Raw genomic sequence first — 55,715 nt, 5'->3', positions numbered from 1 at the left:
CTCGCCCTGGGCCGCACGGGCGAACACTCGCCCCCAGCCCTTCCCCTCCGGGGGTGGGGGCGGGAGCCCGGCCCCTGATCACCCCGGCTCGACCCGTGACCGCGTCGCCGCTTCGCGGCGTTCTCCCCACCCACCCGCCCTTTCCCGGCACGAGACCGACCCCACCCCGCTGCAAGCCGGGCCCAACCGGTGCAGCCCAATGCGGGGCAATCGGGCGGGTGGGTGGGAGAACCGCCGCGAAGCGGCGAAACACAGCACCGACAACCGGCGGCACCAACCCGACCGCCCCGCTGCAAGAGCGGCCCCAAACGGCGCGGCCCGACGCGGGGCAATCGGGTGGGTGGGTGGGTGGGTGGGAAAGCCGCCGCGCAGCGGCGAAACACCGCCCCACCCAGAGGACACACGGAGGACGCCCCCGGCGAAGGGCGGCGGCACCACGTCAGGCCCCTCCACGCACCACCCCGAAACATCCCACCCCCTTCCCCAAAGGCTCACAGCCAGTTTCCCGCTAGTAACCCCCTCAACAGGGCACTATGACCAAATGGCCCCCACCAGGTCGACGTCCGTAGGAACCGCCGCGCCGGGCCCCGCGCGGCGGACCGTTCGCGCGCTGGGCCGCGCCCTGCACTTCCCTTTCACGGGTACCGCCCGCGGCATCCGCAAGGCCACCCACGCCCACGGAGCGGGCGAGTCGGGTCTCGGCAAGCTGATCGAGTTGCACGCGGTGAACGGCGCGGGCGACGTGATGATCACTGTCGCCCTGGCCTCCACCGTCTTCTTCTCCGTGCCGACGGACGAGGCCCGCGGCCGCGTCGCGCTCTACCTCGCCATCACGATGGCCCCCTTCACCCTCCTCGCCCCCGTCATCGGCCCCCTCCTCGACCGTCTCCCGCACGGCCGCCGCGCCGCGATGGCCGGCTCGATGCTGGCCCGCGCCCTTCTCGCGCTGGTGCTCTCCGGCGCCGTCGCCACCGGCAGCGTCGAGCTGTATCCCGCCGCGCTCGGCGTCCTGGTGGCGTCCAAGGCGTACGGAGTGGTGCGAAGTGCCGTCGTGCCACGCCTGCTGCCACCCGGGTTCTCCCTGGTCAAGGCCAATTCCCGGGTCACCCTCGGCGGTCTCCTCGCGACCGCGGTGGCCGCGCCCGCGGGCGCGGGCCTCCAGGCGCTCGGCCCGCGCTGGCCCCTGTACGGCGCCTTCGTGATCTTCGTGTCGGGGATGTTCCTGTCGTTCTCGCTGCCCCGCAAGGTCGACTCGGCGAAGGGCGAGAGCAAGGCGCTGCTCGCCGCCGACGAGGAGCACCTGCATCTGCACGCCCGCGCCGAGGCCGCCCACGACACCACCCGCAAGGGCCTCCTCGGGCTGCGGACCGTCGGCCCGGCCGTCACGCACGCCCTGGCCGCCAACGCCGCGCTGCGCATGCTCTCCGGGTTCCTCATCTTCTTCCTGGCGTTCCTGCTGCGCGAGCATCCGCTCGGCGGGCAGAGCGCGGCGGTCTCGCTCGGGATAGTGGGCGTCGCGGCGGGCACCGGCAACGCGCTCGGCACGGCCGTGGGCGCCTGGCTGAAGTCCCGCGCCCCGGAAATGATCATCGTGACCGTCGTCGCCGTGGTCCTGTGCGTGGCGATCACCTCCGCCGTGTTCTTCGGTGCGGTGGGCGTCGCCTGCCTCGGCGCGTGCGCGGGTTTCGCGCAGGCCCTCTCCAAGCTGTCCCTGGACGCGCTGATCCAGCGGGACGTCCCGGAACAGGTCCGCACCTCCGCCTTCGCCCGCTCCGAGACGCTGCTCCAGGTCGCCTGGGTGATCGGCGGCGGCGTCGGCATCGCCCTGCCGCTGAACGGCTCGCTCGGCCTGTCGGTGGCCGCGGGGATCCTCGCCCTCGGCTGGCTCTCGACCGTCCGGGGCCTTCTCGCGGCCGCCCGCCACAGCGGTCCGCGCCCCCGCGTGGAGTGACCCCCGGCCCCGCCCGAACGGCCCCCGCGACCCAGCGGGGCAACGCGCCCGCGACCCCCGCGTAACAGCACCCCCCGGCCCGCCCGATAGCCTTCGCCCATGACCTCCCTGCTCCGCGGCGGAGCCGCGAATGTGAACAGCGCGGCGCGCCGCCGCCGCACCGTGGCCGCCCTTGGCGCCGTCTCCGCCGGACTCCTCGTCCTCTCGGCCTGTGACAAGCCGACGCCGCTGGCCACCGTGACGGTCGGCGGCGACTCGGTGCACACCGAGGCCTCCTGCTACAACGACGGCAAGGAGCTGAAGAAGTCTCAGCTCAAGTCCTGCCTCCAGGACAAGGACGTGAAGACCGTCAAGATCGACCCCGATGAGAAGGTCCGGTTCGGCGTCGACCCCGAGGTCGCCGAGAAGGGCTGGACGCTGCTGATGAACGGTCAGCCGCTGACCGAGGCCAGCAAGAAGACGTACGTCGTCATCCCCGGCAGCGTCTTCTTCAACCAGCAGTACGGCGGTGGCGGCGACAAGTCGACCGTCAGCCTCCTCGAAGGCGGCAAGGGCGGCACGCAGAAGGCCACCGGCCTGTGGTCGTTCAAGTTCAAGAAGGACTCCTGACCTCCGGTCCCGTGCCCCACCCGCGCGTCCTGGTGGCCACCGCCGTCCCCGCCGAACGGGACGCGGTGGCCCGCGCGCTGCCCCTGACCCCGGGCATCGACGCGCTGGCCGTCGGCGTGGGCCCCGCCGCAGCCGCCGCGGGCACGGCCACCGCGCTCGCCCGCGCCGCCGCCGACGGCCGGCCCTACGGCCTGGTCGTCTCGGCCGGCATCGGCGGCGGCTTCCCGCCCGCCGCTCCGGTGGGCTCCCTCGTCGTCGCCGACGAGATCACCGTCGCCGATCTGGGCGCCGAGACCCCCGAGGGCTTCGCGCCCGTCACCGAACTCGGCTTCGGCGCCGTCACCCATGTCCCACCGCGACCCCTCGTACGAGGGGTCGCCGACGCCTGTGGCGGCGCGCGGGGCACCGTCCTGACCGTCTCCACCGTCACCGGCAGCGCCGCCCGCGCCGCCGAGCTGCGCCGGCGCCATCCCCGGGCCCTCGCCGAGGCGATGGAGGGTTTCGGTGTCGCCGAGGCGGCCGCCCTTCACGGGCTGCCCGTCCTGGAGGTCCGCGCGGTCTCCAATCCCGTCGGCCCGCGCGACCGCGCCGCCTGGCGGATCGGCGAGGCGCTGTCCGCGCTGAGCGACGCGTTCGGGAAGTTCGCGCCGGTACTGGAGAGTTGGAACACGCATGACTGAACACCAGGCCCCCGCGGCGCCCGCCGACGAGACGCTGCGCATCGCGTACTCGCCCTGCCCCAACGACACGTTCGTCTTCGACGCGTGGGCGCACGGCCGGGTGCCGGGCGCCCCCGGCCTCGACGTGACGTTCGCGGACATCGACGTCACCAACGGCATCGCCGAGCGCGCCGCGACCTCGACGGCGACGGCCGCGGACCCCGACCTCGACGTGCTGAAGGTCTCGTACGCCGTCCTGCCCTACGTCCTCGACACCTACGCGCTGCTGCCCTGCGGCGGCGCGCTCGGCCGGGGCTGCGGGCCCCTCGTGCTGACCCGCGAGCCCGACGCGGACCTCCGGGGGAAGACGGTCGCGGTGCCGAGCGAGAAGTCCACGGCGTACCTGCTGTTCCGGCTGTGGGCGGCGGACACGCTCGGCGACGAGGGCGTCGGCGAGATCGTCGTCCTGCCCTTCGACCAGATCATGCCCGCGGTGCGCGACGGCAAGGTCGACGCGGGCCTGGTCATCCACGAGGCCCGCTTCACCTACCGGAACTACGGCCTGCACCGCCTCGCCGACATGGGCGAGCACTGGGAGGCCACGACGGGTCTGCCGATCCCGCTGGGCGCGATCATCGCCAAGCGGAGCCTCGGCCCCGCGGTGCTCGAACGGCTCGCCCGGGCGGCCCGCGCCTCGGTCCGCATGGCCTGGAACGACCCCGAGGCGTCCCGGCCCTACGTCCTCGCACACGCGCAGGAGATGGACCCGTCGGTCGCCGACCAGCACATCGGCCTGTACGTGAACGAGTTCACCGCCGACCTCGGCGAGGACGGCTACGCGGCCGTGCGGGGGCTGCTGACGCGGGCGGCGGCGGAGGGGCTCGTGCCCGCGCTGCCGCCGGGGGCACTGGCCTTCCCCTGACCCGTCGAATGACCGTCGCCTGACCGTCCTACCGCCCGAGGGGCCCGCCCCTTGCCGCCGGACGGGCCGAGGAGCCCGCCCGGCGCAGGGTCACGCCGTCACACGTCCAGCTGGTCCGCGACCGCCCTCAGCAGTCCCGCGATCTTCGCGCCCGACGCCTTGTCGGGGTAGCGGCCCTTCTCCAGCATCGGCGTGATGTTCTCCAGGAGGGTCGTCAAATCCTGGACGATCGACGCGAGTTCGTCCGGCTTGCGGCGCTGCGCGGCCGCCACCGAAGGGGTCGGGTCGAGAATCGTGACGGAAAGGGCCTGATCGCCGCGCTGCCCCGCGACCACACCGAATTCCACGCGCTGGCCGGGCTTGAGTGTGTCGACGCCGGCGGGCAGTACGGAGGAGTGCACGAAGACGTCGCCGCCGTCGTCGCGGGAGAGAAAGCCGAAGCCTTTCTCGCTGTTGAACCACTTGACCTTGCCGGTAGGCACGTGAAGTCCTCGTCCTCGTACTCGTCGTACTCGTCTGTGCCGGTCCGCCCCACCGGAAATGACGGGGCGAAAACGGCTCTGGATAGCACTACAGCGGGTCGCCCGACCCGCCGGAACCAAGCCTATTGGTCCGGCGCCCGGTGACAAGACGTCCCCGAATCTCTTCCTCCGGGTTCCTCCTTCGCGCAGGGAACTACCCTGGTGGGGTGCGTGACAAAACCCAAGCGAATTCGGCCGGGCCCGGCGACGGGATGGTCCGGATCGGAGCAATCGTCTTCTTCATCGGCGCGGTGGCCACTTTGGTCACGGTGGCACCGCTCTTTCTCGGCACCGAGCCCTTCCCGCCCGTCGCGTATGCCGTGTGCATGCTGATGGGTGTCGGGTTCGTCGTGGCCGCCGCCGGGGTGCTGCGCGGCATCGCCGTCCAGCGGCGCCGGGCGAGGTCCGCGACCGGCTGACACCTGGCTTCGCGCGCGTCAGCGGCCCTGTCCGGCGGCGTACGCGTCGAGCCACGCGGGGAACTGGGTCAGCTCGGCGAGGACCACGTCCGCGCCCGCCGCCCGCAGTTCCGCCGCGTCGCACGGGCCGGTCGCCACCGCCACGGACAGCGCGCCCGCCGTACGCGCGCCGCGCACGTCCCCGGTGTGGTCGCCCACGTACACGGCCGCCTCGTGCTCGCGCAGCGCCACCGCCTTCGCCTCGGCCCACAGCCAGCCGATGACCGCGTCGGCCTCGATGCCGAGGTGCGACAGGTGCAGCTTCGCGTTGGGCTCGTGCTTGGCGGTCACCACGATCGCGCGGCCGCCGCGCGCGCGGACCGCGTCCACCGCCTCGCGGGCGCCGGGCAGCGCGAGCGTCGGCGCGATGGCGTATGTGGGATAGATCTCACGGTAGCGGTCGCCCATCTCCTGGATCTCCTCCTCGGGGAACCAGTTCCGCAGTTCCTGCTCCAGCGGCGGCCCGAGGCGCGTGACGGCCAGCTCCGCGTCGATGTACGTGCCCGTCTCCGCGGCGAGCGCCTGGTAGGCGGCCTTGATGCCGGGCCGGGAGTCGATCAGGGTCATGTCGAGGTCGAAGCCGACGGTCAGCGCGCGTGAGGTCATGCGCCCATTGTGCCGAGGCGGCCCCCCACCCCCGGCTTAGACTTAGCCAAGCCTTACCAACTGCCGCTCGCAGCCCCCCGACTTCCCGACGTGCCGCCCCGACTCCCCCACTGCGAAACCCGACTTCCCCACGTGCCGCCCCGACTCCCCCGTCCCGAAACCCGACTCCCCCACCCCGAAACGAGCCAGTCGATGCGTGTGCCCGTCCGACGCGCCGCCCTGATGGCGGCGGCCGTCGTGGCCCTGCTGCTCGCGGTCCTGCTCAGCCTCGCCGTCGGCGCCCGCGCCATCGCGCCCTCCGCCGTCCTGGACGCGCTGCTGCACGGCGGGCACGGCGACTCCGCCGAGGTGGTCCGCGAGATGCGGGTGCCGCGCACCGCCGTCGGCCTGATGGTCGGCGCGGCACTCGCGCTGGCCGGCACGGTGCTCCAGGGCCTCACCCGTAACCCCATCGCCGACCCCGGTGTCCTCGGCATCAGCCAGGGCGCCTCGGTGGGCGTGGTCCTCGCCATCGCCTTCGCCGGCGTCCACACGCTGACCGGCTACGTCTGGTACGCGTTCGCCGGCGCCGGCGTCGCGGCGCTGGCCGTCCACGCCATCGCGGCCGGCGGGCGGGGCGGGGCGACACCGGTGAAACTCGCGCTGGGCGGCGCCGCCGTCAACGCCCTGCTGGTCTCGGTGACCACGGCGATCCTCACCACCAGGGCCTCCGCGCTGGACGAGTTCCGGTTCTGGCAGGTCGGCTCGCTCTCCGGGCGGGACGCCGACATCGCCGGCCGGATCTGGCCGTTCCTGCTCGTGGGCCTGGTGCTCGTCCTCTCCGTCGCCCGCGGCCTCGACGCGCTGGCACTCGGCGAGGACGTCGCGAAGGGCCTCGGGCAGAACGTGGCGGCGGTGCGGGTGGTCGGCGGGCTCGGGGCGACGGTCCTGACCGGGGCGGGGGTCGCGGCCGCCGGACCCATCGCCTTCATCGGGCTCGCCGTGCCGCACATCGCCCGCGCGGTCGTGGGCGGCGACCATCGCTGGACGCTGCCCATGGCGGCCGTCCTCGGGCCCGTGATGCTGCTCGTCTCCGACGTGGTGGGGCGGATCGTGTTCCCGCCGAGCGAGGTGCCCGCCGGGGTGATGACCGCGCTCATCGGGGTGCCGTTCCTCGTCGCTCTCGTACGCCGCAGGGCGGTGGCCGCGTGAGCCTCGCCTCCCCGCGGCTGCGGCCCGTCGGCTACACCGTGGTCCGGCTGCGCCGTGCCGCCTTCCTGCTGCACCGCCGTGCCGCCCTCGTCGCCCTCGGCCTCGGCGCTCTGCTGGCCGCGAGCTGTCTGGCGTACCTCTGTGCCGGCGCCTCGTACGTCCCGCCCGTCGAGGCGGTGAAGGTCGTCCTCGGGCAGCCCTCCCCCGACGCGCTGGTCGTCGGCACGCTGCGCGAACCCCGCATGGTGGTGGGGCTCCTCGTCGGCGCCGCGTTCGGCGTGGCCGGTGCGCTGATCCAGACCGTGGCCCGCAATCCGCTGGCCGGCCCGGACGTCATCGGCATCAGCCAGGGCGCGAGCGCGCTGACCGTCGGCGCGCTGACCTTCGGGGTCACCTCGTACGCCGTGCTGCCCTGCCTGTCGGTGCTCGGCGGCATGGCCGCGGCCGCCCTCGTGTACGTCTTCGCGTGGCGCGGCGGCCTGCACGCCACCCGGTTCGTGCTCATCGGCATCGGCTTCGCCGTCGCCCTGCGCTCGGTGACGACGCTCTTCATGACCAAGGGCGACTACCTCGTCGCCCAGCAGGCGCAGATCTGGATGACGGGCTCCCTCAACGGCCGCGGCTGGACGGAGGCGGACCCGCTCGCCCTGACCCTGCTCGTGCTGCTGCCCGGCCTGTGCTGGGCGGCCCGCGCGCAGCGCTCGGTCACCCTGGACGACGACACGGCGACGGCTCTCGGGGTGCGCCTGGGACACGTACGCCTCGGCCTGGTCCTGCTCGGTGTCGTCCTCGCCTCCGTGGCGACCAGCGCCGCGGGGCCCATCGACTTCGTGGCGCTCGCCGCCCCGCAGATCGCCCGCAGGCTGACCCGCACCGCGCAGATCCCTCTGCTGTGCTCGGCGCTGGTGGGGTCGCTGGTCGTCGTCCTCGCCGATCTGCTCGCCCGCCGGATGTTCGCCCCGACGGAACTGCCGGTCGGCGTGCTGACGGCGGCCGTCGGCGCCCCGTACCTGATCTGGCTCATCGTCCGCGGCCGCTCCGTCCGCAATGGAGGCACGTCGTGACCGCCCACCCGTCGCCCGGCCCCCGCCCGGCCCGTCTCGCGGCCCGCCGGCTGACCCTCGCCTACGAGGACCGCACGGTCGTCGACCGTCTCGACCTCGCGGTCCCCGACGGCAGGGTCACCGTCATCGTCGGCCCCAACGCGTGCGGCAAGTCCACGACCCTGCGGGCCCTCGGTCGGCTCCTGAAGCCGAAGAGCGGCGCGGTGCTCCTGGACGGCGAGTCCCTCGGCAAGCTGCCGACGAAGAAGATCGCCCAGCGGATAGGGCTGCTCCCGCAGGCCCCCGTGGCGCCCGAGGCGATCACCGTCGCCGACCTCGTCGCCCGCGGCCGCCAGCCGCACCAGCACTGGTGGCGGCAGTGGTCCGAGGAGGACGAGAAGGCGGTGACGGAGGCGATGGAGCGCACCGATGTGGCCGCGCTCGCCGAACGCCCCGTCGACGAACTGTCCGGCGGCCAGCGCCAGCGCGTGTGGATCGCGATGGCCCTCGCCCAGGACACCGACCTGCTGCTCCTGGACGAGCCGACGACGTACCTGGACATCTCCCACCAGGTGGAGGTCCTCGACCTGGTGCGCCGGCTCAACCACGACCGGGGCCGCACGGTCGTCGTCGTCCTGCACGACCTCAACCAGGCCGCGCGGTACGCCGATCACCTGGTCGCCATGAAGGACGGCGAGGTCGTCGCCGAGGGGCCCCCGTCGAAGGTCGTCACCGAGGAGCTCGTGCGCGAGGTCTTCGGCCTGGAGTGTGTGGTGGTGCCGGACCCCGTGACCGGCTCCCCCCTGGTCGTCCCCGGCGCGCCGTGGTCGGCGCCCGCCCCCGCCCCCGTGTAACGCAGCCCGAAAGGCGTCCCCATGCCCCTGTCCGTGTCCGGCTTCCGCTCCTCGGCGCGCCGCCGCGCGCTCCTCACCGCCTCCCTGACCCTGACCGGCGCGCTCGCGCTCGGCGCCTGCGGCTCCTCCGACTCCTCCGGCTCCGGCAAGGGCTCCGGTGCGGGCAGGACGCACACGGTGCGGACCGCCATGGGGGACGTGTCGGTCCCCGTCGCCCCGAAGCGGGTCGTCGTGCTGGACACCGCCGAGCTGGACTCCGCGATCTCACTCGGCGTCACACCGGTCGGCGCCACGCACGTCGAGGCCGGGTCGGGCTTCCCCGGCTACCTGCCCAGGAACAAGGTCAGCGGCGTCAAGGACGTCGGGGAGATGCTGAACCCCGACATGGAGGCCATCGCCGCGCTCGAACCGGACCTGATCCTCACCTCGAAGATCCGGCACGCGGCGAAGTACGACCAGCTCAAGCAGATCGCGCCGACGGTCATGACCGAGACGACCGGCTACCCCTGGAAGGAGAACTTCCAGGTGCACGCGGACGCGCTGGGCAAGAAGGCGGAGGCGAGGAAGGTCGTCGCCGACTACCGGGCGCACGCCCGGAAGGTCACCGAGGCCATCGGCGGGCCCGCGAAGGCCGAGCGGACGGAGGTCAACGTCATCCGCTTCGTGGAGGGCGCCGACATCCGGCTCTACGGCGAGCAGAGCTACATCGCCACCATCCTCAAGGACGTCGGTCTCGGCCGCGCCCCGATCTCCGCGAAGGCGAAGGACGGCTTCTCCTACGACCTCTCCCCCGAGAAGATCGACCTCGCGGACACCGACGTCATCTTCCGGTCCACGTACGGCGACCCGAAGAAGGCCAAGCAGACGCGGACCACGAGCAGCGGCCTGTGGAAGAACATGAAGGCGGTCAGGTCGGGCAACGTCCACACCGTGGACGACGAGCTGTGGATCCAGGGCATCGGCTACACCGCGGCGGACCGGATCCTGGACGAGCTGCGGGCGGACCTCACCGAGAAGTAGGCCGGGTGCTCACAGCCGTCGCCGCTGCGATCTCCACACCAGGAAGAGCGCGGAGGCGACGGCCGCGCCGCGTACCACCCACGGCCAGGTCCCGGCGATGGCGTCGCTCATGTGGCCCTCCCGGATCGGCTCGCCCCACCTGCCGTCCGTACGCCCCCACAGCCAGGCCAGACCGGCGGCCACCGCGAGCCCCGGCATCCCGAACACGGCCCACTTCGCCTCGGCGCGGGTGAGCCTGCGGGAGAGGTAGGCGATGAGCCAGCCGCCGCCGAGGGCGGGCAGACTGCCGAGGACGGCGCCCACGAGGAGCAGTGCCGCGGCGCACAGGAGCAGGGGGTTGGCGAACCGCACGCCCTCGCCGCCGCCGAGCCGGGGCCGCCACCACCGGCGCTCCTGCGCCTCGTCGGCCTCGCCGAACTCGTCGGCGTCCAGGGACCCGTCGACCGCGTCGCCCTTCGCACTGCCGTCCTTGGCCAGGCGTACGGGGTCGTCCGGGGCCGGTGGCGGTTTCAGTATCTCGGGGATCTCCACGCCGCCGACGAAGCCGGGGACGCTGTCGGCGAGGCCGAAGGGGCTGCTGTCCAGGCGCCACCAGTCGGGCTCGGAGCCGCTCGGGCCCAGCTCGTGCGAGCCCGCGAGGTGCGGCGGGGACGGGCGGTAGCCCTCCATGCCCTCCAGGCCCGCGAGGCCCTCCGGGGGCGGGGACTTGGGGGCGCGGCGGGGCCGCGGCACGAGCCGCCGCAGCCGCTTGACCGCCTCGCCCCCACCGCCTTCGCCGCCGCCCGCGTTCCTGCTCCCGTCGCCGTCCAGGCCCCCGCGCCCGTCGCCGCCCAAGTTCCTGTTCCAGCCGCCGCCCGCGTTCCTCCGGCCGCCGCCTCCGCCTGCCGTCCTGTCTCCGTCGCCGCCCGCAGTTCTGCTGCCGCCACCGCCCCGGTTCCTGCTTCCGCCGCTCGCGTTGCTGCTGCCGCCGCCTCCGCCCGCGGTCCTGCCGCCGCCCCCGCCTGCTGTCCTGTCTCCGTCACCGCTCACGGCTCTGCCGCCGTCGTCGCCCAGGCTCCTGCTGCCGCCGCCGCCCGCGCCCCCGCTTCCCGCCCCACCCGTGCCCCCGCTCTCAGCGCCGCCCGCGCCCCGGGCTTCGCCTCCGGGCGCCTGCCTCGGCGTGTCCGAGGTCGGCTTGCGGCGCGGGCGGGGGCCTCGCTGGGTGGGGACGGCCGCGTGGGGGGCGCTCGGCCGGGGTGCGGGGGGCGGGGAGGGGGTGGTGGGGCCCGGGGGGCCGCCCGCCGCGTCGACGACGTCCTCGGGGGTGCCGAGCCGGGCCAGGATGCGGCGGACGGCGGCGGGGGTGTCGGCCGCCGCCTCGGCGCGGTCGCGGTCGATCCGCAGGCGCAGGTCGGCGACCAGGCGCATACGGGCGCCGGACGTCAACTGCCGCTGCTGGGCCAGGTCCCCGACCCGGCTCAGATAGTCGTAGACCAGCTGATCGCTCTCGATCCCCACGAAGTCCCCTCCGGGGCGGCTGCGTTGGTTCTTCCCCGGCCCCGACGGTACCGGTTGGGGCCGGGGTGCCTCCAACACCGGCCCGCGCGGCGGTGTGCGCCGGTCCGAGGGCGACCCGCCGGGAGCCGTTACCGTCCCCCCGTGAAGTACCCCCGCGTCACGCGCCCCTCACTCACGGCGACCTTCACCCTCCTCGCCCCGCCGCTCTCCCTGGCCGCCCTCGCCGCGCTCTGCGCCGTCCGGCACGTCCCCATGGCCGACGCCCTCGTCTACCGCGCCGAGGGCCGAGCCGTGCTCGACGGCGGTGATCTCTACGGGTTCACCGTCACCGAGTGGGAACTCCCCGCCACCTACCCGCCGTTCGCCGCGCTCCTCTTCGTACCGGCGGCCTGGCTCCCCGTGCCCGCCCTGAAGGTCGTCTTCCTCGTCGGCAACACCGCCCTCTGTGGGCTGCTCCTGCACCTCTCCTGCCGACTGGCAGGCCTGCGCCCCCGCCCCCGGCACCTGTGCGCGGCCACCGCCCTCGCGCTGTGGCTGGAACCGGTCTTCCAGACCGTCGTGTTCGGGCAGATCAACCTCGCCGTGGCCTGTCTGGTCCTGTGGGACCTGACCCGGCCGAGGGGCGCCCCCGGCCGGGGCGTCGCGCTGGGCGTGGCCGCCGGGATCAAACTGACCCCGGTGTTCTTCGTCGCGTACCTCTTCGTCGTCGGGCGGACGCGGGAGGCCGTCACCGCTCTGGTGGCGTTCGCCGGGACCGTCCTTGTCGGCGTGCTGGTGCTGCCTGCCGCCGGCGTCGACTTCTGGACGCGCCGCGTCTTCGAGACGGGCCGGGTCGGCAAGGCGTGGATCGTCGACAACCAGTCGCTCCAGGGCCTGCTCGCGCGGGCCCTGCACACGGCGGAACCGGGCCTCGCCTGGGCGGTCCCCGCCGCCCTGACGGCGGCCGCCGGGCTGTGGCTGATCCGCCGGACGCCCGACGGGCCCCGCGCCGTGCTCCTGGCCGCGTTCACGACCCTGCTGGTCTGCCCGATCAGCTGGTCGCATCACTGGGTGTGGTGCGTGCCGCTGCTGGTCCTCCTGGTCGCCGAGGGCCGGCCGCGCCCGGCCGCCGCCGTGGCCGCGCTCTTCACGGCCCGCACCTTCTGGCTCCTGCCCCACCAGGGCGGCCTGGACCTGCGGTTGCCCTGGTGGCAGCAGCCGTTGGCGTCGCCGTACGCCCTGTTCGCCCTCGTACTGCCGCTCTTGTTGAGTACGCATCTGAGTACGCGGACCGAGGTGCCGCCGCCGCGCCCCGAGGTTGACTCGCCCCATGGAACGCACCCGGCCGAGCAGGACGACCGCCGACCCGCACACCCGCGCGCCGGCCGCGCAGTCCCCCGCTCGTGACACCGCTCGTGACGCCGCCCGCCCCGACCCGCCGCCGTCCCGCGTCATGGGCCTGGCCCTCGCCACCCCGGCCGTCCTGCTGCTCCTCGGGGTCGGTCTGCTGGTCGTCCGGCTCGACACGGACCTCGGCGGCGCGTCGACGCCCGCACACCGGCAGTTGGTGGCCCGCTATGTCCTGGCGGCGTTCGCGGGCCTCGGCTGCCTGACGGCGGGCTGGTGCACGCCGCGCGACGCGCGCGCGGCGTGGCTGCGGACGGCCTTCGCCTGGACGTCGGTCGTGGCGGTCCCCGCCACGCTCCTGATCGGCGCGTGACGGGGCCGGTTCAGTCGCCGGCGAGCAGTTCGTCCGCGTCGACGATCCGGTACGCGTACCCCTGCTCGGCGAGGAACCGCTGCCGGTGCGCGGCGAAGTCCTGGTCGATGGTGTCCCGCGCGACGACGGAGTAGAAGCGGGCCTCGTGCCCGTCCGCCTTGGGCCGCAGCACCCGGCCGAGCCGCTGTGCCTCCTCCTGGCGCGAGCCGAAGGTGCCCGACACCTGGATGGCGACGGTGGCCTCGGGCAGGTCGATGGAGAAGTTGGCGACCTTGGACACGACGAGGACGGAGATCTCGCCCTGCCGGAAGGCCTCGAAGAGCTTCTCGCGCTGCGCGTTGGTCGTCTCGCCCTTGATGACGGGCGCGTCCAGGTGGGCGCCCAGCTCGTCGAGCTGGTCGATGTACTGGCCGATGACCAGGGTCTGCTCGCCCTGGTGCTTCTTGACCAGCGCCTCGGTCACCTTCCGCTTGGTCGCCGTCGTCGCGCAGAAGCGGTACTTCTCCTCGGCCTCGGCGGTGGCGTACGCGAGCCGCTCGCCGTCGGTCAGGTTGACCCGGACCTCCACGCAGTCGGCGGGCGCGATGTAGCCCTGCGCCTCGATCTCCTTCCACGGGGCGTCGAACCGCTTGGGCCCGATGAGCGAGAAGACGTCGGACTCGCGCCCGTCCTCCCGTACGAGGGTGGCGGTCAGGCCGAGGCGGCGGCGCGCCTGGAGGTCGGCGGTGAACTTGAAGACGGGCGCGGGCAGCAGATGCACCTCGTCGTAGATGACCAGGCCCCAGTCGCGGGAGTCGAACAGCTCCAGGTGCGGGTAGATGCCCTTCCGCTTGGTCGTCAGGACCTGGTACGTGGCGATGGTGACGGGACGGATCTCTTTCCTGGTCCCGCTGTACTCGCCGATCTCGTCCTCCGTGAGGGAGGTCCGCTTCACCAGCTCGTGCTTCCACTGGCGGGCGGAGACGGTGTTGGTGACGAGGATGAGCGTGGTCGCCTTGGCCTGCGCCATGGCCCCGGCGCCGACGAGGGTCTTCCCGGCGCCGCAGGGCAGTACGACCACTCCGCTGCCACCGTGCCAGAAGCCCTCGACGGCCTGCTGCTGGTAGGGCCGCAGCGCCCAGCCGCTCTCGTCCAGGTCGATCTTGTGCGCCTCGCCGTCGACGTACCCGGCGAGGTCCTCGGCGGGCCAGCCCAGCTTCAGCAGGGTCTGCTTGATCTGCCCGCGTTCGGAGGGGTGGACGGCGACGGTGTCCGGGTCGAGCCGCTCGCCGACGAGCGGCTGGACCTTCTTGGACCGCAGGATCTCTTCGAGGACGGGCCGGTCGGTGGTCGTCAGGACGAGCCCGTGGGTGGGGTGCTTGGAGAGGGTGAGGCGGCCGTAGCGCGCCATCGTCTCGGCGACGTCGACGAGCAGGGCGTGCGGGACGGGGTAGCGGGAGAACTCCACGAGCGCGTCCACGACCTGCTCGGCGTCGTGCCCGGCGGCCCGGGCGTTCCACAGGCCGAGCGGGGTCACGCGGTAGGTGTGGATGTGCTCGGGGGCGCGCTCCAGCTCCGCGAACGGGGCGATGGCCCGACGGCAGGCGTCGGCCCGCTCATGGTCGACTTCCAGCAGGAGTGTCTTGTCCGACTGCACGATAAGGGGACCGTTCACGCGCCCGCCCTTTCCCTAGCCCAAACGTCCAGTGTGCCGCATCGACGTCTCAGCCCCACGCCATAACCCTCACCGGACGCCTGGCCGGCCCCCGAAGGGGCGCGGGTCAGCCCCCGAGGAAGGCCCGAAGGGCCACCGAAGGGGCGCGGGGAACTGCGCGGCCAGCCCCCACCCACCCGCGCGGAAACAAGGCCCCGGCCCGCCCCCGCGGGCACGTCGTGGCCGATCGCGCAGTTCCCCGCGCCCCTGAGGCAAACCCAGGCACCCCACCTCAACAGCCCCGCCCAAACCCCCCTAGGGGCGCGGGGAACTGCGCGGCCAGCCCCCACCCACCCGCACCCGATACACAAACCCCCCGGCCCCCAGACCCCCCGCCCCACGCCCAAGACCCGCTAACGTGAACCGGATGAGCACCGACGAGCCGCCGCACCCCCAGGAGAGCCGTCCCCCCCAAAAGGGGGACACCCCCCGCTCCCTCGCCGAAGCGCTCCGTAGCCGCGAGGACGACGCCCTCGCGGAGCTGCTGCACGCCCGCCCGGACCTCCTCAACCCCGTCCCCACCGACCTGACGCAGCTCGCCGCCCGGGCCGGCACCCGCGCCTCCGTGGTGCGCGCCCTGGAGCGCCTGGACCTCTTCACGCAGCAGGTGGCGCAGACGCTGGCGGTGGCCCCGGAGCCCACGTCGTACGAGGAGCTGCTCGGCCTGCTGGCCGGGGACGACGGTGACGCGGCGGTGGCCGACGCCCTGCCCGGCGCCCTGCGCACCCTGCACGGGCAGGCCCTGGTGTGGGGCACGGACGACCGGCTCCGCCTGGTCCGCACCGCCCGCGAGCTGCTCGCCCCGAGCCCCCAGCACCCCTCCCCGACCGGGCTGGGCCCGACCGTCGCCGAGGCCACGGCCGGCATGTCGCCGACCCGGATGCAGGACATCGTCGCGGCGGCGGGCCTGCCCACCACGCATGACGCGGTGTCGGCGGTGGAGGCCCTCACCGCGCTCTTCACGGACCGCGCCCGCATGTCGGCGCTCCTGGACGAGGCGCCCGCCGAGTCCGTGGAGGTCCTCTCCCGCCTGGTCTGGGGCCCTCCCTACGGCCAGGTCACCGCGGACCCGGCCCGCCATCTGCGCTGGCTGCTCGACCGCGGCCTGCTCCTGCCCACCGCGCCGGGCACGGTCGTCCTGCCCCGCGAGGCGGCCCTGCACCTGCGCGCGGGCCGCGCCCACCGCTCGCCCGCGCCGACGCCGCCGCCCGTCGCGCCGGGCCGCGAGCACCGTCCACAGGTCGTGGACGCCACGGCGGCCGGCCAGGCGTACACGGCCCTGGCCACCGTCGAGGAACTCCTCAAGGAGTGGGACGAGGGCGGCCCGGCCGTGCTGCGCGCGGGCGGTCTGAGCGTGCGCGACCTGAAGCGGACGGCGGTGGCGCTCGACATGCCCGAGCCGATGGCCGCCTTCTGGGTGGAGCTGTCCTACGCGGCGGGCCTGGTGGCCTCCGACGGCGAGGCCGACGAGCGGTACGCGGCGACACCCGCGTACGACGAGTGGCAGGAGCTGCCCGCGCCGCGGCGCTGGGCCGTACTGGCCACGGCGTGGCTGGCGGCGACCCGCACGGCGGGCCTGATCGGCGGCCGTGACGGCAAGGACCGCACGCTGTCGGCGCTCGGCCCGCACCTGGACCGGTCGGTGGCGCCCGAGGTGCGCCGGCGGGTCCTCTGCCTCCTCGCGGGGCTCCCCGAGGGCGCGGCGCCCGACCCCGACTCCCTCCTGGCCCGCCTGCACTGGGAGCGGCCCTCGCCGGCCGCGCACGACCTGCGTACCCGCATCGCCCAGTGGACGCTGAACGAGGCCGAACTGCTGGGTGTCACGGGTCGCGGGGCCCTGTCGGCGCACGGCAGGGCGCTGCTCGGCGGCGCCCCGGAGGGGGAGCCCGGCACCCTCGGGGTCCGTCCGCCGACCGCCGCCGAGCAGGCCGCCGCCGCCGACCGGGCGGTGGGGATCCTCACCCCGCTGCTGCCCGAGCCGCTCGATCACGTCCTGCTCCAGGCCGACCTCACGGCCGTGGCGCCGGGCCCGCTGGAGCGGCCGCTCGCCGAGGCCCTCGCCGTGCTCGCCGACGTGGAGTCCAAGGGCGGCGCCACGGTGTACCGCTTCACGCCCGGTTCGGTGCGGCGCGCGCTCGACGCCGGGCAGTCGGCGTCCGATCTGCACGCGTTCCTCGCGGCCCACGCCCGTACGCCGGTTCCCCAGCCGCTGGCCTATCTGATCGACGACGTGGCCCGTCGGCACGGGCACCTGCGTATCGGGGCCGCCTCCGCCTATGTGCGCTGCGACGACGAGGCGCTGCTCAACGAGATCCTGGCCGACAAGCGCTCCCAGGGGCTGCGGCTGCGCCGCCTCGCGCCGACCGTGCTGGCCGCGCAGGCGGACCCCGGCACGCTCCTCGAAGGGCTCCGCACGATGGGCTTCGCGCCCGCCGCGGAGTCGGCGGACGGCGACGTCCTGATCACCCGCGCCCACGCGCACCGCACTCCGCCCCGCTCGGCTCCCGAGCCGGTGCCGGACGGGCCGCCGCTGCCCGACGCCACGCTGATCGGCGCGGCCGTCCGGGCGATCCGGGCGGGCGATCTGGCCTCGACGGCGCCCCGCAAGGAGAGCCCCCGTACGCCGGGGGGCGAGTTGCCCCGTACGACGTCCGCGGAGACCCTCGCCACGATGCAGGCGGCGGTGATGACGGGCGAGGCGGTGTGGATCGGCTTCGTCAACGCGGAGGGCGCCGCGAGCCAGCGGGTGATCGCCCCCGTCCGGGTGGAGGGCGGCTACGTGACGGCGTACGACCACACGGCGGACGAGGTCCGCACGTTCCCCCTCCACCGCGTAACGGGCGTTGCCGAACTGGCCGACGACTGAGCCCGCCCAGGGGCCTCGCCTAGACCCCCCTAGGGGCGCGGGGAACTGCGCGGCCAGCCCCCACCCACCCGCAGGCAAAGAACAACCCAAGACCCCGGCCAGTCCCCCGCAGGCACGTCGTGGCTGATCGCGCAGTTCCCCGCGCCCCTGAGGGAGACCCAGGCACCCCCCATCAACAGCCCCCGCCGAAACCCCCCAGGGGCGCGGGGAACTGCGCGGCCAGCCCCCACCCACCCGCAGGCAAAGAACAACCCAAGACCCCCCCGGCCCGCCCCCGCAGGCACGTCGTGGCTGATCGCGCAGTTCCCCGCGCCCCTAGGGAGGTCCCCGGCGCCCCGCATCAACAGCCTCACCGAGACCCCCAAGGCCCCCGGCCAGAAACCGTTGGCACGGCGGCCCGTCGGCCGCCTAGGATGCCCCCTCCCCGGCCTCCCCCGCGGAGCGCCGCCGCCCGGACGGAAACCGGGCGGCAGCAACAGACCACCCCCGCTGAACCGCCGGAGGCACCCCGTGCAGGCGCACGACCCGACCGACCCTCTCGCCCGCGAACGCGGGCACCTCGCCGCCTCCCGTGCCGCGCTGCGCGCCATGCGCGCGGACGCCGAGGCCCTCGACATCCGCGATGTCACCGCGAACTGGGTGAACGCCGCCGTCCTCGAACGGCAGATCGACGACCGCATCAAGTCCCTCGCCGACCTCGCCCACACGCCCCTGTTCTTCGGGCGGCTGGACTACCTGCACGCCCCCGGCGCCGAGCAGGCCGAGGGCGCGGAGGGCGAGCAGTTCTACATCGGGCGGCGCCATGTGCACGACGCCGACGGCGACCCGATGGTCATCGACTGGCGCGCGCCGGTCTCCCAGCCGTTCTACCGGGCGTCCAAGAAGGACCCGATGGACGTCGCGCTGCGCCGCCGCTTCGGGTACACGGGCGGCGACCTCACCGCGTACGAGGACGAGAACCTCAGCGACCCCGCAGCGGACGAGCGGACCGGCCGGCTCCTCCAGCAGGAGATCGAGCGGCCGCGCGTCGGCCCGATGCGGGACATCGTCGCCACCATCCAGCCGGAGCAGGACGAGATCGTCCGCGGCGGCCTGAACGGCAGCGTGTGCGTGCAGGGCGGCCCCGGCACCGGCAAGACCGCCGTCGGACTCCACCGCGTCGCCTACCTCCTCTACGCCCACCGGGAGCGGCTCGCCCGCACCGGGACGCTCGTCATCGGGCCCAACGCCTCCTTCCTGCACTACATCGAGCAAGTGCTGCCCGCACTCGGCGAGTTGGAGGTCAAGCAGGCCACCGTAGGCGACCTCGTGGCACACGTGGAGGTGCGCGGCACCGACGACTCCGCCACCGCCCTGGTCAAGGGCGACGCCCGGATGGCCCAGGTGCTGCGCAGGGCCGTGCGCGCGCACGTCACCGAGCCGACCGAGCCCCTGATGGTGGTCCGCGGCTCCCGCCGGTGGCGCGTGCCGGCGTACGAACTGGCGGAGATCGTACGGGAGTTGCTGGACCGCGACATCCGTTACGGCGCCGCCCGCGACGCGCTGCCGCAGCGCATCGCCCATGCCGTCCTGGTCCGCATGGAGCAGGCGGGCGAGGCCCCCGACGACCGGGTGCAGAACGCGGTGGCGCGCGATGCGGCGGTGAAGGCGGCCGTGAAGGCCGTCTGGCCGCCGGTCGACCCGGCGAAACTGGTGCTGCGGCTGCTGTCCGACGCCGAGTTCCTGGCCGCGCACGCGGAGGGGATCCTGGACGCGGACGAGCAGAAGGCCCTGCTGTGGGCGAAGCCGGCCCGGAGCGTGAAGTCGGCCAAGTGGTCGGCCGCCGACGCGGTGCTGATCGACGAGGCCACCGACCTCGTCGCGCGCACGCACTCGCTGGGGCACGTGGTGCTGGACGAGGCGCAGGACCTGTCCCCCATGCAGTACCGCGCGGTGGGGCGCCGCTGCACGACCGGTTCGGCGACCGTCCTCGGTGACCTCGCGCAGGGCACGACGCCTTGGGCGACGCGGAGTTGGGCCGAGGCCCTCGCGCACCTCGGCAAGGAGGACGCGGTCGTGGAGGAGCTGACGGCCGGTTTCCGTGTGCCGCGCGAGGTCATCGCGTACGCCTCGCGGCTGCTGCCGGACATCGCGCCGGGCCTCACGGCGGTCGCCTCGGTGCGCGAGTCACCGGGCTCGCTCGCGGTGCGACAGGTGCCCCACCCGGCTGCCCCGGACCCGGCCGACCCGGACGCGGCCGCTCTGGACGCCGCCTGCCTGGAGGCGTGCGCCGAGTCGCTGCGGCGGGAGGGCTCCATCGGGCTGATCGCCGCGGATGCCCGTATCCCGGCGCTGGCGAAGGCGCTGACGGCGGCCGGGATGACGTACCTCGACCCGGGCGAGGAGACCACGCCCGACACCCGGCTCACGCTCGTGCCCGCGTCCCTGGCGAAGGGCCTCGAGTACGACTACGTGGTCCTGGACGAGCCCGCCGCCGTGGTCGACGGCGAGCCCGACGAGCGGACGGGCCTGCGCCGGCTGTACGTGGCGCTGACCCGTGCCGTGTCGGGCCTGATCGTCGTGCACGCGGCGCCGCTGCCGAAGCAACTCGCTTAAGCGGCAGGCCCCTTGTCGCCGTCCGGCGCGGCCCCCGCGGTGGACGGCAGCAGGGTCACGAGCAGCACCAAGCCCGCGAGTGTCACGACGCGGGTCGCCGCGTCCAGGCCGTTCCAGTCCTCGGACTGCCACATGGCGAACCACTCGCCGCCGACGCCGATGAACCCGGCGCCGAAGAGCAGCAGCACCATCAGCAGCCCGGCGGTGCCGACGCGTCGGGCACGCCGGTATCCCGTGCGGCGCCGCAGGGCCCCGGCCCACAGGACCGTCGCCGCGAGGAGGAGCAGCGCGGCGACGCTCTCCCACACGATGATCGCGACGTAGGCGGCGTCCTGGAGCGCGGTGGACTCCACCGCGCGCCACATCAGGTCGTCGTCCTTGAAGGTGGTGTCCATCGCGAGGACGTGCCGTACGAACTGCTGGTTGGTGCCGAAGTCGGTGATGTTCCCGAAGGCGACGAGGGCCATGTAGAGCGCGACGGTCCCGGTGAGCAGCGTGACGGCGAGGGGCAACGTGCGACTGGCGTGAGCGTTCATGAACTTCCCTCCCTCAACTCCCAGTTGTACCTCAGCGCCCCCGAGGGCCCAGCGGAGACCCCCCGGGGGCGCGGGGAACTGCGCGCTCAGCCCCCACGCCCCCGCAGTGAAAAACCCGCACCGCAGGAACCCCCATGACGCCCACGGCGAGTCATGCGTCGACCGCCGCCCGCCACCGCTCGACCGCCCCCGGCGATACCGGCTCCGTCCAGCCCCCGGGCCGCGCCGCGCCGCCGATGTGGAACGCGTCGATGCCCGCCGCCTTCAGGCGCGGCAGGTGGTCGAGGCGGAGTCCGCCGCCCACCAGGAGCCGGGGCCCGTAGCCCGGTTCGTCCCGGCGCCCCGCCTCGGCGAGCAGCGTCGGCAGGCCGTCGTCGACCCCGCCCGGGGCGCCCGCCGTGAGGTAGGTGTCCAGGCCGGGCAGGTCGGCGAGCTGCTTGCGCAGGGCGTCGCGGTCGGCGGCGCGGTCGATGGCCCGGTGGAAGGTCCAGGGGCAGCCGTCGAGGGCGGCCACCAGCGTCTCGACCGCGCCGAGGTCGGCGCCGCCCGCCTCGTCGAGGAAGCCGAGGACGAACGCGTCGGCGCCCTCCGCCCGGAGTTCGTGGGCGCGGCGCACGAGCGCGTCGACGTCGCCGGCGGCAAACCCGTCGGCCAGTCTCAGCATGACGCGCAGCGGGATGTCGACGCGGGACCGGATCGCGGCGAACGTCTCACGCGTCGGCGTGAGGCCGTCCGCGGCCATGTCGGTCACCAATTCGAGGCGGTCCGCACCCCCGGCCCGGGCGGCGACGGCGTCCTCGGCGTCGAGGGCGATCACCTCCAGGACTGCACGCTTGCTCATGGCTGTCTCTTCCCTCTCGTCGGGGTCCCTCTCGTCGGGATCCCGGCCCACACGGCCCGCACGGGTCACACCGTCACACAGGTCTAGTCCAATAGGCCAGCCTACGCGCAGAACACCCCGCCCGGTCACCCCGCCCGGCTCCGCCCGGCCCTGTCAGGCCAGCGGCCGGAACCCCCGGAGCCGCAGGCTGTTGCCGACGACGAAGACCGAGGAGAAGGCCATGGCCGCCCCCGCGATCATCGGGTTGAGCAGGCCGGACGCGGCCAGCGGCAGCGCGCCGACGTTGTAGGCGAAGGCCCAGAAAAGGTTCGTCCTGATCGTGCCCAGGGTCCGCCGGGCGAGCCGGATCGCGTCGGCCGCCGCCCGCAGGTCACCGCGGACGAGTGTCAGGTCGCCCGCCTCGATCGCGGCGTCCGTGCCCGTGCCCATGGCGAGGCCGAGGTCGGCCTGGGCGAGGGCCGCGGCGTCGTTGACGCCGTCCCCGACCATGGCCACCGACCGGCCCTCGGCCTGGAGCCGCTTGACGACGTCGACCTTGTCCTGCGGCATGACCTCGGCGATCACGTGTTCCGGTGAGATGCCGACCTCCGCGGCCACCGACGCGGCGACCGCCTTGTTGTCCCCGGTGAGCAGGATCGGGGTCAGACCGAGCGCCCGCAGCCGCGTGATCGCCTCGGCGCTGGTGTCCTTCACCGCGTCGGCGACCTCCAGGACCGCCCGCGCCTCGCCGTCCCAGGCGACCGCGATGGCCGTACGCCCCGCCGCCTCGGCCTGCGACTTGGCCCGCTCCAGCTCCACCGGCAGGTGGATCGCCCACTCCGCGAGCAGCTGCTCGCGGCCGACCAGGACGGCGTGCCCCTCCACGACGCCCTGCACGCCGAGTCCCGCCACGTTCGCGAAGTCCTCCGGGGTGGGCAGCGTGCCGACCCGCTCGGCCGCCCCGGCGGCGACGGCACGGGCGATGGGGTGTTCGGAGGAGTGCTCCAGGGCGCCGGCGAGGCGCAGCACGTCGACGGCCTCGGTGCCGGGGGCGGTGTGGGTGGCGAGCAGGGTCATCCTGCCGGTGGTGACGGTGCCGGTCTTGTCCAGGACGATGGTGTCGACCTCGCGGGTGGACTCCAGGACCTCCGGGCCCTTGATGAGGATGCCGAGCTGGGCGCCGCGGCCGGTGCCGACCATGAGGGCGGTCGGGGTGGCGAGGCCGAGGGCACAGGGGCAGGCGATGATCAGGACGGCCACGGCGGCGGTGAAGGCGGCGGTGAGACCGGCGCCGTTGCCGAGCCAGAAGCCGAGGGTGGCGAGCGCGAGGCCGATGACGACCGGCACGAACACCGCGGAGATCTTGTCGGCGAGACGCTGGGCGGCGGCCTTGCCGTTCTGCGCGTCCTCCACGAGCCGCGCCATGCGGGCGAGCTGGGTGTCGGCGCCGACGCGGGTGGCCTCCACGACGAGCCGGCCGCCGACGTTGAGGGTGGCGCCCGTGACGGAGTCGCCCTCGCCGACCTCGACGGGCACGGACTCGCCGGTGAGCATGGCGGCGTCGACGGCGGACGCGCCCTCGACGACCCTGCCGTCCGTGGCGATCTTCTCGCCGGGCCGGACCAGGAAACGGTCGCCGGTCGTCAGCTCGCCGACCGGGACGGTCTCCTCGCGACCGCCGGCGCGCAGCACGGTGACGTCCTTGGCGCCGAGCTGGAGCAGCGCCTTGAGGGCGGCGCCGGCCTTCCGCTTGGAGCGGGCCTCGAAGTAGCGCCCGGCGAGGATGAAGGCGGTGACTCCGGCGGCGGCCTCCAGGTAGATGTTCCCGGCGCCGTCGCCGCGGGCGATGGTCAGTTCGAAGGCGTGGGTCATGCCGGGCGTGCCCGCGGTGCCGAGGAACAGGGCCCACAGCGACCAGAGGAACGCCGCCGAGGTGCCGACCGAGATCAGCGTGCCCATGGTGGCGGCACCGTGCCGGGCGTTGGTGAAGGCCGCCTTGTGGAAGGGCCAGGCGGCGTAGGTGACGACGGGCGCGGCCAGGGCGAGGGAGAGCCACTGCCAGTAGTCGAACTGGAGGGCGGGGACCATCGCCATGGCGATGACCGGCACGGAGAGCAGCACGGCGGTGATCAGCCGTTCGCGCAGCGGCCGCAGCGCGTCGTCGGCCCGCCGCTCCTCGCCGTCCGGGCCGTCCGGCTCCGGGGCGCTGCCCTGCCGTACGGGCGCGGGCTCCTGGGCGGTGTACCCGGTGGCCTCCACGGTCGCGATCAGGTCCTGTACGGAGACGTCCGCGCCGCGGTAGCTGACCTTGGCCTTCTCGGTGGCGTAGTTGACGCTCGCCTCGACGCCGTCCATGCGATTGAGCTTCTTCTCGATCCGGGCGGCGCACGAGGCGCAGGTCATGCCACCGATGGCGAGTTCCACTTCTGCGGTGGCGGCGGGAGAGGCGGGGGAGGCCGCCTCGGGGGTGCCGGGGGTGGTGGTGGACATGTCTGCGGGCTCCTCGGGTCGTGAGCGGGAGGTGCGATACCGGGCCGGGGTATCCCTCGTACGAGATCCTTTATACCCCTGGGGGGTATCAGACGCAAGGATCGAACAGAGGAGACCAGGGCTTGACGTCATACCCCTAGGGGGTATGGTCGAAGGCATCGAGTCCGACCGACCGGAACAGCCGGCCGGGGATCACTCAGGGAGTCGTCATGAACACCGGACTGAAGATCACCGCATTCGCCGCCGCCGTCGCCGCGACCTTCGGTACGGCGTACGGGGTGGGCAAGGCCGTCGACCCGGTCACGGACAAGGCGCCGACGGCCCGGCACGGCGGACACGGCGACGACCGGCCGGAGGGCAAGCAGGCGCACGGCGAGGAGGAGGGCGCCGCACACGCGGGCCACGGGAAAGACGAGGGGCGCGACGCCGCCGTCCCGGGCGGCCTCCAGGTCTCCGAGCGCGGCTACACGCTGGACCTCAGGACCCCGCGGCTCGACGCGGGCCGCGAGGAGAAGCTGCGGTTCGCCGTCGTCAAGGACGCCACGGGCCGCGAGGTCACCGCGTACCGCGAGCAGCACGGCAAGGAGCTGCACCTCATCGTCGCCTCCCGCGACCTGACCACCTACCGCCATCTGCACCCGGTCCGGGCGGCGGACGGCACCTGGTCCACCGAGGTCGAGCTGCCCGAGGCGGGCGGCTACCGCGTCTTCGCCGACTTCCGCCCCGAGGGCGCGAAGGAGGGCCTGACACTCGGCGCGGACCTCGCGGTGGCGGGCGACTCCACGCCGCGGAAACTGCCCGCGCACAGCACGACCGCGACGGTCGACGGGTACGACGTGACGCTGAAGGGCGGGCTGCGGACGGGCGCGGGCGGCGAGCTCACGCTGAACGTGGCGAAGGACGGCGAGCCGGTCACCGACCTCCAGCCCTACCTGGGCGCGTACGGCCACCTGGTGGCCCTGCGCTCCGGGGACCTGGCCTACCTCCACGTCCACCCGAACGGCGGCCCCGGCGACGGGAGGACGGCGGCGGGCCCCGGCGTCTCCTTCACGGCGGCGGCGCCGAGCCCGGGCGCGTACCGCCTGTTCCTGGACTTCAAGCACGACGGGAAGGTCCGCACGGCGGCGTTCACGGTGCACGCGGGGGACGCCGCCCGCACCGGGGCGGACACCGGTACCGCCCCCGGGAAGAGTGACGGCCACCGGCACTGACACCCGGTGCGGCGCCGGTGCCGGAAAGCCGCTCCCGAAGGTCAGTCGGCCTTCGGGACGGCCGTGTCCGTACGCGGTGCCACGGCCGCCAGCTCGTCCACGCTGCCCGACATGACCGCGCGGATGTGCCGGGTCAGGTGGTCGGCCGGCCAGTCCCACCAGGCCAGTTCGAGCAGCCGGACGATGTCCTCGTCGCCGAAGCGGCGGCGGATGAGCCGGGCCGGGTTGCCGCCGACGACGCCGTAGTCCGGCACGTCGTCCACGACCACCGCGCGCGAGGCGATGACCGCGCCGTGGCCGATCCTGACGCCCGGCATGACCGTGGCACCGTAGCCGAACCACACGTCGTGGCCGACGACGGTGTCGCCCCGCCCCGGCAGCCCGGTAATCAGGTCGAAGTGGTCGCTCCACGACCCGCCCATGATCGGGAAGGGAAACGTGGAGGGCCCGTCCATGCGGTGGTTGGCGCCGTTCATGATGAACCGCACGCCCTCGCCCAGCGCGCAGAACTTGCCGATGACCAGCCGTTCCGGGCCGTAGTGGTAGAGGACGTTGCGGGTCTCGAAGGCGGTCGGGTCGTCGGGGTCGTCGTAGTAGGAGAAGTCACCGACCTCGATCAGCGGTGACGTGACGAGCGGCTTGAGCAGCACCACGCGCTCCTGCCCGGGCATGGGGTGCAGCACGTCCGGATCGGCGGCCACGAGAGGTCCGGGCGATCCGGAGGAACCGGAGGACTCCGCAGCCGCCGGGAGGCCGGAAGCCCCGTCAGAAGCAGGGGAGTCGGAGGACACGGAGGACGCGGAGGACGCAGCGAAACCGGAGGATGCGGGGGAACCGGAGGATGCGGGGGATGCGGGGGTCATCCCCCCATGATCCTCGTCAGCCGAACACTGTCAGCTCCTTTTCCGTGGCGCCCGCCAGCTCGTACCGCGTCCCCGTCAGCGGCCGTCCCGCGCAGATCCGGATGAGGGTCGGCCCGTCACCGATGTAGCGGGCGGGGGGCCGCCGGCCGTCCGTGGTGCCGAGGACCAGCGGCTCGTCCCGGCCGTCCACGTCCGCGTGCACCGCGAGGCCGGGCGTCGCCGCGCTGAACCCTCCCCTGCTGAACTGCCCGAGCAGCGTCAGCGCGTCCCCGAGCCCCTCGCCCCCGTACGCCCCCGGCTTCCCCCACGCCTCGCGGACGTCGCCGGCGTGCACCCATTCGCCGAGCGCGACGCCGTCCAGCCTCCCCTTGGCGGCGGCCATGACGGGCCCCGCCTCGGTCATGCCGCGCTCCAGTTCGTCCACGACGCGGGAGTGGGACCAGTCGGCGCGTTCGGCGATGTCCCGGTCGTTGCTCTCGGCGCTGAACACGTCCTCGCCGAACCGGTTCTCGACGACCCGCATCAGCGCGGAGCCGCAGTGCGCGAGCACGTGCCGCACGGTCCAGCCGGGGCAACAGGTCCGCACGGCGTACGCCTCGTCGGGCACGGACCGCAACAGGGGGATCAGGGCGTCGCGCTCGGCGAGCAGGAGCCGTCCGGCGCGCTCGGGCTCATATGTCTCTTCGGCAACAGTGGTCATGCCGAAAGCCAACCCCCAGGGACCCGCACCTGGCAATGGCGGAGCGGCACACACCCGGTCCGGCCGCACGAGGACGAGCCCACCCTGCGCCCCCGGATACCCGGGTACGGAGGGGCTACCCTCCCCCCCATGGCCCACGACGAGACCGCTGACGACCCGAACCGCGGCCGCGCGCTGCGCGACCGCTGGCTGGCGACGCTCCTGCGCGCGCAGGACACCGACCGCTGTGTCTACGACCCGTACCGGTTCGCCGACGACCTCCTCGCCCGCTGGGCCGAACCCCAGCGCCGCTACCACACGACCGCCCACCTCACGGCGGTCCTGGACCACCTCGACACCCTGGAGGACCACGCGCGGGACCCGGACCTGGTCCGGCTCGCGGCCTGGTTCCACGACGCGGTGTACGCGCCCGAGCGCTCCGAGAACGAGGAACGCTCGGCCCGGCTGGCCGAACGCGCCCTGCCCGAGGCGGGCCTGACGCCCGCTCAGACGTCGGAGGTGGCCCGCCTGGTCCGCCTGACCGTCACCCACGACCCCGCCGAGGGCGACCACAACGGCGAGGCGCTGTGCGACGCCGACCTGGCGATCCTGGCGGCGGCCCCGGACGCGTACGCCGCCTACGCCGCCGCCGTCCGCGAGGAGTACGGCTTCGTGCCGGACGAGGTGTTCCGCGCGGGCCGGGCGGACGTCCTGCGCCAACTCCTCGCCCTGCCCCGCCTGTTCCGGACCCCGCACGGAGCGGCCCACTGGGAGGCGCCGGCGCGCGAGAACCTCACGACGGAACTGGCACTGCTCGACGCCTGAAGCTCGGCGCCCGTGAATCGGCGCCGGAAAATTGCCGGGCGCCGCCGCGCGGGACTCCGTACGCTCCTCGCATGCTGCTCATGGGTGGGGACAGGATCGACGAGGCCGTCGCGCACGCGACACGGGTGCTGCGCGCGGTGGCGGACCGCGACTGGGAGGTGAAGGCGGGCGGGCTCGACTGGAGCTGTCTGGGGACGGCGGAGCACGTCACGGGCGCCCTCATGGGATACGCGACCCAGTTGACCGGCCGGTCCACCGAGTCCTACCTCCCCTTCGAGATCACGCTGGACGAGGACACCGACCCCGAGGGCGCGATCCGGGTGATCGAGGCGACCGGCCGCATCCTCGCCTCCGTGGTCCGCACGACACCGCGCGGCGTCCGCGCCTTCCACCCCTACCCGCAGGGCAGCGCGGACGCGGCGGGCTTCGCCGCGATGGGCGTCGCCGAGGTCCTTCTCCACACGTACGACATCGCGCTCGCGCTCGGCGTCGACGCGGAGCCGCCCGCGCCGCTGTGCGCGGCGGTGCTCGGGCACCTCTTCCCGCACGTGCCGCCGACGGGGGGTTCGCCGTGGGAGGTCCTGCTGTGGGCCACGGGCCGCGGCGAGCTGCCGGGACGCGCACCGCTCACGCACTGGCGCTGGCACAACGCCCGCTCGCTGCCCGCCGGGGAGCTGGCGCTGCGCGAGGTGACACCGGCGGCGGCCACGGACCTCGCCGCGGGCGGCACGGGCGGGCTGACCTGGATCGAAGGCGGCCCGATGGAAGGGACGCGGGTCGGCGCCGGGAAGCTGGCGCAGGGTTACGTCGAGGGGCTGCACCGGCCCGAGTGGGGGATGTACGCCCTGGTCCGCACGGAGGACGAACGGGCCGTCGGCGCGATGGGGTTCCACGGGCCACCGGACGACGAGGGGCGCGTGGAGGTCGGCTACGACCTGGTGGAGGCGGCCCGGGGCAACGGCTACGCCACGACCGCCCTGCGGGCCCTCACGCAGTGGGCCCTGACCCACCCCGAGATCACCGTCATCATGGCCCTGACGGACGCCGACAACACCCCCTCCCAGTCGGTCCTCACCCGCGCCGGCTTCACCCGCCTCCCGGACCGCACCCCCCACCGGGCGTACGAACTGCGCCGCCCCTGACCCGGACGTCGGCGGTGCCCCCGGGGCGCCGGAGCCGGGCGGCGCCTCGGCGGCCCGGCGGGGAATGCCCCGCGCCGCTCGCGGCCCGGCGGGGAATGCTCCGCGCCGTCCCGGTGTTCTCGCCAGTCATGCCGCCGCTCTCCGCTCCGCCCCGCGCCGCTCGGATGCCCATAGCCGTGTACATGCTCGGCCTCGCCGTGTTCGCGCTCGGCACCAGCGAGTTCATGCTCTCCGGCCTGCTGCCCCCCATCGCCGACGACATGGACGTCTCCATCCCCCGCGCGGGCCTGCTCATCTCGGCCTTCGCGATCGGCATGGTCATCGGCGCGCCCCTGCTCGCCGCGGCGACCCTGCGGCTGCCGCGCCGCACGACCCTCATCGCGCTGATCAGCGTCTTCGGCCTCGGCCAGGTCGCCGGCGCCCTGGCACCCTCGTACGAGATCCTCTTCGCGTCCCGCGTGCTCAGCGCGCTGGCCTGCGCCGGGTTCTGGGCGGTCGGCGCCGCCGTGGCCGTCGCGATGGTCGACTTCGGCCAGCGTGCCCGCGCGATGTCGGTGATGATCGGCGGCCTGTCCATCGCGAACGTGCTGGGCGTCCCGGCAGGCGCCTTCCTCGGTGAGCACTTCGGCTGGCGCTCGGCGTTCTGGGCGGTCGGCGCGGCCTCGGCGGTCGCCCTCGTCGGTGTCCTGGCGCTCATCCCCCGCATCCCGCTCGCCGCCGAGCGGCCGCGGCTGCGGAAGGAGGCGTCGATCTACGCCGACCGCCAGGTCTGGCTGTCCATCACGGTCACGGCGCTCGCGGCGGGCGGCGTCTTCTGCGCGTTCTCCTACCTCTCGCCGCTCCTGACGGATGTGGCGGGCCTGTCCGAGGGCTGGGTCCCGACGGTCCTCGGCCTCTTCGGCGCGGGCGCCCTGGTCGGTACGGCGATCGGCGGCCGGGTCGCGGACGCCCACCTCTTCGGGGTGCTGCTCAGCGGCATCGCCGCGTCCACGGTCTTCCTCGCCTCGCTGGCCCTGTTCGCCGCGACCCCGGCCGCCGCGATCACCCTGTCGTTCCTCCTCGGGGTCTCCTCCTTCTACACGGCCCCCGCGCTGAACGCCCGTATGTTCGACGTCGCGGGCGCCGCCCCCACCCTGGCCGGCGCGACGGCGACGGCCGCGTTCAACCTCGGCAACACGGGCGGCCCCTGGCTCGGCGGCACGGTCATCGACCTCGACTTCGGCTACGCGGCCACGGCATGGGCGGGCGCCGCGATGACGGCGGTCGCCATCGCGGCGGTCGTGGTGTCGCTGCGCCTGCACCGCAGGACCCCGAGCCGTGTGGTCACCGCGTCCGCCACCGCCGTGCCCACCTCCCCCGATCCGGCCGAGGACACCACCAAGGGCGCCTGCCGGAACTAGAGTTGGCCCGAGATCCACCCGCGTCGGCGGCGGGCGGCACACGGGTCAGGGGACGCGATGAACGAGACCGACGGAGCAGACGCGGTGGACCGCGTCGAAGGCCGGTCCCTGCCCTTCTGGGTGGCCGCCACGGACGAGGACGACCCGGCCGACGCCGATTCGATGGGCCTGTTCGGCCGGGACGGCGACGCGGTGCTGCGCTCCGTCCCGCTCGGCCCGCTCCGCAAGAACCTCGCGGAGACCGTCGATGCCCTCCAGCAGGTCTTCGCGGACATCTCCGCGCGCCAGGGCACCCTGCCGCTGGCGGAGGCCCAGTTGTCCTTCCAGGTCACCGCGAGCGGTGCCATCCAGCTCATCGGCACCGGCCAGGTGCAGGGCACGCGAGGCCTGACCCTTACGTTCAAGCGTCCCACCGCCTGAGGCCGCGGCCGTGCCCCAGCACAAGGCCCTGCTCATCGGGGCGAGCGAGTACGACGATCCGCTGATCGACCATCTTCCCTTCATCCAGGACGACCTGGTGCGGATGCGCGACGTCCTCACCGACCGCGGCTTCGCGTCGGTGGAGATCGTCGAGAACAAGCGGGGCATCATCCCGAGCGTCATCCACGCCCAGGTCCGCGGCTTCCTGCGGGACGCCAGGGCGGACGACACGTTGCTGATCCTGCTCAGCGGGCACGGCCACCACTTCGACGGCAAGGACTTCCTGATCCCGGAGGACGCCACGTTCGACGTCGAGCCGTTCTCCGACAGCTGCGTCGAGATCGGCTGGCGCAAGGAGCTGGAGGAGTCCCGCGCGGGCCACGTCGTCTTCCTGGTCGACGCGTGCCGCGAGGGCGTCCAGCGGGACACCAAGGGCGACCCGCCCGGCATCCGGCGCTGGTCCCGGCGCAAGGTCCGCGACACGCTGCGCCGCAAGGTCGCCTACGTCTACGCCTGTTCGGCGGCCCAGCAGGCCCTGTTCGTCCGCGAGTCGGACACCGCGGCGCCCGGCACGGTCACCGACATCCCGCCGGGCGAGTCGTTCAGCCTCTTCTCACGTGCCGCGGCGGACGTCATCGCACGCCACCCGCACGCGATGCGGCTGGGGGAGTTCTCCGAACAGACGCAGCGCCGGGTCGAGACGCTGCACCGCGCGTACAAGCCGGGCCGCGACCCGCAGCAACTGAAGGTGATCTGCGAACTGGATCCCGGCGAGCGGGACTTCCCGCTGCTCCCGGGCCCCGACCGGCACATCGAGGCGCACCCCTGGATCCGCTCCGTCCGCAAGCATCCGGTGTGGCAGCGCACCCGGCCGGGCCCGGTCCGCGACACCCTCCACGAACTGTGCGTCACCCTCGCGGGGCGGCTCGCCGCCGGTTACGAGGCGGCGGCGCCGGCGCTGCGCGAGGACCCGTGGCACGACGCGGAACTGGCGCTGCGCGCCCACGGCCGGCTCGGCTTCCTGGCCCGCCGGCTCGCCGACGACGTGCAGCTCTCGCCGTCCGAGGCCGCACTCGCCGTACTGCTGCCGCTGGTCGAGCAGGCCTTCTGGGCGCAGGAGGCGAACCGGCACGCCGGTGTCCTCGCCGACGCGAAGGCGGTAACGGGACCCGACCGGGACCGCTTCGAGAACTTCACCCAGGGCTTTCCGCGCGTCAGGCGCAGGCTGCGCGCCCTGGAGCAGGCCAAGTCCACCGACGGCTCGCTGGCGCGGATCCGGTGGTGGCTCTTCCACCGCTGGCTGATCCAGCAGCCTTCGGTGTACTCCGCGGCGTCGTTGAAGGAGCTTCTCGAAGGTTCACCGCAGGCGCCCGCCGAGAGTTCCGCGGACGGTTCGGACCATCCGGGGTGGGTGGCGCAGGCCCTCTCGGAGAACCGTCTGATGCGCTTCCTCCAGGAACATCGAGCGGCGCCCTTCGCCACGCCCCGCGGCGGCGGCCTGCGGGACCACGACGAGGTCGCCGCGAGCACCGGCGACGACCACGAGGTGCGCGAGCCGCTGGTCGCGGCGCTTACCAAGGCCGCGTACGCGATGGCGGTGGACCCCGTGGACCTGCCGGAGATCGTCGTGGAGCACCTCGGCATCTCGGACAGTGTCGACCTCGCCGAGCTGGTGGCCACGGTGCGCGGCTCGGACTGGCGCACGTCGGGCATGGGCCGCTCCCTGAACGCGGTGTGCGGGCACCCGGCGGTGCAGATCGCCCTGCGCGAGCACGCCGCCCGGGTGGACGGCCTGCTGCGGGACATCAACGGCGCGAAGAGTCCGGCGCTGACCCCGCTGAGCGGTCTGCCGCCGTACGCGGACGGCTCTCGGGTGCGGCTCAGCGAGAACACCCCCGACCAGCTCTCGGACGGCATCCGCTTCCAGCTCGCCGAGGACCGCGTCCAGGAACTCCTCATGGGCGAGGAGCTGTACGGCGAACGTGAGCTGGCAGTGCGCGAGCTGTACCAGAACGCGCTGGACGCCGTCCGCTACAGCGACTGCCGCATCCAGTACCTGCGGCGCACCGGGCACCGGGTCGACGCCGGGGAGAGGCGGATCGACTTCTTCCAGGGCATCGACGACAAGGGGCGCCCCTATCTGGAGTGCCGCGACAACGGCATCGGCATGGGCATCGACGAGCTGAGCAACGTCTTCTCCCAGGGAGGCGCCCGCTTCGTGGACCTGCCCGAGTACATCGAGGAACAGGCCTTGTGGGCGGAGCTGCCCGAACCGAGGATCGAGCTGCACCCCAACTCCCGCTTCGGGATCGGGGTCCTGAGCTATTTCATGCTGGCCGACGAGATCGTCGTCCTCACCTGCCGCCTGGGCCGGGACGGCCGCCCCGGACACCTGCTCCGGGTGACGATCGCCGGCCCCGGCAACCTCTTCCGGGTCGAGGACCTGGGCCCCGGTACGGCCTCGGGCACCTCGGTGAAGCTGCTGCTCACCCGGCACGAGACGCCCGTGTCGTGCGTGGAGGCGCTCCAGCGGACGCTGTGGGTGGCGCCGTACCGCACGACGGCGGAGCACGGCTCGCGGCGTCACGAGTGGCTGCCGGGAGAACTGTCGCCGAGCGGCTTGGAGCGGCACGGCGGGTTCACCCCGGGCGACACGGAGGGCCACCCCTCCGACGACCCGGACCTGTGGTGGGTGGACCGCCGCGGTTACGTCCTCGCGGACGGGTTGTACGCGGGTGGGGGCGGCCCCATGGTGCCGTACGGCATCCTGCTGAATCTGCACGGGCGCCGGCGCCCCGAACTGAGCGTCGACCGCCGGCGCATCCGCTCCTACGACCGGGCACACGCGATCGAGCGGGCGAAGGCCGCCGTGCCCGGCCTCCTCACCGCCGAGGGGCCGCTGCCCACGGCCAAGTGGCTGTCCGGCGTCAGTTCGTCGGTCCTCCCTCTCGCGGACCACATCGCCGAGCAGGCCCGGCTCACCGACGCCCCGTGGCAGCTCGGGGACGTGGTGGTGCCGTTCAGCCGGATCGGGTTCTTCCCGCCGGACGAGACGCTGCTGCCCCTGGTCACCGGCCGCTATCCGGCGGAGCAGCGGCACCACGCGGCGTCCTTCCTCACCAACTTGCCGGAGCCGGTGCTGCGCTGGCGCCTGCTGGCCCTGTACCGCGCCGGGCTCGGCGTGCCGCTCACCGAGAAGGAGCGTGAGCCGGGCGCGCCGCTCTGCGCGCGTCCCTCCGACCTGACGCTGCTGACCCGGCTCACCGAGGAGGACTTCCCACGCTGGGACCTCGGGTTCACGCTCTGGCTGGACGGCCCGGACGGCGTCCTGCTGTCGGACCAGCCCTCACGCGCCCTCATCGAAACCGGTCTCGTCAGTCTCGGCGCGCTCTTCCCCTGGCGGGACCCGGCCGAGGAGATCGACCCGCCGGCGGTGTTCCAGGCGGTCAGGTCCACCGGCCTGGGGGCCGTCGAGATCGTGGAGCGGCTGACCGCGCTCGGCTACCGCACGGCCCCGCTGGGCGGCACGGCGGGCGTGACCCCCGAGGACGTGCCGCTGCTGCGCCCGCTCGGTGACCTCACCGGCTGGCTGGCGCCGGGCGCCGCGCTGCACACGGCGCAGATCTGCGTCAGCGCCGTCCTCGCCGACCGTCCGGCGCCCGACGCGGCCCGGCGGCTGCGCGAGCTGGGGTTCGACGTGCCGGACGGACCCCCGGAGCGGACCTCGTGGACCGAGGAGGAACACAACGTCGTCGACCGGCTGTGGGACGGCTTCGCCGAGCCGCCGCCCCCGGACACCGCCCACGTCCTGCTGCCCGCGCAGTTGGCGGACGTCGCCTACACCACCGGGATGGCCTTGACCGGGATCACCCGCATTCTCCAGGGGCTCGGCTTCGTCGTCCCGGACGCCGCGTCGATGGTTCCCGCCCTCACCGACGACGACCACGCCCTGCTGGGCCACGACTCCACCAAGCCCGAGGTCGACCGTCCCGTGCCGCTGCGGTACGTGACGGCGGTCGCCCGGCGTTCGGGCCAGTCCCCGCACGACGCGGCGGCCCGGCTGCGCGCGCTGGGGTACGAGGTGGCCGAGGTGCCGGACGCCGAGGAGGAGTTGCCGTCGGCCGAGGACATCGCCTTCCTGGGCCTCGGGGTGTCGTACCACCGGTTCGACGAGGACCGTCCGCTCTCCCTGGCCGTGGTCGCGGAGAGAGCCGTCACCGCCGACATCACACCGAGGGCGGCCGTGGCCCGCTTGGCCGCGCTGGGCTATGAGTGCGAGCTGGACGCCCACGTGCTGGCCCGGCTGCAGAACCGGGACGCCCAGGTGATCCGCCAGGACGTGTTCCCCGACCCGGCCCACCCCGTCCGTCCTGCCGAACTCCTCGCCGCCGCGCTCCACGCCGGGATGCCGTACGGGCACCTCGACGGGCAGGGCCTCGCGACTCCGGACACGTCCGCCCTGGCCCACCACCTGACGGGGCTGGGCTACGAGGTGACCGAGCCGTCGCAGGACTGGTACGGCGAGCGCGAGGCGGGGCACGTGCTGCTCGGGGCGCTGAGCCCCGTGCCGCTCGCCGCATCCGACTGGCGGCGGCCCGAGGCCCGTGTCCCCCTCGCCACCCTCGCCTCGATCGCGGTGCACCTGTCGATGCCGTTCCACGACGTGGCACTGTCGGCCACGGAGCTGGGCCTGCGGCACGAGGCACAGGGATGGTTCGCCCCGGAGTCCCTCACGCGGAAGGGGCCGCTGGTGGCGCCGCCGGGCCGGGGTCGCCCGGAGCCGGACGCCCCTTGGGTCTGCGCAGCCCCGCCTCCGTGAGCCTGCGCACCAGTTCCTTGGAGCCGATCTCGACCGCGCCCGCCCGCACCGCGTCCTCGTACCGGTGCGCGGGGATGTCGTAGTGGTCGCGTTCGAAGGCGCGCGGCGGGGCGCCGATGGACGCCGCGAACGCGTGCAGCTCCTCGTACGAGACGTCGCTGACCAGGTGGGACCACATGCGGCCGTGGCCGGGCCAGGTCGGCGGGTCGATGTAGAGGGTCACGTCAGTTTCCCCACGGGCGCCACCACCACGCCCGCCTTGCCGCACACCCAGTGCGGGTCGGGGCCCAGTTCCGGTTCCACGTCCAGGGCGTGCGGGTCGCCCGAGCCGCAGACCGAGCACAGCGGCCAGCGCCCGTACCGCTCCAGGAGCGCGTCCTGTACGTCCTGGGCGACGAGCCCGGCGACGTAGTCGATGCCTTCGGGCCACTGCTCGACCCACCAGCGGCGGTGTGCCACCGACTCCTCGACGAGCGAGACGACCTCGGCCTCGGCGACCTCGCGGGCGACGAGGTCGGCGAGGACGAGCGCGCGGGCGGCGTGCAGTGCCTGCTCCAGGGGGTCGATCGTGTCCATGGAGCCATTGTCACCCCACACGCCCCGTTCCCCCGGGCCACCGGGCATGGGGCGTGGCCGAGACCTTGACCCGGCCCCGGCCTGAAAATACCTTTCAGAGGTGACCCATGACGTGAAGGAAATTTTCGCGGGCTCCGCACCCCCGGCCCCCGCCGCCCTCGCGGCCAAGGTCCGCACCCTCGCCCCGTCGATGACCCGCTCCATGCAGCGGGTCGCCGAGGCCGTCGCCGGCGACCCCGCCGGCTGCGCCGCCCTCACCGTCACCGGCCTCGCCGAACTCACCGGCACCAGCGAGGCGACGGTGGTCCGCACCGCCCGCCTCCTCGGCTACCCCGGCTACCGCGACCTGCGCCTCGCCCTCGCGGGCCTGGCCGCCCAGCAGCAGTCCGGCCGGGCGCCCGCCGTCACCGCGGACATCGCCGTCGACGACCCCATCGCGGACGTCGTCGCCAAGCTGGCCCACGACGAGCAGCAGACCCTCGCCGACACGGCCGCCGCGCTGGACACCGTGCAGCTCGGCGCCGCCGTGGCCGCGCTGGCGACCGCGCGGCGCGTGGAGGTCTACGGCGTCGCCGCCTCCGGCCTGGTCGCCCAGGACCTGGCGCAGAAGCTGCTGCGCATCGGCCACATCGCGCACGCGCACTCCGACCCGCACCTGGCGGTCACCACCGCCGTGACGCTGCGCGCCAAGGACGTGGCCGTCGCGATCACGCACTCCGGTTCGACGGGCGACGTCATCGAGCCGCTGCGGGTCGCCTTCGAGCACGGCGCCACCACGATCGCGATCACCGGCCGCCCCGACGGGGCCGTCTCGCAGTACGCCGATCACATACTGACCACGTCCACGGCCCGCGAGAGCGAGCTGCGGCCGGCCGCCATGTCGTCCCGCACGAGTCAACTGCTCGTCGTGGACTGCCTATTCGTGGGCGTCGCCCAGCGTACGTACGAGACGGCGGCGCCCGCGCTCGCGGCCTCCTACGAAGCGCTCGCGCACCGCCACAGCCCGCGCGGCGGCGCCAGCGGCAGCCGCTGAACCGGGCTTCCGCAGCGCCCCACCGACCCGCCGCCCCGCCGACCCCCCACCGCCCCGCAGACGAGAGAGCTGTGACCACCACCATGACCTCGACCGAAGACTACGGAGAGCTGCGCGCCCAGCTCGCCACCCTCACCACCGAGGCGTTCCGGCCCGAGCTGTCCGACATCGACCGGCTGGACACCCTGGAGATCGCGCGGATCATGAACGGCGAGGACGCCTCCGTGCCCGCGGCCGTCGCCGAGCGGCTGCCCGCCATCGCCGCCGCGATCGACGCCACCGCCGAGCGGATGGCCCGGGGCGGACGCCTGGTCTACGCGGGCGCGGGCACGGCGGGCCGCCTCGGCGTCCTGGACGCCTCCGAGTGCCCGCCCACCTTCAACACCGACCCGGGCGAGGTCGTCGGCCTCATCGCGGGCGGGCCGAGCGCGCTGATCCGGGCGGTGGAGGGCGCGGAGGACCGGGGGGAGCTGGCCGCCGAGGACCTGGACGGCCTGAAGCTGACGGCGGACGACGTGGTGGTCGGCATCTCGGCGTCGGGCCGCACCCCGTACGCGATCGGCGCCGTCACGCACGCCCGGAAGCGGTACGGCGCGCTGACCATCGGCCTGTCCTGCAACGCGGACAGCGCGCTCGCGGCCGCCGCCGACCACGGCATCGAGGTCGTCGTGGGCCCCGAGCTCCTGACCGGCTCCACCCGCCTGAAGGCGGGTACGGCGCAGAAGCTCGTCCTGAACATGCTGTCGACGATCACGATGATCCGCCTCGGCAAGACGTACGGGAACCTCATGGTGGACGTACGCGCCTCGAACGAGAAGCTGCGCGCCCGCTCCCGCCGGATCGTCGCCCTCGCCACCGGCGCCGGTGACGAGGACATCGAGGCCGCCCTGGCCGCGACGGACGGCGAGGTGAAGGACGCCATCCTCACCCTCCTCGGCGGCGTCGACGGCCCCCGGGCCGCTGAACTCCTGCGCGCCACCGACGGCCGGCTCCGCGCCGCCCTGGACCTGGCCCGCGGCGCCTGACCGCGCGAGTTCCCCGGCGGGCCTGGGCTCAGCCGGGGAAGCCCGCCGTGTCGACGGTCGCCGCGAACGGTTCCGGCAGCCCGAGCAGCTCCCCGAACGACACCCGCTCGGCGTGCTTGTACGCCCCGCTCTGCGGGCCGGTGAAGAGCGTGGCGGTCGGACCGTGCTCGTCGAAGCGGTCCACGAGGAGGTAGACGGGCACCGGGGCGTGCGCGTAGGCCCACAGTTTCTTGGTGCGGTCGTCCTTGGCGTTGCTCCGCGAGGTGATCTCCACGACGAGCAGGCATTCCGCGGCGTCCAGCGGATCGTTGCTCTCCGGGTCGGCGGCGTCGACCATCTCGCGCGGGGCGAGCACCAGATCCGGGACGTACAGCTTGTCCAGGGCGGTGATGTGGACGCCGAGGGTCTGGTAGACCTCCAGGCCGTCCGGGATCACCCCGTACAACGCCCGGTGCAGCAGGGCCGCGATTCCGTTGTGATGCCTGTGCGGCGGCGGTACCAAAACAATCTGCCCTTCATCGATCTCGGCGCGCCAGCCCTCCGGCACGTCCAGCTCACGCCACGCCTGGAGCAGTCGGTCCCACGACCGGCGGTCAGGAGCCGTGTCGTGCTCGGCCGGTGCTGCGGTCATCAGGGGTCCCTCCTCATGAGGCCTGCGGCGCGTGAGCGTGGATCGATGAGTCTGCGGCCGTTGGCCGCTCGCTCCCAGCGTCCCACGAACGAGCGTCCGAGGCGGTGAAGCGCTCACTGCGGCCGTTCCTGGGCCTGCCGGTTCAGCTTCCGCACCCGCAGCCGCAGCACCTCCGCCGACGGCGCCTCCCCCACCGACGCCGGCGGGCAGTCCCACTCCCGGCCGCCGCCGATCGGCCTGAGCTGCACCAGGCCGCCCTCGCAGCCCATCACCTCGCCGACGCTGCCGTCCCGGAAGTCCACGGCGTACGTCCCCGTCTCCGGCACGTCCGGGTCCTCCGCGTTCATCGCGCCCCCTCCAGGACCGCCACCAGCCGCAGCGCGGTGTCGAGGTTGCAGCGCCCCAGCTCCACCAGCGGCAGCGCGCCCTTGTCGGCCGCGCTCAGCGGGTCCATCCGCAGCGACGGCAGCGTGACGCCGACCTCTCCGAGGGCCGCCTTCAACTGCCGTACGGCGTCCTCCGCCGCCCGCAACCTTTCCTCCGCCGTGAGTGCCATGAACCTTGCCTTTCGCACTGAGTGTTGCCGTTGCCTCACCCAGAGTGGCCGCATGTGCGTAGCCTGAAAAGCACCGCAGACCCAACAACCCCCCGTGTCCAGCCGAGGAGTTGCCCGCCATGACCCGCCCCAAGAATCTCGACCCCTCCTCCAACCCCCGGGCGTTCCTCGGCTGCGAGCTGCGCCACGCCCGCGAGCGGGCCGGCCTCAGCCAGGAGTCGCTGGGGGCGCCGCTGTTCGTCAGCGGTTCGTTCATCGGCCAGCTGGAGGCGGGGACGCGGCGCATGCACCTGGAGTACGCGCGCCACTTCGACGCCGTGCTGGCCACGGACGGCTTCTTCACGCGCAACTGCGAGGTCGTCGGCAAGTCCAAGTACCCCGATCACTTCGCGGAGGCGGCAGAGGCGGAGGCCGTCGCGACGGCCATCAGGCAGTACACGACCTTGCTGATCCCTGGGTTGCTTCAGACGAAGGCGTACGCGGAAGGGGTGATCCGCGCCTTCCAGCCGACGGCGACGCAGGAAACGATCGACTCCCACGTCACCGCACGACTCGAACGAGCACGAATTCTTGACGACCCAACAACCCCGTTGTTCTGGGTGGTGCTTGACGAGTCGGCACTCCGCCGGGGAGTCGTCAGTGGCGCGGTGATGGCCGAGGCACTGCGCCACGTAGCCGCCCTCGGGCGTGAGCGCCGCATCATCGTGCAGGTACTGCCGTTCAGCGCGGGCGCCCACGCGGCGATGGAAGGCCACGTGAAGCTGATGGAGTTCGAAGACGCGCCACCGCTTTCCTTCGTCGAAGGACCGAGCATGGGCAAGCTCATCGATGACCCGGCCACAGTCACGCGGCATACCATGATGTTCAACCTCCTCCAGGCATCGGCACTCTCCCCGAACGATTCTCTGGCCCTGATCGAGTCAGTGGCGCAGGATTACGAGCATGGAGAACAACACCCGTAGGTACGAGTACGACCTGAGCACCGCAATTTGGCACAAGTCCAGCTACAGCGGCGGCAGTGGCGGCGACTGCCTGGAGGTCGCCACCTGGCGCAAGTCCAGCTACAGCGGCGGCGAAGGCGGAAACTGCCTGGAAGTGGCTGACGGACAGCCGGAGATCGTCCCGGTCCGTGACTCCAAGAACCCCGCAGGCCCCCACCTCACGTTCCGCACCGCCACCTGGTCCGCGTTCATCACGGGCGTCAGGAGTATCTGAGCCCGCACCCCCACTCATCGAGTCAACGGGATGACGAGCATGGAGCACACCAACCGCACGTACGACCTGAAGACGGCGACCTGGCAAAGGTCGAGCCACAGCGACGCCAGCGGCGGGAACTGCCTGGAGGTCGCCACCTGGCGCAAGTCCAGCTACAGCGGCGGCAGCGGTGCCGACTGCCTGGAGGTCGCCGACGGGCACCCGGGGATCGTCCCTGTCCGGGACTCCAAGAACCCCGGCCCGACCCTCGCGTTCCGCGAAGCGACCTGGTCCGCGTTCGTCGCGGGGGTCAAGAACCGCTGAGCCCGCACCCACTCGGCCGTGCCCGTCGTCACCGGACAGCGACGGCGGGCACCGGACGCACCCTGGGGGAAACCCCCCACACATCGGGGGGTTGGACGGTTGGAAGGCCCTGTCGGCGGATACGTACGGTCAGGGCATGAAGCGGATGAGCGGGATACTGATGGTCTCGGCGGTGTCGGTGGCACTGACGGCGAGCAGCGCAACGGCCGTGGTCGCCAACCCAGCGGAGAGACCCCGGGCCGCCACCGTCGCGCCCGTCGCGGCGGACAGGACGCGGGGCTCGCTCGTGTCGGTCGAGCACCTGCGCACGCTCACCGCACGCGAGGTCGCGGCCGAGCTGGCGGGGGACAAGGCGGGCGCCTGGGACACCGGCGCCGTACGGTACGGCCTGGACACCTACCGGATCGTGTACCGCACAGTCGACGCCCATGGCCGGCCGACGACGGCCAGCGGACTGCTGGCCCTGCCTCGGAGCGGTGAACGGCGGCTGCGGGCCGTGTCCTTCACGCACGGCACCGAACTGTTCAAGGGCGACGTCGCCTCCGTCTCGACCAGCGTCTGGGACCAGGCGCCCGCCCTGACCTACGCCTCCGCCGGATTCGCCACGGTGCTCCCCGACTACCTCGGGTTGGGCTCGGGCCCCGGCCCCCACCCCTGGATGGACGTGCCCTCGGAGACGACGGCCGCCCTGGACATGCTGCGCGCCTCCCGCGCCGCCACGGCGGCGAAGGGCCGGGAGCTGCGGCGCGACGTACTGGTCACCGGCTTCTCGCAGGGCGCCTCGGCGGCCCTGGGACTGGCCCGGTCGCTGCAGGAAGGCGCCGACGGCTGGTTCCGGCTGCGCGCGGTGGCGCCCATCAGCGGCGCGTACGCGTTCCGTGACGCGGAGCTGCCCGCGCTGCTGGCCGGGCGGACGGAACCGAAGGCGAGCGCGATCTACGCGGCGCTGACCCTGGTCGCCTTCAACCGCCTGCACCACCTGTACGACACGCCGGCTGAGGTGTTCCGCGCGCCGTACGACCGGACGATCGAAGGTCTGCTGGACGGCACACACACCGGTCAGGAGGTCGTGGCGGGCACCCCGGACTCCCTCGACGCGCTGCTCACCCCCCGGGGCCGGGCGATGCTGGCGCATCCCACCGGACGGCTGGCGGCGGCCCTGCGGATCGCCGACGGCGTGTGCGCCGACTGGACGCCGCGCGCTCCGGTCCGGCTCTACTACGCCGAAGGCGACGAACAGGCCGTCACCGCGAACACCGCCCGCTGCCACGCCGCTCTGCGCGCTCGCGGCGTCCATGCCCCGTCGATCGACCTCGGCACCCCGGACTACGGCGGCTCACGCCACCTGGGTTCCCAGCAGGCGGGGACCGCCGCCGTGGTGCGGTGGTTCCACTCCCTGCGGTAGGCGGGCCGCCCACCGGCCGAAGCTCAAGCCGCAAGCCCTCTCTTCCAGGAACGGGGGGCGGGACTCAACCCGCCCTTTCTTCTAGCGAGTTGACATGACATCCGCCTGACAGCCCGGCACTCCGACGGCCGCCGGCCCGAGGCACGGCGGGGAGCAAGGGGAGGCACCCCCCGCCCCAGGGACACCCCACCGCCGGTCGCCTTCGCGACATACTTCCGGCGTTCCCGCGCACGGCCGGACGGCCCACCGCACCGCGAGTTGGCCGACGCGCCACAAGGCACCGCCCCGCCCCGCGGTCGTCACCGGCCGCGTCCCAGGCCAGGGCGCCGGTCCCCCTTGCGCCCCACGCGTGAGCGGCCGAAGGCGCCCCTGTCCGAAAGGCCCCGGCCCGCGCCGGCGGCGGGCGCCGCGACCTGCCGCCGCGCACGGTCCGTGCCGATGATGGCACCCCACGTCAGCGGACCGGCACCACCGGAGGGGACCCTTCATGACCGACCGTCACACGACCGGCGAACCGCACGAGCCCACCGACCCGCAGGTGGCACAGGCCTTCGGGACCGCCGCCCGCGTCACCCTGGCCCCCGGCCCGAAGGAGGCGCGGGAAGCGCCCCACGAGGCGCCCGTCCCCGACGACGAGTGGGCGCTGCCCGCCGGGCGGGCCTGGGTGTACCTCGCCGACCCGGCGCGCGGCCTGACCCGGCCCGTCATCCTCGGCGACGGATTCAACACCGGCCCCAGTGAGTTGGCGTACTCCTGGGAGATCCTGGAGCGCGGCCCCTACCCGTTCCTCAGCGCCCTGCGCGGACGCGGATACGACGTGATCCTGCTCGGCTTCGACGAGCGCAGCGCCTCCATCCTGGACAACGCGATGGTCGCGCGGGCCGCCGTCCAGGAGGCCATCGCGCGCCGCACCGGCGACCACCCGCTGGCCGTCGGCGGCTTCAGCATGGGCGGCCTCGTCACCCGCTACGCCCTCGCGAAGATGGAGCACGAGCACATCGACCACCAGACGGCCCTGTACTTCTCCTACGACAGTCCGCACCAGGGCGCCTGGATCCCCCTCGCCCTCCAGGCCTTCGCGCACTACATCCGGCGCCTGAACGCGGCGTTCTCCGACCAGATGAACAGCCCGGCCGCCCGGCAGCTCCTGTGGCAGCACATCGCCGAGTGGGACGACACCCCCGCGACGGACAAGGAGCGCGTCGAGTTCCTCGCCGAACTGGAACGGGTCGGCGGCTGGCCCTCCCGGCCCCGCAAGATCGGCGTGGCCAACGGCGTACGCACCGGAGAGGGCAACGGCATCGCCCCCGGCGCGAAGGCCTTCCACGGCAAGGGCCTCGCCATCACCGGCACCCACCTGCACACCCAGTCCGCCGGCGACGACCGACTGGTCGCCCAGCTGCGGGTCGTGACCCTGCGCAAACCGCGGATCCACACCTCGGGGCTCCCCGAGATCGACGCCGCGCCGGGCGGCACCCTGGAGGGCTTCGGCATCCTCGCCGACGAGCTGAACAAGATCCCGCCGTTCATCGGCCTCGGCTCACAGGCGGACATCCGCGCCCACTGCTTCGTCCCGACGGTCAGCGCCCTGGCCCTGCGCGAGATCGACACCCACGAGAAGCTCTACGCCCCCGTCACCGCCGCCGACGACGAGACGAGCGACCTGGACGAATTTCACTGCGCCTCCCACAACGAGCCCCACACCCTGGTCACCGAGGAACTCTGCACCTGGCTCATGGACCGACTGCCGTAGCGGGCCCGACCGGATCTGGCCTTGCCCGGAGACCCGACGTACACTTTTCTGTACGTACAGAATCCCGTACGCCTTGAGGAGTCCCCATGCGCACGATGACCGCCACCGAATCCCGGAACAAGTACGCCGAGACGCTCAACGCGGTGGTTGACGACCGCGAAGAGGTCATAGTGACCCGCGCGGGGCACGAACCGGTGGTGATCGTCGCGCTGTCGGAGTACGAGTCCCTGAAGGAGACCGCGTACCTCCTGCGCAGCCCGGAGAACGCGCGGCGCATTCTGACCGCCATCGAGGACTTGGAGAACGGCGGCGGCACGGTCAGGGAGCTGCTGGATTGAAGTTCGTCTGGCAAGAGAAGGCCTGGGCCGACTACGTCTGGTGGCAGGAGCAGGACCGCAAGGTGCTGAAGCGCATCAACACTCTCCTCCAGGACATCGCCCGCAACGGCCCCGACGAGGGCATCGGCAAACCCGAGCCCCTGAAGCACGGCTTCCACGGCTACTGGTCCCGCCGCATCACCGACGAGCACCGGCTGGTGTACAAGGTCGTCGAGGATGAGGTCCGCATCGCGGCCTGCCGCTACCACTACGGACGCTGAAGCACCCGGTGCCGGAAAACGCCCGAGGGCGGCACCCCTTCGAGAAGGGGTGCCGCCCTCGGTACGTCAGGACGGTGATCAACCAGAGGTCGATCAGAAGTCCATGTCACCGCCCGGCATGCCGCCGCCGGCCGGGGCAGCGCCCGCCTTCTCCGGCTTGTCGGCGATGACGGCCTCGGTGGTGAGGAACAGCGCGGCGATGGAGGCGGCGTTCTGCAGGGCAGAGCGCGTCACCTTCGCCGGGTCGAGGATGCCCTCGGCGATCATGTCGACGTACTCACCCGTCGCGGCGTTCAGACCGTGACCGATGGGCAGGTTGCGCACCTTCTCGACGATGACGCCACCCTCAAGGCCGGCGTTGACCGCGATCTGCTTCAGCGGGGCCTCGAGGGCCAGCTTCACGGCGGCGGCACCGGTGGCCTCGTCGCCCTCCAGCTCAAGCTTCTCGAAGACCGCGGAGGCCTGGATGAGCGCCACGCCACCACCGGCGACGATGCCCTCCTCGACGGCCGCCTTCGCGTTGCGAACGGCGTCCTCGATGCGGTGCTTGCGCTCCTTCAGCTCGACCTCGGTCGCGGCACCGGCCTTGATGACGGCCACGCCGCCCGCGAGCTTCGCCAGGCGCTCCTGGAGCTTCTCGCGGTCGTAGTCGGAGTCGCTGTTCTCGATCTCGGCGCGGATCTGGTTGACGCGGCCCTGGACCTGGTCGCTGTCACCGGCGCCGTCGACGATGGTCGTCTCGTCCTTGGTGATGACGACCTTGCGGGCGCGGCCGAGCAGGTCGAGACCGGCGTTCTCCAGCTTGAGGCCGACCTCCTCGGAGATGACGGTGCCACCGGTGAGGATGGCGATGTCGCCGAGCATGGCCTTGCGACGGTCACCGAAGCCCGGGGCCTTGACGGCGACGGACTTGAAGGTGCCGCGGATCTTGTTGACGACGAGCGTGGACAGCGCCTCGCCCTCGACGTCCTCCGCGATGATCAGCAGCGGCTTGCCCGACTGCATGACCTTCTCCAGCAGCGGAAGGAGGTCCTTCACGTTGGAGATCTTGGAGTTGACGATCAGGATGTACGGGTCGTCGAGCGACGCCTCCATACGCTCCATGTCGGTGGCGAAGTACGCCGAGATGTAGCCCTTGTCGAAGCGCATACCCTCGGTGAGCTCCAGCTCCAGACCGAAGGTCTGGGACTCCTCGACGGTGATGACGCCTTCCTTGCCGACCTTGTCCATGGCCTCGGCGATCAGCTCGCCGATCTGGGTGTCGGCGGCGGAGATGGAGGCCGTCGAAGCGATCTGCTCCTTGGTCTCGACATCCTTCGCCTGCTCGAGGAGGGCACCGGAGACGGCCTCGACGGCCTTCTCGATGCCGCGCTTGAGGGCCATCGGGTTGGCACCGGCGGCCACGTTGCGCAGACCCTCGCGCACCAGGGCCTGGGCCAGGACGGTCGCGGTCGTCGTGCCGTCACCGGCGACGTCGTCCGTCTTCTTCGCGACCTCCTTGACCAGCTCGGCGCCGATCTTCTCGTACGGGTCCTCGAGCTCGATCTCCTTGGCGATGGACACACCATCGTTGGTGATCGTGGGGGCGCCCCACTTCTTCTCGAGGACGACGTTGCGACCCTTGGGGCCCAGGGTCACCTTGACGGCGTCGGCGAGCTGGTTCATGCCGCGCTCGAGGCCGCGCCGTGCCTCCTCGTCGAACGCGATGATCTTGGCCATGTGAAGTGGTCCTCCCGGACAGGGGTGGAAACGCAAACGGACCGTGCTGGTGCCCGCGACGGACGGACTGCGCACCGTGTGGTTCCTTGCCCCACGCGGCCCGCGGACCTCACCGACCCGATCCAAGTTCTGTCACTCTCACTGGGAGAGTGCTAAGCCCAATGATTAGCACTCGACCCCTGCGAGTGCAAGCGCCTCTCCCGGATCCCGTAGAGTCCCGTGCCGCTTCGGCGAGGTGCGCCGGGGGATCCCGGGGGGCATACCCGCGCCGGGCCGGACGCACACGAGGGGCCCGCACCCCTGATGGGATGCGAGCCCCTCGCGATACTTGCTTCGGTGGTCGATCGCGCCGAGCTAGACGGCGAGCTTGACCATGTCCGCCTGCGGACCCTTCTGGCCCTGCGAGATCTCGAACTCGACTCGCTGACCTTCTTCAAGGGTGCGGTAGCCGTCCATCTGGATCGCGCTGTAGTGGACGAAAACATCCGCACCACCGTCGACCGCGATGAAGCCGTACCCCTTCTCCGCGTTGAACCACTTGACGGTGCCCTGAGCCATGCCTAACTCCCCTATTACTGGCCCTTGCACAGGACCGCACTTCGCGGACCCGGGTCAGACCTCACCCCCCACTGATATGGGGGTGTGCGCCGGAACGCGTCGACCGCCGCTGAATGTATCTGTCCAACTGCCCTCTGCAACAGGTCAATCGGACGAGAAATCCGGGCACGCCTGATCGGTAATATGTGGAGAATTTGCCGAAGTCGGGGCAAGTCGGGCCGGGCAAAAGCCGTAGAAGGCTCGAAAGGGCGACGCGCTTTGGCTACTTCTTGTCGGCAGCGGCCGGACTTCGTATATGCGCCCGACACAAACGGCGAAGCAGCTTCCCCAACTGTACCGCTCTCAACCATGCAGAATTGCCCCCTCCGCTTGTCGTCGGGAGAGGGCAATTCGGGTTATGCAGGGAACTTGCGAAATCGAATCATCCGCCGGCGACGGCCGGAATGATCGACACGCCGGCGCCGTCCGGGGTGGCCGTCTCCAGGCCCTGCTCGAAGCGGACGTCGTCGTCGTTCACGTACACGTTGACGAAGCGGCGCAGCTTGCCCTGGTCGTCCAGGACGCGGGCGGCGATGCCGGTGTGCTTCTTCTCCAGGTCGGCGATGACCTCACCCAGGGTCGCCCCCTCGGCGGCCACCTCGGCCTTGCCGCCGGTGTAGGTGCGAAGGATGGTGGGAATTCGGACGTTCACGCTCATGGGGTTCACCTCGGTAGATCAAAGGGGCGCCCGTCAGGGGCGCAAAGGGGGAAACTCGGGCCCTACGCGGTTAACCGGCCAGGCCCGCGGAACGGAACGCCTCAAGGCTCGGCTTGATCGTCGCGGTGGCCTGCGAGGTCTCGGCGACGGCGTCCAGCGTCTTCAGGCCGTCCCCGGTGTTGAGCACCACCGTGGTCAGGGAGGGGTCGATGAGCCCCGCCTCGACCAGCTTCTTCGTGACGCCCACCGTCACCCCGCCGGCGGTCTCCGCGAAGATGCCCTCGGTCCGCGCGAGCAGCTTGATCGCGTCGACGACCTGCTCGTCGTCCACGTCCTCCACGGCGCCGCCCGTGCGCCGCGCGATGTCGAGCACGTACGGCCCGTCGGCGGGGTTGCCGATGGCGAGGGACTTGGCGATGGTGTTCGGCTTCTGGGGGCGCACGACGTCGTGACCGGCCTTGAACGCGGCCGACACCGGCGAGCAGCCCTCCGCCTGGGCGCCGAAGATCTTGTAGGGCTTGTCGGCGACGAGACCGAGCGCGATCAGCTCCTTCAGACCCTTGTCGATCTTCGTGAGCTGGGATCCGGAGGCGATCGGGATGACCAGCTGGTCCGGCAGCTCCCAGCCGAGCTGCTCGCAGATCTCGTACGCGAGGGTCTTGGAGCCCTCGCCGTAGTACGGCCGCAGGTTGACGTTGACGAAGCCCCAGCCCTCGCCCAGCGGATCGCCGATCAGCTCGGAGCAGAAGCGGTTCACGTCGTCGTAGTTGCCCTCGATGCCGACCAGCTCGCCGCCGTAGACCGCGGCCATGACGACCTTGCCCTGTTCCAGGTCGTGCGGGATGAACACGCAGGAACGGAAGCCGGCCCGGGCGGCGGCGGCGCCGACGGCGCCCGCGAGGTTGCCGGTGGAGGAGCAGGACAAGGTGGTAAAGCCGAAGGCGCGCGCCGCTTCGAGCGCCTGTGCGACGACCCGGTCCTTGAACGAGTGCGTGGGGTTCCCGGAGTCGTCCTTGACGAACAACTTGCCCTGTTGGACGCCCAGTTCACGCGCGAGGTTGTCGGCCTTGACGAGCTTGGTCCAGCCGGGGTTGAGGTTCGGCTTGTCGGCGACGTCGGCGGGCACGGGGAGCAGCGGGGCGTAGCGCCAGATGTTGGCGGGGCCCGCCTCGATCCGCGCGCGCAGCGCCTCGGGGTCGCCGAGGGGAAGGTCGTAGGCCACTTCGAGGGGGCCGAAACACTCGACGCAGGCGAAGATCGGGCCGAGCGGGAAGGTGGTGCCGCATTCCCGGCAGGAGAGGCCCGAGGCGGGACCGAGATCAACGGTCGCGGCGGGGTCAGAAGTCCCGGAGGTCGCGGAGGTCGCGGTGCTTTCGGTGGCGACGGTCTGCACAGCCATGGAGGCGAGGCCCTTTCTCCTCATCTTCCTCGCGACGCATCTCGCCGCGAGACGGAATTGGCACCTTCCCCACCGTGACCTCGCGGTCGGCGGGAGGGTTGCCGGGGCTTCAACGGGCCGTATCCCTCTGCCCCTCTGGATGAGCGGTATTCGATTGTGGGTTTCAGTTGTCGATCTCACGCGGCGACCCCGACATGCGGCGGCGACCGGCGTTGTTCAAGACTGTAACCGACGGCCCGGACCCTTGAGATAGTCGTCCGAACCGCGAGATGGATCACATGACGGCCCGTATGACGGATGACTGGGAAGGACCCTGACCGTGCTGGAAGAGGTCGAGCGCTGGCTGAGCGGGCGTTCCTGGTCGGTGGCCGACCGCCCGCTGGAACGGTTGGCCGCCGCCAAGCGCGCGTCCGGCACCTCGGTGAGCGTCGTCCTGCCCGCGCTGGACGAACAGGAGACGGTCGGCGCGATCGTCTCCGAGATCCGCCGCGAGCTGATCGAGCGGACGCCGCTGGTCGACGAGCTGGTGGTGATCGACTCCGGGTCGTCGGACCGCACGGCGCAGGTGGCGCGGGAGGCGGGCGCGAAGGTCGTCCACCGCGACGAGATACTGCCGCGCCTCGCGCCGCTGCCCGGCAAGGGCGAGGTGCTGTGGCGCTCGCTGCTCGTGACCAGCGGGGACGTCGTCGCGTTCGTCGACGCCGATCTGCGGGAGTTCTCCGCCGATTTCGTCTCGGGGATCGTGGGCCCGCTGCTCACCGACCCCGACGTGGCCTTCGTCAAGGCGATGTACGACCGCCCCCTGGGGGAGGCCGCGGGCCAGGGCGGGCGGGTCACCGAGCTGATGGCGCGGCCCCTGTTGAACATGCACTGGCCGCGGCTCGCCGGCTTCGTGCAGCCGCTCGGCGGCGAGTACGCGGCCCGCAGATCGCTCCTGGAGCGGCTGCCGTTCCCTGTCGGCTACGGCGTGGAGCTGGGCCTGCTCGTCGACGCCCTGCACACGGTGGGCCTGGACGCGCTCGCGCAGGTGGACGTCGGCGTGCGCAAGCACCGCCACCAGGACGGGCAGGCCCTCGGGCGGATGGCGGCGGCCATCTACCGCACGGCGCAGGTGCGGCTCGCGCGCGGCCACCTCGTACGCCCCGAGCTGACGCAGTTCGAGCGGGGTGAGCGGGGTTTCGAGCCGCGGACGTACGCGGTGGACACCCAGGAGCGGCCGCCGATGGCCGGCATCGCGGAGTACGCGCACCGCCGCGTGGCGTGACCGCCGGGCGGTCGCACGTTTGCCCGGCCCCGGGACGGGCTACGTTTGGCCACATGGTCCCCGAGCCCCGAACAGCAGCAGCGCAGGTACTCGTCGCGTCCAACCGCGGCCCCGTCTCGTACACCGTCGGAGAGGACGGGGAGCTGACCGCCAGGCGCGGCGGCGGCGGCCTGGTCTCCGGCCTGAGCGCCATCGGCGACGGCGCGGACGCCCTGTGGGTGTGCGCCGCGCTCGGCGAGGGCGACCGGGAGGCGGTGCGGCGCGGCGTCGCCGAGCCGGGCGTCCGGATGCTCGACATCGACGCGGGCTCCCGCGAGGGCGTGCACACGGCGGCGTACAACGGCATCGCCAACTCGGTCCTGTGGTTCGTGCACCACATGCTCTACCAGACGCCCCTGGAGCCCGCCTTCGGCCCCGAGTTCCGCGCCCAGTGGGAGGCGTACGAGACGTACAACCGCGCGTTCGCCGAGGCGCTGGCGGCGGAGGCGGCGCCGGGCGCGGCGGTCATCGTGCAGGACTACCACCTGACGCTGGTGCCGGGCATGCTGCGCGAACTCCGCGACGACCTGCGGATCGGCCACTTCTCGCACACGCCGTGGGCGCCCGCCGACTACTTCCGGATGCTGCCGGACGACGTGGCCGAACAGGTGCTGCGCGGCATGCTCGGCGCCGACCGGCTCGGCTTCCTGACGGGACGCTGGGCGGACGCCTTCACGGAGTGCTGTGTGCGGCTGCTCGGCGGGACGTCCGGGACGCGCGTGGGCGTGCACGGCCTGGGCGCCGACGCGGACTTCCTGCGCGAGCGCTCGCGGCGGGACGACGTCGAGGAGCGGATGGCGGCGCTGCGGGAGCAGGTCGGCGAGGGCCGCAAGACCATCGTGCGGGTGGACAGGACGGAACTGTCCAAGAACATCGTGCGGGGCATGCGGGCCTACCGGGAGCTGCTGCGGACCCGCCCCGAGTGGCGCGAGCGGGTCGTGCACGTCGCCTTCGCCTACCCCTCGCGGCAGGACCTCGCGGTGTACCGCGACTACACCGCGGAGGTCTCGCGGGTCGCCGAGGAGATCAACGCGGAGTTCGGCACGGACGGGTGGACGCCGGTGCTGCTGCGCGTCGACGACGACTTCGCCCGCTCGCTGGCGGCCTACCGGCTCGCCGACGTGGCGCTGGTCAACCCCATCCGGGACGGCATGAACCTCGTCGCGAAGGAGGTGCCGGTCGTCTCCGACGAGGGGTGCGCGCTGGTGCTCTCGCGGGAGGCGGGGGCGTACGAGGAACTGGGCGAGGACGCGATCCCGGTCAACCCCTACGACATCTGCGCCACGGCCGAGGCGCTGCACGCCGGCCTCTCCATGCCGCCGGCCGAACGGGCCGAACGCACCAAGCGCCTGGCGGCGGCCTCCACGGCACTGCCACCGGCCCAGTGGTTCCTGGAACAGCTCCACGAACTGACAGGCGGCGACGCCTAGCCCGGACGGCCCGCGGGCGGCATGCCTGTCGGTGGCTCCCCGCGGTGCCGGGCGGGGCGCCTGGGCCGGGCTGCCGCCGCCCGGCGATTGCGCGCGTCGCCCCGCGCTCCTTCCCAGGCCGCCGCTTCGCGGCGGGTGTCTCCCACCCACCCACCCGTGCACCCCGCGTCGACCAGCGAGGGCCGGGGCCCCCCGGGGGGCAGGTAGGAACACCCTCGCTGGGAGGCGGCGCGGCACTGGAAACGCTCCCGCGGGGAACCCGCGCGCCGGTGGTCAGGGTGGGTGGGAGGGGAACACCCTCGCCAGGAGGCGGTGCGGTACTGAGGGCGCCCCCCGGGCTGAGGGGTCGCTGGGTCAGGGGAGGTGGGTGGTGAGGGTGGTGAGGAGGGAGACCACTCCGGCCGGGCCGTCCACGACCAGGTCCGCTCGGTCGGAGAGTTCCGTGACTTCCGCGCTGCCGCTGCACACCAGCAGGCCCGCCATTCCCTCCGAACGCAGCTTCTCGACGGCGCCGAAGGCGGGGATGTCGCCGAGGTCGTCGCCCGCGTAGAGCACCGACTCGGCGCCGACCTCCCGCAGGTACGCGGCAAGCGCCACGCCCTTGTCCATGCCCGGCGGGCGCAGCTCCAGGACCATGCGGCCCGGCTCGACGATCAGGCCGTGCCGGTGCGCCAGCTCGGTGAGCGGTCCGCGCAGCGCCTCGAACGCGGCCTGCGGGTCCTGCGCGCGCCGCGTGTGGACGGCGACGGCCCGGCCCTTCTCCTCTATCCACGTACCGCGCCAAGCGCCGATCGTGTCGAGGAAGCCGGGCAGCTCGGCCCGGACGGCCGCGACGCCGGGATGCGGCTCGGCGGCCTGCACCGTGCCGGTCACCGCGTCCCAGCGCTCGGCCCCGTAGTGGCCGAGGACCACGAGCTGTTCGAGCCCCGGCACGCCGGCGAAGCCGCCGTAGCGCACCGCGACGCCCGCCTGGCGGCCCGTGACCACGGCGAGGGACCGCAGACGCGGAGCGAGCGCGGCGAGGGCGGGCACGGCGTCCGGGTGGGCGCGGGCCTGGTCGGGGTCGGGGACGATCGCGGCGAGCGTGCCGTCGAAATCGAGGGCCACGACGGATCGTTCCGGCCGCTCCAGGATCGCGGCGAGGCCCTCCCGCCCCGCGGGCGTCACGGGTTCGGGCAGGCCGGGGCGTCCGGGCCGGTCTGGCTGCGCGTACGTAGAGTCACCCATGGGCCCGACCTTAACCGCGTCATCGCTCTTCGCGCCGGGACTCCCGCACCCGGCGCAGCCGATTGACCGTGATCGGGTCGTGCGCGAGGGCGCGGGGATCGTCCAGCAGGGCGTTCAGGAGCTGGTAGTAGCGCACGGGCACCATGCCCAGCTCCTCGCGGACGGCGCGTTCCTTCGCGCCGGGGCCGGGCCAGTCGCGCCGCTCCAGGGCGAGCACGGCGCGATCCCGCGCGGAGAGCTCCCGCGCGGGCTCCCGCGGAACGGAGGGTTGCTGCTCGGTCATGCGACCACGCTATTCCGCGCTCTCCGCGGTCGCCGCCTTGTTCTGGATCTGGGAGAGGACCGAGGCGGGGTCGCCGTTCTCCTCGACGGTCCTGCCGATGTTCTTCTTCACGTCGGCGGACACCTGCGCCCAGGACGTCTTGCCCACCGGGTACAGCTGCGAGGTCGGCAGCTCCTCGAGGAACTTGCCGAGGTCGGTGTGGCCGCGCTCCTTGGACATCGCGTCGAAGGCGGAGGTCGTCACGGGCAGGATGTCGTACTCGTTGGAGAAGTCGAGCACGTTCTTCTTGCTGTAGACGTAGTCGAGGAACTTGCCGACCTCCTTGCGGTGGCCGTTCTGCTTGAACGCCATCATCCAGTCGGCGACGCCCATCGTGGCCCGCGCCTTGCCGTTGATGCCGGGCGCCGGCACCATGCCGAACTTCACGCCCTTCTTGGCGGCCATCTTCATCAGCGTGGGGTGGCCGTTGAGCATGCCGACCTCGCCACGCGAGAACGCCGCGAACGCCTCGGCGCGGTTCATCTCACCGGGCGCCGTCGGCCCCGTCAGGCCCTCGCCGACGAGTTCGTCCCTGAGCCAGGCGAACGTCTTGGCGTTCTGCTTGGAGTCGATGTCGTACGAGCCGACGTTGTCGGTGTAGCCGCCGCCACCGCTGAGCATCCACATCAGCGTCTCGGCGGGCGCCTCCTCCGGGCCCAGCGGCAGGGCGTACGGGATCTTCACGCCGCGCGCCTTGAGCGCCTTGGCGTCCGTCTGCAGCTCGCCCCAGCTCCGCGGCGGGGTGAGGTGCGCGTCCTTGAAGAGCTTGGTGTTGTAGAACAGCAGGCGCGTGGAGGAGGCGAACGGCATGCCGTACTGGATGCGGTTGACCTCGCCGGCCTGGGCGAGCGGCGGCAGGAAGTCGGCCTGGGTGGCGATGGAGAGCAGCTCGTCGGCCTCGTAGAGCTTGTCCTGCGCGGCGTAGTCGGCGTACGCGCCGATCTGCGCCAGGTCAGGGGCGTCGCCCTTCTTGACCATCTCCTTGACCTCGCGGTCCACGTCGGTCCAGGAGCGGACGCTCACCTCGACGTTGATGCCGGGGTTGTCCTTCTCGAAGCCCTCGACGACCTGTGCCCAGTACTTCTTGGAGCTGTTCGCCGCGGAGTCGCCGTAGTCGGCGGCCACCAGCTTGAGGGTGACGTCACCGGAGTCACCGGGACCGCCGCAGCCGGCGAGGACTCCCACCATGCCCAGTGCGGCCACCGCCGCGGTCAGTCCTGTCACGCGCCGCTGCACAGCTGTCCCACCCTCATTGCTTCCGCGTACTGGAGGCATCTGCGCCCCAGCGCTCTCGAACTGCGATTTTCCCCCGAGTTTCCCCCGAACTCGAACACAAGGTCTACACCAGCCCAGTATCACTTGTGCAACGGCGGCCCCTTCGTGCGACAGGGGCCCCATTGCCGGGCCGCCCCGGGGGCTGCTAAGCACATCACGTCCTCGCACGTATGCACGCACCGCACACCCGGTAGGAGCCTCGTCGCATGTCGCGTACCGCAGCAGAGATCGCCACCCAGCCCGCCTGCTGGCACCGGGCGGCGAAGGCAGCCGCATCGTTCGACGGACTGCCGCGGCCGGGCGAGCGGGTCGCCGTCACCGGGTGCGGGACCTCGTGGTTCATGGCCATCGCGTACGCGGCGCTGCGGGAGGCCGCCGGGCAGGGCGAGACGGACGCCTTCGCGTCGTCGGAGTTCCCGGCCGGGCGGCGCTACGACCGGGTGGTGGCGATCACCCGGTCCGGTACCACCACGGAGGTGCTCGACCTGCTCCGGCAGTTGAAGGGCGCGGTCCCGACCGTCGCGCTGACCGCCGACCCGAAGACGCCGGTCATGGACGCGGCCGACACGGTGGCGGTCCTGGACTGGGCGGACGAGGAATCGGTCGTCCAGACCCGCTTCGCCACGACCGCGCTCGCCTTCCTGCGGGCCGGACTCGGCGACATCCCCGGCGTCAAGTCCGTGGCGCAGGCGGCGCTCGACGCGGAGCTCGCGGTGACGGAACCGCTGCCGGCGGCGGTGGTCGAGGCCGAGCAGTGGACGTTCCTCGGGCGGGGCTGGACGTACGGTCTGGCGCTGGAGGCGGCGCTGAAGATGCGGGAGGCGGCGGGGGCGTGGACGGAGGCGTACCCCGCGATGGAGTACCGCCACGGGCCGATCTCCATCACCGGCCCCGGCCGGGTGGCGTGGATGTTCGGGACGCTGCCGGAGGGCCTCGCGGCGGATGTGGCCCGCGTGGGCGGCGAACTGGTGGCCCGCCAGGAGGCGGACCCCCTGGCGGACCTGATCCGCGCGCAGCGCCTGGCGGTGACCCTGGCGGAATCCCACGGCCAGGACCCGGACCGCCCCCGAAACCTGACGCGAAGCGTGATTCTGGGCTAGCGGGCGGGTCCTTGCCTTGACTGGCGGTGCGCCTTGCCGGGGGGTGCGCCTTGGGCGGCGGGGCGCCTTGCCTGAGGGTGCGCCTTGCCTGGCGGTGCGCCTTGAGCGGCGGGGCGCCTTGCCTGAGGGTGCGCCTTGCCTGGCGGTGCGCCTTGAGCGGCGGGGCGCCTTGCCTGAGGGTGCGCCTTGCCTGGCGGTGCG

52 protein-coding genes and 1 riboswitch are annotated in these 55,715 nt (G+C 73.0%); of the genes, 31 read left to right on the top strand and 21 right to left on the bottom strand.

Annotated features, from left to right (window positions below; all coding sequences use genetic code 11):
• The first annotated feature begins 541 nt into the window (after window positions 1-541).
• From ACZ5GP_RS16120 to ACZ5GP_RS16105, 4 genes are all read left to right on the top strand, one after another.
• On the top strand, window positions 542-1,951 hold the full coding sequence (locus ACZ5GP_RS16120) for an MFS transporter (protein WP_468751428.1): 1,410 nt from the start codon (window positions 542-544) through the stop codon (window positions 1,949-1,951).
• A gap of 99 nt (window positions 1,952-2,050) precedes the next feature.
• On the top strand, window positions 2,051-2,560 hold the full coding sequence (locus ACZ5GP_RS16115; protein ID WP_468751427.1) for a DUF2771 domain-containing protein: 510 nt from the start codon (window positions 2,051-2,053) through the stop codon (window positions 2,558-2,560).
• Window positions 2,530-3,240, top strand: coding sequence for a futalosine hydrolase (locus tag ACZ5GP_RS16110; protein ID WP_468751426.1), 711 nt, complete (start codon window positions 2,530-2,532; stop codon window positions 3,238-3,240). The genes ACZ5GP_RS16115 and ACZ5GP_RS16110 overlap by 31 nt, the downstream gene beginning before the upstream one ends.
• Window positions 3,233-4,141: a 1,4-dihydroxy-6-naphthoate synthase gene (locus ACZ5GP_RS16105; RefSeq protein WP_468751425.1), complete on the top strand. Its 909-nt coding sequence runs from the start codon at window positions 3,233-3,235 to the stop codon at window positions 4,139-4,141. Before ACZ5GP_RS16110 ends, ACZ5GP_RS16105 begins: the two co-directional genes overlap by 8 nt.
• Before the next feature lie 98 nt (window positions 4,142-4,239).
• On the opposite strand, the gene ACZ5GP_RS16100 is transcribed toward ACZ5GP_RS16105, so the two are convergent.
• A complete protein-coding gene (locus ACZ5GP_RS16100; protein WP_055701393.1) occupies window positions 4,240-4,623 on the bottom strand; it encodes a cold-shock protein in 384 nt (127 codons plus the stop codon).
• Between the two features lie 206 nt (window positions 4,624-4,829).
• On the opposite strand from ACZ5GP_RS16100, the gene ACZ5GP_RS16095 reads away from it, so the two are divergent.
• Complete coding sequence (locus ACZ5GP_RS16095) at window positions 4,830-5,081, top strand: hypothetical protein (RefSeq protein ID WP_468751424.1); 252 nt, start codon at window positions 4,830-4,832, stop codon at window positions 5,079-5,081.
• An 18-nt stretch (window positions 5,082-5,099) separates the two neighbouring features.
• Here ACZ5GP_RS16095 and ACZ5GP_RS16090 read toward each other — a convergent pair whose 3' ends face one another.
• Complete coding sequence (locus ACZ5GP_RS16090) at window positions 5,100-5,726, bottom strand: HAD family hydrolase (RefSeq protein ID WP_468751423.1); 627 nt, start codon at window positions 5,724-5,726, stop codon at window positions 5,100-5,102.
• 192 nt (window positions 5,727-5,918) lie between these two features.
• On the opposite strand from ACZ5GP_RS16090, the gene ACZ5GP_RS16085 reads away from it, so the two are divergent.
• Genes ACZ5GP_RS16085 through ACZ5GP_RS16070 form a run of 4 tightly spaced genes read left to right on the top strand, consistent with a single transcriptional unit; the run spans window position 5,919 to window position 9,834 of the window.
• Window positions 5,919-6,917 carry a FecCD family ABC transporter permease gene (locus ACZ5GP_RS16085; protein WP_468751422.1) on the top strand — a complete coding sequence of 333 codons (999 nt, stop codon included), beginning with the start codon at window positions 5,919-5,921 and terminating at the stop codon, window positions 6,915-6,917.
• Complete coding sequence (locus ACZ5GP_RS16080; RefSeq protein WP_468751421.1) at window positions 6,914-7,981, top strand: FecCD family ABC transporter permease; 1,068 nt, start codon at window positions 6,914-6,916, stop codon at window positions 7,979-7,981. The genes ACZ5GP_RS16085 and ACZ5GP_RS16080 overlap by 4 nt, the downstream gene beginning before the upstream one ends.
• Window positions 7,978-8,814 carry an ABC transporter ATP-binding protein gene (locus tag ACZ5GP_RS16075; RefSeq protein ID WP_468751420.1) on the top strand — a complete coding sequence of 279 codons (837 nt, stop codon included), beginning with the start codon at window positions 7,978-7,980 and terminating at the stop codon, window positions 8,812-8,814. The genes ACZ5GP_RS16080 and ACZ5GP_RS16075 overlap by 4 nt, the downstream gene beginning before the upstream one ends.
• A gap of 21 nt (window positions 8,815-8,835) precedes the next feature.
• Window positions 8,836-9,834 (top strand): ABC transporter substrate-binding protein, encoded by a 999-nt coding sequence (locus tag ACZ5GP_RS16070; RefSeq protein ID WP_468751419.1) that lies wholly within the window; start codon window positions 8,836-8,838, stop codon window positions 9,832-9,834.
• 9 nt (window positions 9,835-9,843) lie between these two features.
• Here the strand turns inward: ACZ5GP_RS16070 and ACZ5GP_RS16065 are convergent, their stop codons facing one another.
• Window positions 9,844-11,331, bottom strand: a complete 1,488-nt coding sequence (locus tag ACZ5GP_RS16065; RefSeq protein WP_468751418.1) for a hypothetical protein — start codon at window positions 11,329-11,331, stop codon at window positions 9,844-9,846.
• A gap of 252 nt (window positions 11,332-11,583) precedes the next feature.
• Between ACZ5GP_RS16065 and ACZ5GP_RS16060 the strand changes: the two genes are divergently transcribed.
• Complete coding sequence (locus tag ACZ5GP_RS16060; RefSeq protein WP_468751772.1) at window positions 11,584-12,717, top strand: glycosyltransferase 87 family protein; 1,134 nt, start codon at window positions 11,584-11,586, stop codon at window positions 12,715-12,717.
• Complete coding sequence (locus ACZ5GP_RS16055; RefSeq protein WP_468751417.1) at window positions 12,641-13,030, top strand: hypothetical protein; 390 nt, start codon at window positions 12,641-12,643, stop codon at window positions 13,028-13,030. Before ACZ5GP_RS16060 ends, ACZ5GP_RS16055 begins: the two co-directional genes overlap by 77 nt.
• A gap of 10 nt (window positions 13,031-13,040) precedes the next feature.
• On the opposite strand, the gene ACZ5GP_RS16050 is transcribed toward ACZ5GP_RS16055, so the two are convergent.
• The gene (locus tag ACZ5GP_RS16050) at window positions 13,041-14,684 is read right to left on the bottom strand and encodes a DNA repair helicase XPB (RefSeq protein WP_468751416.1); all 1,644 of its coding nucleotides are present in this window, start codon (window positions 14,682-14,684) and stop codon (window positions 13,041-13,043) included.
• Window positions 14,685-15,090: 406 nt separating this feature from the next.
• Here ACZ5GP_RS16050 and ACZ5GP_RS16045 point away from each other — a divergent pair, with 406 nt between their 5' ends.
• Window positions 15,091-17,589, top strand: a complete 2,499-nt coding sequence (locus ACZ5GP_RS16045; protein ID WP_468751415.1) for a helicase-associated domain-containing protein — start codon at window positions 15,091-15,093, stop codon at window positions 17,587-17,589.
• Window positions 17,590-18,099: 510 nt separating this feature from the next.
• The gene (locus tag ACZ5GP_RS16040) at window positions 18,100-20,184 is read left to right on the top strand and encodes a HelD family protein (RefSeq protein WP_468751414.1); all 2,085 of its coding nucleotides are present in this window, start codon (window positions 18,100-18,102) and stop codon (window positions 20,182-20,184) included.
• On the opposite strand, the gene ACZ5GP_RS16035 is transcribed toward ACZ5GP_RS16040, so the two are convergent.
• The 3 genes from ACZ5GP_RS16035 to ACZ5GP_RS16025 all read right to left on the bottom strand — a co-directional run bounded on the left by ACZ5GP_RS16035 (window position 20,181) and on the right by ACZ5GP_RS16025 (window position 24,030).
• Complete coding sequence (locus tag ACZ5GP_RS16035) at window positions 20,181-20,720, bottom strand: DUF2165 domain-containing protein (protein ID WP_468751413.1); 540 nt, start codon at window positions 20,718-20,720, stop codon at window positions 20,181-20,183. The two genes, ACZ5GP_RS16040 and ACZ5GP_RS16035, sit on opposite strands and share 4 nt — an antisense overlap.
• A gap of 151 nt (window positions 20,721-20,871) precedes the next feature.
• On the bottom strand, window positions 20,872-21,561 hold the full coding sequence (locus ACZ5GP_RS16030; RefSeq protein ID WP_468751412.1) for a copper homeostasis protein CutC: 690 nt from the start codon (window positions 21,559-21,561) through the stop codon (window positions 20,872-20,874).
• A 153-nt stretch (window positions 21,562-21,714) separates the two neighbouring features.
• Window positions 21,715-24,030 (bottom strand): heavy metal translocating P-type ATPase, encoded by a 2,316-nt coding sequence (locus ACZ5GP_RS16025; protein ID WP_468751411.1) that lies wholly within the window; start codon window positions 24,028-24,030, stop codon window positions 21,715-21,717.
• A gap of 209 nt (window positions 24,031-24,239) precedes the next feature.
• Here ACZ5GP_RS16025 and ACZ5GP_RS16020 point away from each other — a divergent pair, with 209 nt between their 5' ends.
• The gene (locus tag ACZ5GP_RS16020) at window positions 24,240-25,241 is read left to right on the top strand and encodes a hypothetical protein (protein WP_468751410.1); all 1,002 of its coding nucleotides are present in this window, start codon (window positions 24,240-24,242) and stop codon (window positions 25,239-25,241) included.
• A gap of 41 nt (window positions 25,242-25,282) precedes the next feature.
• Here ACZ5GP_RS16020 and ACZ5GP_RS16015 read toward each other — a convergent pair whose 3' ends face one another.
• Window positions 25,283-25,912 (bottom strand): CatB-related O-acetyltransferase, encoded by a 630-nt coding sequence (locus ACZ5GP_RS16015; protein ID WP_468751771.1) that lies wholly within the window; start codon window positions 25,910-25,912, stop codon window positions 25,283-25,285.
• A gap of 208 nt (window positions 25,913-26,120) precedes the next feature.
• On the bottom strand, window positions 26,121-26,804 hold the full coding sequence (locus tag ACZ5GP_RS16010; protein ID WP_468751409.1) for a maleylpyruvate isomerase family mycothiol-dependent enzyme: 684 nt from the start codon (window positions 26,802-26,804) through the stop codon (window positions 26,121-26,123).
• Window positions 26,805-26,933: 129 nt separating this feature from the next.
• Here ACZ5GP_RS16010 and ACZ5GP_RS16005 point away from each other — a divergent pair, with 129 nt between their 5' ends.
• The 5 genes from ACZ5GP_RS16005 to ACZ5GP_RS15985 all read left to right on the top strand — a co-directional run bounded on the left by ACZ5GP_RS16005 (window position 26,934) and on the right by ACZ5GP_RS15985 (window position 35,389).
• Entirely contained in the window at window positions 26,934-27,608 is a 675-nt protein-coding gene (locus ACZ5GP_RS16005) for an HD domain-containing protein (protein WP_361088483.1), read from the top strand.
• A 71-nt stretch (window positions 27,609-27,679) separates the two neighbouring features.
• Window positions 27,680-28,750 (top strand): GNAT family N-acetyltransferase, encoded by a 1,071-nt coding sequence (locus tag ACZ5GP_RS16000; RefSeq protein WP_468751408.1) that lies wholly within the window; start codon window positions 27,680-27,682, stop codon window positions 28,748-28,750.
• 164 nt (window positions 28,751-28,914) lie between these two features.
• Window positions 28,915-30,150 carry a Cmx/CmrA family chloramphenicol efflux MFS transporter gene (locus tag ACZ5GP_RS15995; RefSeq protein WP_468751407.1) on the top strand — a complete coding sequence of 412 codons (1,236 nt, stop codon included), beginning with the start codon at window positions 28,915-28,917 and terminating at the stop codon, window positions 30,148-30,150.
• 57 nt (window positions 30,151-30,207) lie between these two features.
• A complete protein-coding gene (locus ACZ5GP_RS15990; RefSeq protein ID WP_358914106.1) occupies window positions 30,208-30,570 on the top strand; it encodes a Pepco domain-containing protein in 363 nt (120 codons plus the stop codon).
• Window positions 30,571-30,580: 10 nt separating this feature from the next.
• A complete protein-coding gene (locus ACZ5GP_RS15985; RefSeq protein WP_468751406.1) occupies window positions 30,581-35,389 on the top strand; it encodes a caspase family protein in 4,809 nt (1,602 codons plus the stop codon).
• Here ACZ5GP_RS15985 and ACZ5GP_RS15980 read toward each other — a convergent pair.
• Both ACZ5GP_RS15980 and ACZ5GP_RS15975 read right to left on the bottom strand, forming a co-directional pair.
• A complete protein-coding gene (locus ACZ5GP_RS15980; protein ID WP_468751405.1) occupies window positions 35,301-35,612 on the bottom strand; it encodes a DUF4031 domain-containing protein in 312 nt (103 codons plus the stop codon). The two genes, ACZ5GP_RS15985 and ACZ5GP_RS15980, sit on opposite strands and share 89 nt — an antisense overlap.
• A complete protein-coding gene (locus ACZ5GP_RS15975; RefSeq protein ID WP_358587252.1) occupies window positions 35,609-35,965 on the bottom strand; it encodes a hypothetical protein in 357 nt (118 codons plus the stop codon). Before ACZ5GP_RS15975 ends, ACZ5GP_RS15980 begins: the two co-directional genes overlap by 4 nt.
• Before the next feature lie 100 nt (window positions 35,966-36,065).
• Here ACZ5GP_RS15975 and ACZ5GP_RS15970 point away from each other — a divergent pair, with 100 nt between their 5' ends.
• Both ACZ5GP_RS15970 and murQ read left to right on the top strand, forming a co-directional pair.
• The gene (locus tag ACZ5GP_RS15970) at window positions 36,066-36,998 is read left to right on the top strand and encodes a MurR/RpiR family transcriptional regulator (protein WP_468751404.1); all 933 of its coding nucleotides are present in this window, start codon (window positions 36,066-36,068) and stop codon (window positions 36,996-36,998) included.
• Window positions 36,999-37,081: 83 nt separating this feature from the next.
• A complete protein-coding gene (gene murQ / locus ACZ5GP_RS15965; protein ID WP_468751403.1) occupies window positions 37,082-38,023 on the top strand; it encodes an N-acetylmuramic acid 6-phosphate etherase in 942 nt (313 codons plus the stop codon).
• A gap of 28 nt (window positions 38,024-38,051) precedes the next feature.
• Here murQ and ACZ5GP_RS15960 read toward each other — a convergent pair whose 3' ends face one another.
• The 3 genes from ACZ5GP_RS15960 to ACZ5GP_RS15950 all read right to left on the bottom strand — a co-directional run bounded on the left by ACZ5GP_RS15960 (window position 38,052) and on the right by ACZ5GP_RS15950 (window position 39,210).
• Window positions 38,052-38,654: a Uma2 family endonuclease gene (locus ACZ5GP_RS15960; RefSeq protein WP_468751402.1), complete on the bottom strand. Its 603-nt coding sequence runs from the start codon at window positions 38,652-38,654 to the stop codon at window positions 38,052-38,054.
• A 113-nt stretch (window positions 38,655-38,767) separates the two neighbouring features.
• Complete coding sequence (locus ACZ5GP_RS15955; RefSeq protein ID WP_468751401.1) at window positions 38,768-39,001, bottom strand: hypothetical protein; 234 nt, start codon at window positions 38,999-39,001, stop codon at window positions 38,768-38,770.
• Window positions 38,998-39,210 (bottom strand): hypothetical protein, encoded by a 213-nt coding sequence (locus tag ACZ5GP_RS15950; protein ID WP_358697075.1) that lies wholly within the window; start codon window positions 39,208-39,210, stop codon window positions 38,998-39,000. The genes ACZ5GP_RS15955 and ACZ5GP_RS15950 overlap by 4 nt, the downstream gene beginning before the upstream one ends.
• 119 nt (window positions 39,211-39,329) lie before the next feature.
• On the opposite strand from ACZ5GP_RS15950, the gene ACZ5GP_RS15945 reads away from it, so the two are divergent.
• The 7 genes from ACZ5GP_RS15945 to ACZ5GP_RS15915 all read left to right on the top strand — a co-directional run bounded on the left by ACZ5GP_RS15945 (window position 39,330) and on the right by ACZ5GP_RS15915 (window position 44,484).
• A complete protein-coding gene (locus ACZ5GP_RS15945; RefSeq protein WP_468751400.1) occupies window positions 39,330-40,172 on the top strand; it encodes a helix-turn-helix domain-containing protein in 843 nt (280 codons plus the stop codon).
• Window positions 40,153-40,425, top strand: coding sequence for a DUF397 domain-containing protein (locus ACZ5GP_RS15940; RefSeq protein ID WP_468751399.1), 273 nt, complete (start codon window positions 40,153-40,155; stop codon window positions 40,423-40,425). The genes ACZ5GP_RS15945 and ACZ5GP_RS15940 overlap by 20 nt, the downstream gene beginning before the upstream one ends.
• A gap of 39 nt (window positions 40,426-40,464) precedes the next feature.
• Window positions 40,465-40,728: a DUF397 domain-containing protein gene (locus ACZ5GP_RS15935; protein WP_468751770.1), complete on the top strand. Its 264-nt coding sequence runs from the start codon at window positions 40,465-40,467 to the stop codon at window positions 40,726-40,728.
• 136 nt (window positions 40,729-40,864) lie between these two features.
• Entirely contained in the window at window positions 40,865-42,133 is a 1,269-nt protein-coding gene (locus tag ACZ5GP_RS15930; protein ID WP_468751398.1) for an acetylxylan esterase family protein, read from the top strand.
• A 487-nt stretch (window positions 42,134-42,620) separates the two neighbouring features.
• Window positions 42,621-43,886 (top strand): esterase/lipase family protein, encoded by a 1,266-nt coding sequence (locus ACZ5GP_RS15925; RefSeq protein WP_468751397.1) that lies wholly within the window; start codon window positions 42,621-42,623, stop codon window positions 43,884-43,886.
• Window positions 43,887-43,972: 86 nt separating this feature from the next.
• Window positions 43,973-44,224, top strand: a complete 252-nt coding sequence (locus ACZ5GP_RS15920; RefSeq protein ID WP_468751396.1) for a type II toxin-antitoxin system Phd/YefM family antitoxin — start codon at window positions 43,973-43,975, stop codon at window positions 44,222-44,224.
• Window positions 44,221-44,484: a Txe/YoeB family addiction module toxin gene (locus tag ACZ5GP_RS15915; protein WP_468751395.1), complete on the top strand. Its 264-nt coding sequence runs from the start codon at window positions 44,221-44,223 to the stop codon at window positions 44,482-44,484. The genes ACZ5GP_RS15920 and ACZ5GP_RS15915 overlap by 4 nt, the downstream gene beginning before the upstream one ends.
• A 93-nt stretch (window positions 44,485-44,577) precedes the next feature.
• On the opposite strand, the gene groL is transcribed toward ACZ5GP_RS15915, so the two are convergent.
• The 4 genes from groL to thrC form a co-directional block, all read right to left on the bottom strand.
• Window positions 44,578-46,203, bottom strand: a complete 1,626-nt coding sequence (gene groL / locus ACZ5GP_RS15910; RefSeq protein ID WP_125513545.1) for a chaperonin GroEL — start codon at window positions 46,201-46,203, stop codon at window positions 44,578-44,580.
• A 354-nt stretch (window positions 46,204-46,557) separates the two neighbouring features.
• Entirely contained in the window at window positions 46,558-46,761 is a 204-nt protein-coding gene (locus tag ACZ5GP_RS15905) for a cold-shock protein (RefSeq protein WP_005315736.1), read from the bottom strand.
• 421 nt (window positions 46,762-47,182) lie between these two features.
• A complete protein-coding gene (locus ACZ5GP_RS15900; RefSeq protein WP_219690721.1) occupies window positions 47,183-47,458 on the bottom strand; it encodes a ubiquitin-like small modifier protein 1 in 276 nt (91 codons plus the stop codon).
• 70 nt (window positions 47,459-47,528) lie between these two features.
• The gene (gene thrC / locus ACZ5GP_RS15895) at window positions 47,529-48,881 is read right to left on the bottom strand and encodes a threonine synthase (protein WP_468751394.1); all 1,353 of its coding nucleotides are present in this window, start codon (window positions 48,879-48,881) and stop codon (window positions 47,529-47,531) included.
• Window positions 48,875-49,003, bottom strand: a riboswitch (SAM riboswitch). (Overlaps the previous gene by 7 nt.)
• A 173-nt stretch (window positions 49,004-49,176) precedes the next feature.
• Between thrC and ACZ5GP_RS15890 the strand changes: the two genes are divergently transcribed.
• Window positions 49,177-50,121 (top strand): glucosyl-3-phosphoglycerate synthase, encoded by a 945-nt coding sequence (locus tag ACZ5GP_RS15890; protein ID WP_468751393.1) that lies wholly within the window; start codon window positions 49,177-49,179, stop codon window positions 50,119-50,121.
• 53 nt (window positions 50,122-50,174) lie between these two features.
• A complete protein-coding gene (locus tag ACZ5GP_RS15885; RefSeq protein WP_468751392.1) occupies window positions 50,175-51,590 on the top strand; it encodes an alpha,alpha-trehalose-phosphate synthase (UDP-forming) in 1,416 nt (471 codons plus the stop codon).
• Window positions 51,591-51,944: 354 nt separating this feature from the next.
• Here ACZ5GP_RS15885 and otsB read toward each other — a convergent pair whose 3' ends face one another.
• From otsB to ACZ5GP_RS15870, 3 genes are read right to left on the bottom strand one after another with little or no spacing between them, the layout of a single operon-like run.
• The gene (otsB, locus tag ACZ5GP_RS15880; RefSeq protein WP_468751391.1) at window positions 51,945-52,817 is read right to left on the bottom strand and encodes a trehalose-phosphatase; all 873 of its coding nucleotides are present in this window, start codon (window positions 52,815-52,817) and stop codon (window positions 51,945-51,947) included.
• Between the two features lie 19 nt (window positions 52,818-52,836).
• Complete coding sequence (locus ACZ5GP_RS15875) at window positions 52,837-53,100, bottom strand: DUF3263 domain-containing protein (RefSeq protein ID WP_468751390.1); 264 nt, start codon at window positions 53,098-53,100, stop codon at window positions 52,837-52,839.
• Between the two features lie 9 nt (window positions 53,101-53,109).
• On the bottom strand, window positions 53,110-54,375 hold the full coding sequence (locus tag ACZ5GP_RS15870) for an ABC transporter substrate-binding protein (protein ID WP_468751389.1): 1,266 nt from the start codon (window positions 54,373-54,375) through the stop codon (window positions 53,110-53,112).
• Window positions 54,376-54,620: 245 nt separating this feature from the next.
• Here ACZ5GP_RS15870 and ACZ5GP_RS15865 point away from each other — a divergent pair, with 245 nt between their 5' ends.
• The gene (locus ACZ5GP_RS15865) at window positions 54,621-55,514 is read left to right on the top strand and encodes an SIS domain-containing protein (RefSeq protein WP_468751388.1); all 894 of its coding nucleotides are present in this window, start codon (window positions 54,621-54,623) and stop codon (window positions 55,512-55,514) included.
• The last annotated feature ends 201 nt before the right edge of the window (window positions 55,515-55,715 follow it).

This window comes from Streptomyces sp. NPDC031466 (assembly GCF_055581265.1).
The sequence above is the reverse complement of the archived record's forward strand: the minus strand, read 5'-3'. Positions and strand labels throughout refer to the sequence as shown.

Coding starts and splice junctions, on each gene's coding strand:
- murQ (WP_468751403.1), top strand. CDS start 37,082: ATGACCTCGACCGAAGACTACGGAGAGCTGCGCGCCCAGCTCGCCACC.
- ACZ5GP_RS16055 (WP_468751417.1), top strand. CDS start 12,641: ATGGAACGCACCCGGCCGAGCAGGACGACCGCCGACCCGCACACCCGC.
- ACZ5GP_RS16010 (WP_468751409.1), bottom strand. CDS start 26,804: ATGACCACTGTTGCCGAAGAGACATATGAGCCCGAGCGCGCCGGACGG.
- ACZ5GP_RS15960 (WP_468751402.1), bottom strand. CDS start 38,654: ATGACCGCAGCACCGGCCGAGCACGACACGGCTCCTGACCGCCGGTCG.
- ACZ5GP_RS15925 (WP_468751397.1), top strand. CDS start 42,621: ATGACCGACCGTCACACGACCGGCGAACCGCACGAGCCCACCGACCCG.
- ACZ5GP_RS16115 (WP_468751427.1), top strand. CDS start 2,051: ATGACCTCCCTGCTCCGCGGCGGAGCCGCGAATGTGAACAGCGCGGCG.
- ACZ5GP_RS16070 (WP_468751419.1), top strand. CDS start 8,836: ATGCCCCTGTCCGTGTCCGGCTTCCGCTCCTCGGCGCGCCGCCGCGCG.
- ACZ5GP_RS16035 (WP_468751413.1), bottom strand. CDS start 20,720: ATGAACGCTCACGCCAGTCGCACGTTGCCCCTCGCCGTCACGCTGCTC.
- ACZ5GP_RS15955 (WP_468751401.1), bottom strand. CDS start 39,001: ATGAACGCGGAGGACCCGGACGTGCCGGAGACGGGGACGTACGCCGTG.
- groL (WP_125513545.1), bottom strand. CDS start 46,203: ATGGCCAAGATCATCGCGTTCGACGAGGAGGCACGGCGCGGCCTCGAG.
- ACZ5GP_RS15865 (WP_468751388.1), top strand. CDS start 54,621: ATGTCGCGTACCGCAGCAGAGATCGCCACCCAGCCCGCCTGCTGGCAC.
- ACZ5GP_RS16045 (WP_468751415.1), top strand. CDS start 15,091: ATGAGCACCGACGAGCCGCCGCACCCCCAGGAGAGCCGTCCCCCCCAA.
- ACZ5GP_RS16105 (WP_468751425.1), top strand. CDS start 3,233: ATGACTGAACACCAGGCCCCCGCGGCGCCCGCCGACGAGACGCTGCGC.
- ACZ5GP_RS16015 (WP_468751771.1), bottom strand. CDS start 25,912: ATGCCCGGGCAGGAGCGCGTGGTGCTGCTCAAGCCGCTCGTCACGTCA.
- ACZ5GP_RS15940 (WP_468751399.1), top strand. CDS start 40,153: ATGGAGAACAACACCCGTAGGTACGAGTACGACCTGAGCACCGCAATT.
- ACZ5GP_RS15950 (WP_358697075.1), bottom strand. CDS start 39,210: ATGGCACTCACGGCGGAGGAAAGGTTGCGGGCGGCGGAGGACGCCGTA.
- thrC (WP_468751394.1), bottom strand. CDS start 48,881: ATGAGGAGAAAGGGCCTCGCCTCCATGGCTGTGCAGACCGTCGCCACC.
- ACZ5GP_RS15885 (WP_468751392.1), top strand. CDS start 50,175: ATGGTCCCCGAGCCCCGAACAGCAGCAGCGCAGGTACTCGTCGCGTCC.
- otsB (WP_468751391.1), bottom strand. CDS start 52,817: ATGGGTGACTCTACGTACGCGCAGCCAGACCGGCCCGGACGCCCCGGC.
- ACZ5GP_RS15995 (WP_468751407.1), top strand. CDS start 28,915: ATGCCCATAGCCGTGTACATGCTCGGCCTCGCCGTGTTCGCGCTCGGC.
- ACZ5GP_RS15945 (WP_468751400.1), top strand. CDS start 39,330: ATGACCCGCCCCAAGAATCTCGACCCCTCCTCCAACCCCCGGGCGTTC.
- ACZ5GP_RS15920 (WP_468751396.1), top strand. CDS start 43,973: ATGCGCACGATGACCGCCACCGAATCCCGGAACAAGTACGCCGAGACG.
- ACZ5GP_RS16005 (WP_361088483.1), top strand. CDS start 26,934: ATGGCCCACGACGAGACCGCTGACGACCCGAACCGCGGCCGCGCGCTG.
- ACZ5GP_RS16020 (WP_468751410.1), top strand. CDS start 24,240: ATGAACACCGGACTGAAGATCACCGCATTCGCCGCCGCCGTCGCCGCG.
- ACZ5GP_RS15875 (WP_468751390.1), bottom strand. CDS start 53,100: ATGACCGAGCAGCAACCCTCCGTTCCGCGGGAGCCCGCGCGGGAGCTC.
- ACZ5GP_RS16030 (WP_468751412.1), bottom strand. CDS start 21,561: ATGAGCAAGCGTGCAGTCCTGGAGGTGATCGCCCTCGACGCCGAGGAC.
- ACZ5GP_RS15990 (WP_358914106.1), top strand. CDS start 30,208: ATGAACGAGACCGACGGAGCAGACGCGGTGGACCGCGTCGAAGGCCGG.
- ACZ5GP_RS16120 (WP_468751428.1), top strand. CDS start 542: ATGGCCCCCACCAGGTCGACGTCCGTAGGAACCGCCGCGCCGGGCCCC.
- ACZ5GP_RS15935 (WP_468751770.1), top strand. CDS start 40,465: ATGGAGCACACCAACCGCACGTACGACCTGAAGACGGCGACCTGGCAA.
- ACZ5GP_RS16025 (WP_468751411.1), bottom strand. CDS start 24,030: ATGTCCACCACCACCCCCGGCACCCCCGAGGCGGCCTCCCCCGCCTCT.
- ACZ5GP_RS16060 (WP_468751772.1), top strand. CDS start 11,584: ATGGCCGACGCCCTCGTCTACCGCGCCGAGGGCCGAGCCGTGCTCGAC.
- ACZ5GP_RS15975 (WP_358587252.1), bottom strand. CDS start 35,965: ATGGACACGATCGACCCCCTGGAGCAGGCACTGCACGCCGCCCGCGCG.
- ACZ5GP_RS15905 (WP_005315736.1), bottom strand. CDS start 46,761: ATGGCTCAGGGCACCGTCAAGTGGTTCAACGCGGAGAAGGGGTACGGC.
- ACZ5GP_RS15900 (WP_219690721.1), bottom strand. CDS start 47,458: ATGAGCGTGAACGTCCGAATTCCCACCATCCTTCGCACCTACACCGGC.
- ACZ5GP_RS16000 (WP_468751408.1), top strand. CDS start 27,680: ATGCTGCTCATGGGTGGGGACAGGATCGACGAGGCCGTCGCGCACGCG.
- ACZ5GP_RS16090 (WP_468751423.1), bottom strand. CDS start 5,726: ATGACCTCACGCGCGCTGACCGTCGGCTTCGACCTCGACATGACCCTG.
- ACZ5GP_RS16085 (WP_468751422.1), top strand. CDS start 5,919: ATGCGTGTGCCCGTCCGACGCGCCGCCCTGATGGCGGCGGCCGTCGTG.
- ACZ5GP_RS15930 (WP_468751398.1), top strand. CDS start 40,865: ATGAAGCGGATGAGCGGGATACTGATGGTCTCGGCGGTGTCGGTGGCA.